Origin of the sequence: Micromonospora sp. GCM10011541, from assembly GCF_042650725.1 — a bacterium.
In the GTDB taxonomy this organism is placed as follows: domain Bacteria; phylum Actinomycetota; class Actinomycetes; order Mycobacteriales; family Micromonosporaceae; genus Micromonospora; species Micromonospora sicca.
In genome coordinates this window covers 286,261-343,931 of record NZ_JBHSBP010000012.1, presented here as the reverse complement: position 1 = coordinate 343,931, position 57,671 = coordinate 286,261, and the positions used below count along the sequence as shown (strand labels likewise).

The 57,671-nt window shown below is 71.3% G+C and carries 35 protein-coding genes and 1 pseudogene (2 of these 36 only partly in view); 11 read left to right on the top strand and 25 right to left on the bottom strand.

The window, feature by feature from the left end; genetic code table 11:
- The 3 genes in view from ACFOYX_RS08300 to ACFOYX_RS08290 are tightly spaced (each overlapping or abutting the next) and all read right to left on the bottom strand, a layout consistent with a single transcriptional unit that may run on beyond the window.
- A protein-coding gene (locus ACFOYX_RS08300) for a carbohydrate ABC transporter permease (protein WP_322440176.1) crosses the window boundary here: on the bottom strand, positions 1–371 show its beginning. 475 nt of this gene lie to the left of the window's left edge; 371 of the gene's 846 nt are visible here — the first part of the coding sequence; the start codon lies at positions 369–371; its stop codon lies off the left edge, out of view.
- Positions 368–1,315 carry a sugar ABC transporter permease gene (locus ACFOYX_RS08295; protein WP_322440177.1) on the bottom strand — a complete coding sequence of 316 codons (948 nt, stop codon included), beginning with the start codon at positions 1,313–1,315 and terminating at the stop codon, positions 368–370. Before ACFOYX_RS08295 ends, ACFOYX_RS08300 begins: the two co-directional genes overlap by 4 nt.
- The gene (locus ACFOYX_RS08290; protein WP_322440178.1) at positions 1,312–2,118 is read right to left on the bottom strand and encodes an IclR family transcriptional regulator; all 807 of its coding nucleotides are present in this window, start codon (positions 2,116–2,118) and stop codon (positions 1,312–1,314) included. The genes ACFOYX_RS08295 and ACFOYX_RS08290 overlap by 4 nt, the downstream gene beginning before the upstream one ends.
- Positions 2,119–2,333: 215 nt before the next feature.
- Here ACFOYX_RS08290 and ACFOYX_RS08285 point away from each other — a divergent pair, with 215 nt between their 5' ends.
- The 5 genes from ACFOYX_RS08285 to ACFOYX_RS08265 are packed head-to-tail and all read left to right on the top strand — an operon-like array spanning position 2,334 to position 9,193.
- Positions 2,334–5,501, top strand: a complete 3,168-nt coding sequence (locus tag ACFOYX_RS08285) for a hypothetical protein (protein ID WP_322440179.1) — start codon at positions 2,334–2,336, stop codon at positions 5,499–5,501.
- Positions 5,498–6,661, top strand: coding sequence for a mandelate racemase/muconate lactonizing enzyme family protein (locus ACFOYX_RS08280; RefSeq protein ID WP_322440180.1), 1,164 nt, complete (start codon positions 5,498–5,500; stop codon positions 6,659–6,661). Before ACFOYX_RS08285 ends, ACFOYX_RS08280 begins: the two co-directional genes overlap by 4 nt.
- Positions 6,662–7,558, top strand: a complete 897-nt coding sequence (locus ACFOYX_RS08275; RefSeq protein ID WP_322440181.1) for a dihydrodipicolinate synthase family protein — start codon at positions 6,662–6,664, stop codon at positions 7,556–7,558. It abuts the gene before it with no gap.
- Positions 7,555–8,277, top strand: coding sequence for an SDR family oxidoreductase (locus ACFOYX_RS08270; protein WP_322440182.1), 723 nt, complete (start codon positions 7,555–7,557; stop codon positions 8,275–8,277). Before ACFOYX_RS08275 ends, ACFOYX_RS08270 begins: the two co-directional genes overlap by 4 nt.
- Before the next feature lie 43 nt (positions 8,278–8,320).
- Positions 8,321–9,193, top strand: coding sequence for an SMP-30/gluconolactonase/LRE family protein (locus ACFOYX_RS08265; protein WP_322440183.1), 873 nt, complete (start codon positions 8,321–8,323; stop codon positions 9,191–9,193).
- Between the two features lie 463 nt (positions 9,194–9,656).
- On the opposite strand, the gene ACFOYX_RS08260 is transcribed toward ACFOYX_RS08265, so the two are convergent.
- Positions 9,657–11,324, bottom strand: a complete 1,668-nt coding sequence (locus ACFOYX_RS08260) for an ADP-ribosylglycohydrolase family protein (protein ID WP_322440184.1) — start codon at positions 11,322–11,324, stop codon at positions 9,657–9,659.
- An 82-nt stretch (positions 11,325–11,406) separates the two neighbouring features.
- On the opposite strand from ACFOYX_RS08260, the gene ACFOYX_RS08255 reads away from it, so the two are divergent.
- Positions 11,407–12,690 (top strand): VWA domain-containing protein, encoded by a 1,284-nt coding sequence (locus ACFOYX_RS08255; RefSeq protein ID WP_322440186.1) that lies wholly within the window; start codon positions 11,407–11,409, stop codon positions 12,688–12,690.
- Positions 12,691–13,066: 376 nt separating this feature from the next.
- On the top strand, positions 13,067–13,768 hold the full coding sequence (locus ACFOYX_RS08250) for a hypothetical protein (protein WP_322440187.1): 702 nt from the start codon (positions 13,067–13,069) through the stop codon (positions 13,766–13,768).
- 138 nt (positions 13,769–13,906) lie between these two features.
- Here the strand turns inward: ACFOYX_RS08250 and ACFOYX_RS08245 are convergent, their stop codons facing one another.
- Positions 13,907–14,458 (bottom strand): YciI family protein, encoded by a 552-nt coding sequence (locus ACFOYX_RS08245; protein ID WP_322440188.1) that lies wholly within the window; start codon positions 14,456–14,458, stop codon positions 13,907–13,909.
- A gap of 274 nt (positions 14,459–14,732) precedes the next feature.
- Between ACFOYX_RS08245 and ACFOYX_RS08240 the strand changes: the two genes are divergently transcribed.
- Together ACFOYX_RS08240 and ACFOYX_RS08235 are read left to right on the top strand one after the other, a co-directional pair.
- On the top strand, positions 14,733–15,884 hold the full coding sequence (locus tag ACFOYX_RS08240; protein WP_322440189.1) for an epoxide hydrolase: 1,152 nt from the start codon (positions 14,733–14,735) through the stop codon (positions 15,882–15,884).
- A gap of 173 nt (positions 15,885–16,057) precedes the next feature.
- Positions 16,058–16,757, top strand: a pseudogene (locus tag ACFOYX_RS08235) (integrase core domain-containing protein); the annotation flags it as partial.
- A 37-nt stretch (positions 16,758–16,794) separates the two neighbouring features.
- Here ACFOYX_RS08235 and ACFOYX_RS08230 read toward each other — a convergent pair.
- The 4 genes from ACFOYX_RS08230 to ACFOYX_RS08215 form a co-directional block, all read right to left on the bottom strand.
- Positions 16,795–18,228: an epoxide hydrolase gene (locus ACFOYX_RS08230; RefSeq protein WP_322440190.1), complete on the bottom strand. Its 1,434-nt coding sequence runs from the start codon at positions 18,226–18,228 to the stop codon at positions 16,795–16,797.
- Between the two features lie 43 nt (positions 18,229–18,271).
- The gene (locus ACFOYX_RS08225; RefSeq protein WP_109803380.1) at positions 18,272–19,285 is read right to left on the bottom strand and encodes a DUF5937 family protein; all 1,014 of its coding nucleotides are present in this window, start codon (positions 19,283–19,285) and stop codon (positions 18,272–18,274) included.
- A 304-nt stretch (positions 19,286–19,589) separates the two neighbouring features.
- Positions 19,590–20,579, bottom strand: coding sequence for a family 16 glycoside hydrolase (locus ACFOYX_RS08220; protein WP_322440191.1), 990 nt, complete (start codon positions 20,577–20,579; stop codon positions 19,590–19,592).
- Between the two features lie 554 nt (positions 20,580–21,133).
- The gene (locus ACFOYX_RS08215; protein ID WP_322440192.1) at positions 21,134–23,560 is read right to left on the bottom strand and encodes a M14 family metallopeptidase; all 2,427 of its coding nucleotides are present in this window, start codon (positions 23,558–23,560) and stop codon (positions 21,134–21,136) included.
- Between the two features lie 471 nt (positions 23,561–24,031).
- Here ACFOYX_RS08215 and ACFOYX_RS08210 point away from each other — a divergent pair, with 471 nt between their 5' ends.
- A complete protein-coding gene (locus ACFOYX_RS08210) occupies positions 24,032–25,966 on the top strand; it encodes a Na+/H+ antiporter NhaA (RefSeq protein ID WP_322440193.1) in 1,935 nt (644 codons plus the stop codon).
- A gap of 137 nt (positions 25,967–26,103) precedes the next feature.
- Here the strand turns inward: ACFOYX_RS08210 and ACFOYX_RS08205 are convergent, their stop codons facing one another.
- The 5 genes from ACFOYX_RS08205 to ACFOYX_RS08185 all read right to left on the bottom strand — a co-directional run bounded on the left by ACFOYX_RS08205 (position 26,104) and on the right by ACFOYX_RS08185 (position 30,494).
- Positions 26,104–26,559, bottom strand: coding sequence for an aminotransferase class III-fold pyridoxal phosphate-dependent enzyme (locus ACFOYX_RS08205; RefSeq protein WP_322440194.1), 456 nt, complete (start codon positions 26,557–26,559; stop codon positions 26,104–26,106).
- A 31-nt stretch (positions 26,560–26,590) separates the two neighbouring features.
- Positions 26,591–27,034: an SRPBCC domain-containing protein gene (locus ACFOYX_RS08200; protein ID WP_322440195.1), complete on the bottom strand. Its 444-nt coding sequence runs from the start codon at positions 27,032–27,034 to the stop codon at positions 26,591–26,593.
- 14 nt (positions 27,035–27,048) lie between these two features.
- A complete protein-coding gene (locus ACFOYX_RS08195; protein WP_322440196.1) occupies positions 27,049–27,411 on the bottom strand; it encodes a winged helix-turn-helix domain-containing protein in 363 nt (120 codons plus the stop codon).
- On the bottom strand, positions 27,408–27,869 hold the full coding sequence (locus tag ACFOYX_RS08190; RefSeq protein WP_322440197.1) for an SRPBCC domain-containing protein: 462 nt from the start codon (positions 27,867–27,869) through the stop codon (positions 27,408–27,410). The genes ACFOYX_RS08195 and ACFOYX_RS08190 overlap by 4 nt, the downstream gene beginning before the upstream one ends.
- A 648-nt stretch (positions 27,870–28,517) precedes the next feature.
- Entirely contained in the window at positions 28,518–30,494 is a 1,977-nt protein-coding gene (locus ACFOYX_RS08185) for a heavy metal translocating P-type ATPase (protein ID WP_377533860.1), read from the bottom strand.
- A 109-nt stretch (positions 30,495–30,603) separates the two neighbouring features.
- Between ACFOYX_RS08185 and ACFOYX_RS08180 the strand changes: the two genes are divergently transcribed.
- Positions 30,604–30,963 (top strand): metalloregulator ArsR/SmtB family transcription factor, encoded by a 360-nt coding sequence (locus tag ACFOYX_RS08180; RefSeq protein ID WP_255543239.1) that lies wholly within the window; start codon positions 30,604–30,606, stop codon positions 30,961–30,963.
- Positions 30,964–31,462: 499 nt separating this feature from the next.
- Here ACFOYX_RS08180 and ACFOYX_RS08175 read toward each other — a convergent pair whose 3' ends face one another.
- The 11 genes from ACFOYX_RS08175 to ACFOYX_RS08125 form a co-directional block, all read right to left on the bottom strand.
- Positions 31,463–32,632: a hypothetical protein gene (locus ACFOYX_RS08175; protein WP_322440198.1), complete on the bottom strand. Its 1,170-nt coding sequence runs from the start codon at positions 32,630–32,632 to the stop codon at positions 31,463–31,465.
- 638 nt (positions 32,633–33,270) lie between these two features.
- Positions 33,271–33,894 carry an LUD domain-containing protein gene (locus ACFOYX_RS08170; RefSeq protein ID WP_322440199.1) on the bottom strand — a complete coding sequence of 208 codons (624 nt, stop codon included), beginning with the start codon at positions 33,892–33,894 and terminating at the stop codon, positions 33,271–33,273.
- On the bottom strand, positions 33,891–35,333 hold the full coding sequence (locus ACFOYX_RS08165) for a LutB/LldF family L-lactate oxidation iron-sulfur protein (RefSeq protein ID WP_322440200.1): 1,443 nt from the start codon (positions 35,331–35,333) through the stop codon (positions 33,891–33,893). Before ACFOYX_RS08165 ends, ACFOYX_RS08170 begins: the two co-directional genes overlap by 4 nt.
- Positions 35,330–36,064: a (Fe-S)-binding protein gene (locus ACFOYX_RS08160; RefSeq protein ID WP_322440201.1), complete on the bottom strand. Its 735-nt coding sequence runs from the start codon at positions 36,062–36,064 to the stop codon at positions 35,330–35,332. Before ACFOYX_RS08160 ends, ACFOYX_RS08165 begins: the two co-directional genes overlap by 4 nt.
- Before the next feature lie 2 nt (positions 36,065–36,066).
- Positions 36,067–37,545, bottom strand: a complete 1,479-nt coding sequence (locus ACFOYX_RS08155) for a rhamnulokinase family protein (protein WP_322440202.1) — start codon at positions 37,543–37,545, stop codon at positions 36,067–36,069.
- 94 nt (positions 37,546–37,639) lie between these two features.
- Positions 37,640–41,770 (bottom strand): glycosylhydrolase-like jelly roll fold domain-containing protein, encoded by a 4,131-nt coding sequence (locus ACFOYX_RS08150; RefSeq protein WP_322440203.1) that lies wholly within the window; start codon positions 41,768–41,770, stop codon positions 37,640–37,642.
- A 4-nt stretch (positions 41,771–41,774) separates the two neighbouring features.
- Entirely contained in the window at positions 41,775–44,312 is a 2,538-nt protein-coding gene (locus ACFOYX_RS08145; protein ID WP_322440204.1) for an alpha-L-rhamnosidase C-terminal domain-containing protein, read from the bottom strand.
- A 44-nt stretch (positions 44,313–44,356) separates the two neighbouring features.
- Positions 44,357–47,545, bottom strand: a complete 3,189-nt coding sequence (locus tag ACFOYX_RS08140; protein ID WP_322440205.1) for a family 78 glycoside hydrolase catalytic domain — start codon at positions 47,543–47,545, stop codon at positions 44,357–44,359.
- The gene (locus ACFOYX_RS08135) at positions 47,542–51,864 is read right to left on the bottom strand and encodes a glycosyl hydrolase (RefSeq protein WP_322440206.1); all 4,323 of its coding nucleotides are present in this window, start codon (positions 51,862–51,864) and stop codon (positions 47,542–47,544) included. The genes ACFOYX_RS08140 and ACFOYX_RS08135 overlap by 4 nt, the downstream gene beginning before the upstream one ends.
- Before the next feature lie 101 nt (positions 51,865–51,965).
- A complete protein-coding gene (locus ACFOYX_RS08130; RefSeq protein WP_322440207.1) occupies positions 51,966–56,696 on the bottom strand; it encodes a family 78 glycoside hydrolase catalytic domain in 4,731 nt (1,576 codons plus the stop codon).
- A 75-nt stretch (positions 56,697–56,771) separates the two neighbouring features.
- Positions 56,772–57,671: the 3' end of a family 78 glycoside hydrolase catalytic domain gene (locus ACFOYX_RS08125; protein WP_322440208.1), read on the bottom strand. It continues 3,075 nt past the right edge of the window; 900 of the gene's 3,975 nt are visible here — the last part of the coding sequence; its start codon lies beyond the right edge, outside the window; the stop codon is at positions 56,772–56,774.

The following is a 57,671-nucleotide window of genomic DNA, read 5'->3' as shown; positions in this document are numbered from 1 at the left end:
GCTTGGGGGAACATCTGCGAGGAGAGCACGAAGTACATCAGGCTGCGCCGGCCACGGAAGCGGAACTTGGAGAAGGCGTAGCCCATGTATGCGGACACGGTGACGCTCAGCACGGCGGTGATGACCGAGACCACCAGGCTGTTGAGCAGGTACCGGGCCAGCGCGGGCTCGTCGGCGAGCCGGGCGAAGTTGTCCAGGGTCAGCTCGGTGGGGAAGAACGACGGCGGGTAGCGGAACGTCTGCTGCGCGGGGGTGAACGCGGTGGCGAGCATCCAGTAGACGGGCAGCAACCCGAACCCGCCGAGGACGACGACGGCGATCCAGGCCGCGGCGCGGGAGCCGCGGGTGTCCCGTGCGGAGCGCTTGCTCACAGCTGTCCCTCCCGCTCGGATCGGCGGACGTAGATCGCGACCATGCCGAGCAGCAGCACCATCCAGAGCAGGCCGAGCGCGCCGGCGCGGCCGAGGTCGAAGCCCTGGAAGGCGGTCTCGTAGACGGCGGTGGCGAAGGTTTCGGTGGCGCCGGCGGGGCCGCCGCCGGTCATCACGTAGATCAGGTCGAAGTGCTGGAAGTTCCAGATCAGTTCCAGCAGCAGGACGATGCCGATGATGCCGCGCAGGTGCGGCAGGGTGACGGCGAAGAACCGCTGCACCGCGCCGGCGCCGTCGGTCTCGGCCGCCTCGTGCAGCTCGAGCGGTACGGTCTGCAGTCCGGCGAGGAGCATCACCATGATCCACGGGAAGCTGGCCCAGGTCTTGGCGACGATGACGGCGGTCATCGCGGTGCCCGGCCGGGCGAGCCAGGCCTGCGGGGCGTCGATCAACCCGAGGACCTCCAGCGCGCCGTTGGCGAGGCCGTAGTTGGCGTTGAAGATCCACATCCAGAGGAACGACACGACGACACTGGGCACCAGCCAGGGGATGAGCAGCAGCCCGCGCAGGGTGGCTCGGCCCCGGATGCGGGTGTTCAGTGCCAGCGCCAGCGCGAGCCCGACGAGGAACGGGGCGATCGTGGCGCCGACGGTGAAGACCAGAGTCTGGCGCAGCAGCCGCCAGAAGTCGCCGCCGAGCAGGCAGGTGATGTTCTGCAGCCCGACGAAGGTGCGGCCGGGTTCGACGAGGCTCTGCTCGAAGAACGCGGTGACCAGGGAGGCGAGCAGTGGGTAGACGACGATCGCGGCGAGCATCGCCAGGGCGGGCAGCATGAGCAGCGCGGCGAAGGCGCCGTCGCCGAGCGACCGGGGCGGGCGGTTGCCGGCCGGCGGGGACGCCGGCGTGCGGCCGGTGGTGTCCGGGTGGGCGGTGTCGGTGCTCATCGGACGGCCTGCATCCGGCTGGGGATGCGGTCGGCCGGGCCGAGGTAGCCCAGCCCGGTGCTGATCGCGTCGGCGGCTTCGATGACCATGCGGGACAACTCGGCCTCCCTTGTGTCCAGGTCGATCGCGGAAAGCGGTCCGGAGACCGACAGCGCGGCGCAGACCGTGCCGGTGTGGTCGAGGATCGGGGAGGCGATGCAGGCCCGCCCGAGGGCGAGTTCCTCGACCTCGGTGGCGTAACGCCGCTGCGCGGCCCGCTCGACGGCCGCGTCGAGGGCAGTGTGGTCGGTGATGGTGGACGTGGTGTAGGGCGGCAGGTCGGGCAGGAGCGCGCGGCGCTGCTGGGCGTCGGTGCCGATCAGCAAGCACTTGCCCAGCCCGGTGGCGTGCAGCGGGTTGTGCTGGCCGATCAGCACGAACGACCGCGGGGCGAGGGTGCCCTCGAAGTTGCACAGGTAGAACAGCGTGGCACCGCTGCGGATCGCGACGTTGGCGCCGAGGCCGAGTTCCGCGGCAAGGTTCTGCGCGCGTTGGCGGGCCTCGCGGTGCACGGGGTGACTGTTGAGGGCGACGCCGGCCATCGTGATCAGTGCCGGGCCGAGCTGGTAGAGGCCGCTGAGCTGGTCGCGTTGCACGAGGTCGCAGGATTCGAGGGTGGCCAGCAGGCGGGACGCGGTCGACTGGCCGAGTCCGGCGTGACGGGCGACGTCGGACACCCGCAGCGCGGGCTGGCCGGCGAGGAAGGCGTTCAGCACGGCGGCCGCCTTCTCCACGCTCTGGTTGGTGCCCTGGTCACTCGCCACCGGCTCTCCCTCTGGACGTGCCATCCATCGTCGTGTCAGAGTGGCGCTCATGTTGCATCGTGTCAATCGCGGATTGCATACGAGTTGCAGAATCGCGACGTCGGAGCGCCTCCGTGACATCTGACCGTGCGTTTTCGTCTTTCAATCGCCCCACAGAGGTCGACGGCCACGGTCACCGCGACGGGCGGCACCTGCTCGGCGCGGCGCTGCCAGCGATGACGGGCAACTTCGCGATCCGCACCGCCGTGCGGGTGCCCGAGCCGCGGCACGGCGCCGACGTCAGCAGCGCCGAACTACGGGTCAACGCCGACGCCGAACGCTGGTACGCGATCCGGCTGCGGGTCCGCACCGGCGTGCGGTACCTGTCGGTGCTCCGGCACGCCGACGGGCACGCCGAACTGCTCGCCGACAGCATCCTCGCCTTCGACTTCGGCCGGTGGCTGCCCGTCGAGGTGACCGTCGCCGACGGCCGGATCACGGTCGCGGTCGACGGGCGCACGGCGGCCACCGTCACCGACCGCGACCCACTCGACGGCGGTGGGGTCGGCGTCGGTGCCACCGCCATGGCCGCCGCCTTCGCCCCGGTGGAGGTCGTCCACCTCGGCCCGCGCACGGTGCGCGCGGCCGGCCGCGCCGATGCCGCCGGCCCGGACTTGACCACCGCCGCCGCCGTAGCCGTCGAGCCGTACGCCGCGGTCGAGGGGGCCGCGCACCGCCTGGAGGTCGCCGCCCTGCGGTGGGACGGCGGAGCGGGCTACGCCACTGACCTGCTCGTACGGGGCGACGGCGGCTGGGAACTGGTCGGCGACGACCGGTTCGGCGAGCGGTGGCTGGTACTGCACGGAGACGGCGGCAGCCGCCGGAACCCGCAGGGGACCCTCGACCGGCACCCGGTGACGTTCGACCAGGTCGAACGGCTCGGCCCGAACGCGGTGCGGCTGCGTGGCGGCGACCCGCAACTGTTCTCCCTCGCCGTCACGTGGCGGCTGGACGGCCGTCACCCCATGGTGGACGTCAAGCTGACCCCGCGGGTCGACGGCCGGTTCGTGGTCGCCTACCGGGCGTTCGCGGCGTCACCGGTCGACGAGGTCGACGAGGTGCTGTGCGGGCCACTGCGGCACGCCCGGATGGTCGGCGGGCCGGCGTCCGTCGGGCGCGACGAGCTGTTCGCGCCGCTGTGCCTGGTGCGGCGCGGCCCGATCACCACCGGCCTCTTCGCGCCGGCCGCCGAGCTGCCGTTCGAGTACGAGTCGGCTCGCGGCGACGACGACCAGCCGTTCGGCATGAGCCTCGGCACCCCTGAGGGCACGGTGCAGCCCACCCTATACGCCCCACAGTACGGCCGGCGGGCCGACCTGCGCGCCGGCGAGCCGTACCGGTTCACCGTCGGGGTGTACGCCGGCCGCACCGAGCTGTACGACGCCTACCGCGACCTGCTGCGCGGCGAGTACGGCTACACCGCGTACCGGCGCAACGTATTCGGCTGCTCGCTGACCGACACCGTGCACAACCTGATCGACCTGATGAAGGCCGGCCCGACCGCCGACGACCGGGTCGACTACCAGGGCTCGCCGAGCGGCTGGTGGAGCCGGGCCAAGGGCTACATCGACATCGAGAACGACCAGGCGGTCCGCGCGACCACCACCTCGGTGCTGCTCGGGGCCTACCAGCTGACCGGCGACGACGAGCTGTACGAGACCCGGGCGCTGCCGACGGTCGAGTTCCACCTGTCCCGCAACGCCTACGGCTGGACGCCGCGCGAGGACGCCACCGTCTACGGCGACCCGACGAAGAACCGGCTCTGCGGCACGCCGTTCGGCGCCCCCGCGCTCGCGCCGCTGTACGCGCTGTCCCGGGGCGGGCTCACCGCCGCCCGGGAGCTGGCGCTCTCCTCCCTCGACGCGCAGGACTACTGGCTGAAGCGCACGCCGATGAGCGCGCCACTGGCCGCGTACCGGATGACCCGAGAGGAGAAGCTGCGGCAACAGGCCGAGGAGGCCGCCGACCGTTACATCGCCGAGGAAATCGACCAGCCGTACGGCGGCGAGGCCGACCCGCACGACTTCGCCGTCTACTACTGCCGCGCCTGGGTCGAGCTGCTCGAGATGTACGAGGAGACCGGCCGGCGCCGCTACCTCGACGCCGCGCACCGGGAGGCGAAAAGGTTCACCACCATGGTGTTCGCCCGCCCGGTGCCCGACGGCACGGTCACCGTCCCGCAGCGGCCGCTCTTCGTCGACAGGCAGATCGAGCTAACCGGCTGGTGGGACCCCGCCGACCTGTACGACTACCCGGGTACCGACGTGCCCGACGAGCAGGTGCCGGCCTGGCAGGTGTCCCCGACGGGGCTGAGCATCGAGGCGGTGAACACCTACCGGTTCAACGGGTTCACCCTCAACCCGGCGTGGGCGCCATTCCTGCTGCGGCTCGCCGCGCACACCGGCGACGACCTGCTGCGCGACGTAGCGCACAACGCGCTGGTCGGCCGGTTCACCAGCTACCCCGGCTACTACTACCGGCAGCTGACGGTCCACCACATGCGCCCGGACTTCCCCTGGACCGGGCCCTTCGGCAACACCACCATCTACTACCACCACGCGCCCGCCCAGCTCGGCATGGCCATCGACTACCTGATCGCCGAGCACGAGACCCGCTCCGGCGGCGCGATCGCCTTCCCGGCCGAATTCGAGCAGAACTACGTCTGGTTCGCCTACCGCGTCTACGGCCACCGGCCGGGTCGCTTCCACGGCGAGGACGGGGTCTGGCTGTGGCTGCCGAAGGGCCTGGTGCGGCTGGACACCGACCAGGTCAACTGGATCGCCGCCGAGGGTGGGGACCGGCTCTGCGTCAGCCTCACCAACGCCGCCGCGACCCCGGGCACGGTGACGGTGACGCTGGACCCGGCGCGGGTGCCGATGACCCCTGGCACTCCGTACCGGGCGACGGTGATCCGCGACCGCGGCGTACCGGAGCAGGCCACCGTCGTCGACCATCGGCTCACCGTCGAGGTCTCCGGGCACGGCATCACCGCGATCGTGGTGCACGGCGTCGGCCCGCTGGACGTACCGCTGCACCGCGCCCAGGCCGCGCCGGTCGGCGCGCACCGCTTCGACGACGGCCCGGTGGGCCCGGTGCGCGGCATCCTGATCCCCAAGCCGGACGGCAGCCGCTATCACGCCTACGTGCAGGCCGCCACCCGCGAACCGGCGACCCTGCACTGGTCGCTCGACGACGGCGCCACCTGGCACCAGCTCGACCGCACCGTCTACCCGAACGAATGGACCGTGTCGGTGGACGACCTGTCCGCCGCGTTCATCTACGCCGTGCAGGTCGGCGACCAGCGGTCCCGGCCGGTACGGCTGGCCTGCGGAGCGGAGGCATGATGCGGGTCCGCGAGGTCCACACCCACGTGCTGAAGCTGCGCACCGACCAGGCCTACCTGGGACCGAAACGCGACGGCGGCACCATCGGCGACGGCTACGAGGTCCGCGAGCCGTGGCGCAGCCTCTACTCGTCCCGCTACGAGACGCTGCTGGTCGAGGTGATCGCCGACGACGGCACCACCGGATGGGGCGAGGCCCTGGCGCCGGTGGCGCCCGAGGTACCGGCCGCCATCGTCAACCTGCTCCTCGCGCCGGTGCTCGTCGGCATGGACGCCACCGCCCCCCGTCCTGCCTGGCACCGGCTGCGCGACCTGATGCGCGAACGCGGGCACCTGGTCGGCCACCAGGCCGACGCGCTCGCCGCCGTCGACATCGCGCTTTGGGACCTCGTCGGCCGGCTGACCGGGCTCAGAGTCGCGCAGCTGCTCGGCGGTGCGTTCCGCACCCGCCTGCCCACGTACGTCTCCGGGCTGCCCCGGTCCACCGACGCGGAACGGGCGGCGCTGGCCCGCGACTGGGTCGACCAGGGCGCGACCGCGGTCAAGCTGCACCTCGGGCACGGCGTCGCCGCCGACCTCGCCACCGTCGACGCGGTGGCGCACGCCGCGCCCGGACTGCGGATCGCGGTGGACGGGCACTGGGCATACGGGGTCGACGAGGCGGTCGCGCTGGCCTGCGGGCTCGCCGAACGGGGCGCCTGGTTCCTGGAGGCGCCCCTCGCGCCGGAGGACGTCGCCGGGCACGCCGAACTCGCCGCCCGCTCCACCGTGCCGATCGCGGTCGGAGAGGCGCTGCGCAACCGCTACGAGTTCGCGCAGTGGCTCGACGCCCGGGCGCTGCGGATCGCCCAGCCCGACGTGGCGCGCACCGGCATCACCGAGGCGATGGCGATCGCCGAGCTGTGCGCCGCGCGGCACGTACCCGTCGCGCCGCACCACTCCGTCGGCATGGGGGTCTCCCTGGCCGCCGGTCTGCACGTCGCCGCAGCGGTCGCCGACCTCACCGCGTTCGAATACCAGCCGACCTCCACCGAGGTGGGCGCCCGCATCCTCACCGAGCCGGTGCCCATGCACCCGGCCGCGTTCGACCTGCCCGCGGGACCCGGACTCGGCGTCAACGTCGACGCTGAGACCGTTCGCGCCCTGGCCAAGGAGTCCTGAGTGCCCCACACCGTCCACGGCCTCGTGCCGATCCTCGCCACCCCGTTCGGGCCCGACGGCGTTCTGGACCTGCCCAGCCTGCGCCGGCTCACCGAGTTCCAACTCTCCAGCGGCGTGACCGGCGTCGCGGTCTTCGGCATGGCCAGCGAGGGCTTCGCGCTCACCACCGACGAGCGGACCCGGATCCTCGCCACGGTCACCGACGTGGTCGCCGGGACCGTCCCGGTCGTCGCCGGGGTGAACGGCACCTCGACGGTGACCGCGATCGAACAGGCCGACGCCGCGGTGGCCGGCGGCGCGACCGCGCTGATGGTGCTGCCCCCGTTCATGGTCAAGCCCACCCCTGACCAGCTGCTCGCCTTCTACGGCGAGGTGTCCGCGGCCGCCGGCGTCGACGTCATGGTCCAGGACGCGCCCGGCGCCACCGGCGTCGCCATGCCACCCGCGCTCATCGCGGAACTCGGCAAACTCGACGGCGTCACCTCGGTGAAGGTGGAGTCGCCGCCCACCGCGCCAAAGGTCGCGGCGGTGGTCGCCGCCCGCGCCGACGACGCCTTCGCCGTCCTCGGCGGCCAGAACGCCCAGTTCTGCCTGGAGGAGTACGCCCGCGGCGCGATCGGCACCATGCCGGCCTGCGAGTTCCCCGACCTGCTCGCACCCGTCCTCGCCGACTGGGAAGCCGGCCGGCACGCCGAGGCGCGCGCCGCGTTCACCCGGCTGCTGCCGCTGATCCTGTTCGGACTCCAGCAGGGCATCGCCTGGGCGGTGCACAAGGAGGTGCTGGTGCGCCGCGGCCTCATCGCCGACGCCACCGTACGCTCGCCGGCCCGCCCGCTCGACACCGCCGGCCGGGAGTCGCTCAACACCATCCTCACCGACCTCGGGCTGGCCGGATGAGCGGCCGCGGCGTCCTCGTCATCGGCGCGTCCTCGCCGATCGGCACCGCGATCGGCCGGGCGTTCGCCGACGCCGGTGACCGGGTCGTCGGCGTCTCCCTCGACGAGCACACCGACCCCGCGTTCACCGCCGAGCTGGTGGCCGACTGCGCCGACCCGGACGCTGCGGCCGCCGCCGTCGCCGAGGCGCACCGCATCCTCGGCCGGCTGGACGTGGTGGTGCCCGCCGCCGCGGTGATGCCGGTCGCCCCGGCGACGCAGACCACCGACGCGCAGTGGCGGATCGCCCTCGACGCCACCCTCGGTTCGATGTTCTACGTCGTCCGGGCGGCGCTGCCGCTGCTGCCCCGCGGCGGGGCGATCGTCGCGGTCAGCTCGGTCAACGCCACCCTCGCCGCGCCCGGCCTGCCTGGCTACGCGGCGGCGAAGGCCGGCGTGGAGGGGCTGGTCCGCCAGCTCGCCCTGGAGTACGGGCCTGCCGGCATCCGGGTCAACGCGGTCGCACCAGGCATGATCGGCCAGGCGGACGTGCCCCGAGTCACCGAGGGCTACCCGCTGCGGCGGGTCGGCCGCCCCGAGGACGTCGCCACCGCAGTGGCGTTCCTCGCCTCCCCGATCGCGGACTTCATCACCGGCACGGTGCTGCCGGTGGACGGCGGCCTTTCCATCGCCTCGCCCGCCGCATGGCTGCGGCCCGACCTGCGCGCCCGATGGCTGTGACCGGACCCGAACGCTCCCCCGCGGCGACCCGGGCCGCGGGCCGATGACCGTGACCCAGCAGGACGTCGACTGGGCGCTCCTGGGTGAGCTGCGCTGCGCGCTGGGCGAGAGCCCGATCTGGGACGACACCACCGGACGCCTGCACCTGGTCGACGTCGCCGGCCGCACCCTCTGGGTCGTCGACCCGACCACCGGCGCCGCCCACGGCGCCACCTGCGGTCGGCCGGTCACCGCCCTGGTGCCGCGCGCCGGGAGCGGCTGGCTCGGCGTCGCCGGCCGCGACCTCGGTGCCCTCGACCCGCAGGACGGGACGTTCCGTCCCCTCGTCACCGTGCCCGGGCCGGCCGACCTGTCGCTGAACGACGCGGTGTGCGGACGCGATGGACAGCTCTACGTCGGGTCGGTCGACCGTACCCGCGCCAACCGCGGTGCCCTCTACTCAATCGGGGCGCACCTGCGTCACCGCATCCTCGCCGATCGGATCGGCGCGTCGAACGGCGTCGACACCAGCCCGGACGGGCGGACCCTCTACCACGCCGACACCTTCGCCGACACCGTCACCGCGTATGAGTCGGACGGCCGTGCGGTGGCGTCGGTACGGGTCGACCACCCCGACGGGATCACGGTCGACGCCGACGGCGGCGTGTGGGTGGCACTCTGGGGATCCGGCCTCGTGGTCCGGCACACCGCCGGACTCGTGCCCGATCGTGCGCTGCGCGTACCGGCGCCGCTGGTCACGAACCTGGCGTTCGGGGGCCCTGACCTGCGACGCCTGTTCGTCACCACCGGCCGGTCCGACGGCGCCGAGTTCTCGGGGGCCGTGTTCACGGCGGAGATCGGAGTGTGCGGTCTGCCGCCAGCCCGGTTCGCCGCCGGACCATCGAAGAAAGGGGACTCCCCCGGTTCCTCTCGTTAGTTCTGCTGCCGAGTCCCTGGTGCCCACCGGCTGTGGTTGAGTAGCTTCTACTGTTGGTCTGGCGGGTAGGCCGCGTAGACCCTCTCGCGCTCCCGGCGAGCAGCCCTTTTCGGGTCGGATTGATCGTCTTCGGGCCGGTAGGTCGTCAATGACTCGTAAAAGCCGGAGCTGGGGAGCCCATTGCTACCCGCCTTTACGGCCAGTACCGGCAGGAGCACATGCTTGCCGTTGACTGCTGTTCGGTGCCGTTGGGCGCAGTTGACTGCCGTTGAGTGCACCCGTCTGCTCCCATCCCGCTCCCCCGATCCTGGTCCCATGGGCAGGCGGCCCGGTCATCCACCAGGGTTCTTCCGGCAGGTTGTGCGGGCCGCTCCGATCATGGGCGGGGCCACAGTTCCGGCCTCGCCTGCAGCCGAGTCCTCGATTGGTCCTGTGCGGCCTACAGCAGCCCCGGCGTGACCCGTCACAGCTGTTCGACGACCTGCCGCAGTTCCGGATTGAGTGTCCAGCCGTGCGCGCCGAGCAGGCCGCGCAGCTCGGCCAGCGCGGAGCGCGCCGGTATGCCGGTGGTCAAGGTCGTGTAGCGGGCGGCGACCGCCGGTGTGCGACTCTGACCGGCGGCGCAGTGCAGCAGCACGACATGGCCCTCCTTGCGCAACTCGAGGACCATCCGGGCGGCCTGATCGACCACGAAGTGCGGCTGCGCATTGGCGTCGGGCTGGTCGACCAGCCACGCCGACACCCGGTTGACGACGGCCACGTCGTCGAAGTCGTCGCAGCCAACCCGGCACAGGGAGACCACCGCGCCGGCGCCCGCTGGGGCCGCGTCGGTGTAGAGGTTGCCGAGGATCACCCCCGGGTCGTGCGGATGCGCCACCATCAACGGTGCAACGGCAGGTCGTGGCGCGCGGGCGCAGCCCGGCCAACCGCCCTGGCCGGCCTGGCCGCCTTGGGCCGTCAACATGGCCAGGCGGATCAGGTCCGCCGCGCGCCGGTTCGGCCAGCCGTGAACGATGCGCGGCCAGGCCAGGGGCACCGCGGAGGAGCCCCACCGGGCGCCGAGCAGGGCCCCGGCGATCGCCGCGACAGTGTCGGTGTCGTCGCCGACGCGCACCGCCACGGTCAGAGCGCGTTCGAGATGCTGGCAGGGGAAACTGCCGCGACCCGGGTCGTGCTCCGGAACGTCGGTGTGTTTGATCGCCGACCAGGCGGCCTGCAACGCGGCGACCACGAACCCGTTGGGACGGAACTGCTCCGGCGGCTTGGACTCCGCCTCGGCCAACCAGCTCGACCACCGGTCGCGCCGCCCCGCGGGCAGCAGGTCCAAACCCTCGCGTACCCCGTCGAACGTGCCGTCGAGAACCGCCCGGCGGATCCCCGCGCACCACAGCACACACGCGTCCGCGGCCAGGGGGTCGTGATGGGTCAGCTCACTGACTACGCGGGCGGCCTCCGCGAGCGGCTCCGGATCGCCGAGATAGGCCAGCGCCACCGGCGCAGTGCGCATCAGCGACCCGTTACCCGCACTGCGGCCGGTTCTGCGGTGCAGGTCCGCGGCTGCGTCTCTCATCGCCGCGCCGACGCCCGCTCCCCTCACCTGTGAGACCGCGTCGAGGACCTGCCGGGTCTGCGCCCCGATATCGCTGGCGCCCTCCCGTTTCCATCGGAGGAAGTTGCCGGCGATGCGGTCGAGGGAGTCGCTGCTGCGCAGATCCGCCCCGGTGGCGGACACCTCCGCGATGCACATCGCCATCTGGGTGTCGTCGCTGTACTCACCGGGCGCGTACGGGCCGAGCCCACCGCCGCGCATCTCGGGCTGTTCGCCGGCCGCAAGCTGCGGTTGAAACTCGTACGGCACGCCCAACGCGTCACCGCACGCCGCAGCGAGGAGCACACCGGCAACCCGGTCGCTCGGGATCGCCTTCAGCGGCACAGTCGCTGTCGTCAACTCCCCCACCGTCGCAACTCCCCCGTCTTCATCGGCCTGCGCCAGCCCGACGACCCTACTGCGACGGCGCGACTGCGGCGTCCTTACCCGGCCGGGTTGCCGCCCGCCGGATCGGCACTGCGCGGCCGTCACGCTCATGCCGCCGCTCGTTCGCGCGAAGCGCCGAGGCCCGGCAACGACCATCGGAGTGTCACAGCGCGGTGATTCACTACCGTCCGCCAGGCAAGCCCTGCTTGCGTACCTGCCGTGCCGCTGAAGGAGACAAATGCACATCTCCGCACATCTGGATGTCGACGTGCTGGCACTCGAGACCGACGACCAACTATCCGTGCTCGTCGAACTGACGGCACCCGCGGCGTCGACCCGCGACGTCGACCGCCCGGCATCCACACTGCAGGTGGTGCTCGATCGCAGCGGCTCGATGGCCGGTGGCCGCCTCGACGGCGCGAAGACCGCACTCATCGGCCTGATCGACAGACTCGATCCCGGCGACAACTTCGGGCTCGTCGCATTCGACGACCGAGTCGAGGTAGCGGTCGCAGCCGGGCCGCTCGCCGACAAACAGGCGGTCAAACGCGCAATCTCCAAGCTCGACGCGCGTGGCAGCACCGACTTGTCCGCCGGTTACCTGCGCGGGCTGCAGGAAGCCAGCCGCATTGCCGGGCCGGCCGGAGCCAACGTGCTGCTCATCTCCGATGGGCACGCCAACGCCGGCGTCACCGACCCCGACACGTTGGGCGCCATCGCCGCCAAGGCCAACGCCGACAACATCACCACCTCAACGCTGGGCTACGGACTCGGCTACGACGAACGGCTCATGTCGGCGATCGCCCGCGGTGGGGCCGGCAACGAACACTTCGCCGAAGAAGCCGACACCGCGGGCGCGCTCATCGCCGGCGAGGTCGACGGCCTGCTGTCCCAGACCGTCCAAGCAGCGTCGCTGCTGATCCAGCCCTCACCGCACGTACGCGCGGTCCAGATCGTCAACGACATGCCCGCGACCACCACCGGTGACGGGCTACTCGCCGAGCTCGGCAACTTCTACGCCGACGAAACCCGCAAACTGCTGCTGACCTTCGACATCCCCGCTATCGCCACCCTCGGACTGGCCCAGGTCGCCACGTGCCAGTTCACCTGGGTCGAGCTGCCTACGCTGGCCCAGCACACGCTCACCCTGCCGCTGCACGTCAACGTCGTCCCCGGTGACCAGGCCGCAGGACGGGTACCTGACCCGACCGTACGCACCGAGCTGGTCTACCTGCGGGTACAGAACGCCAAGCGTCGCGCCTCCGGCCACCTCAGCGCCAGTGCCCCCGACGCAGCGCTCGCCGAGATCCGTCACGCGCAGGACGCCCTCTCCGACGCCCTACCAGTAGCGCCGGCCCACCTGCACGACGACCTGACCGAAGAGGCCACCGCCCTGGCCTACCTCGCCGACCAGACCGAGCACGGAATGATCGCCCGAGCGGCGAAATACTCGTCCATGGATGCCGCGTACAAGTCAAGCAAGCGCGGCAGGACCCGCCCACCATCCACCGAGCCGAACTGACCGCGTCACGGGCAAGGGCCTGAGGGGACCGCCACAGCAATGCGGCGGTCCTACCCGACCGGGTGCAGAGGAGCACCTGGCCAAGCGGGGGCATCAAAGTAACAATCCCGATCAAGGTCGACCGGGCACCGCAACTGACGAAAGAAGGGATCCAAGGGCGGCCGGCCACCGATCTTCGACGCACCATCTACCAGCAGCGCCACGTCGTGGGGAGCGGCAGGGGCGACGGCACGACCGCGCGGACAGCGGCAGTTGCGGACGTGGTCCAGCTGTGGAGCCGCCCCAGACGTATCTGCGATGGGTCAGAGGCATCGGTGGTCCATTATCCGGAAGATGTCGCTTGCCCCGAGGAATCGGAACTCGGCAGGATGCCGGGATGGGCTCTGACTGGACGTGGGAGCTGCGGGTGCCCGTGCTGCGTCCGGTCAACAAGGTCATCTACGAGGTACTCGCGCTGGCGGCCGGCTTCGGTCTGAAGTTTCGACGCCCGGACGGATGCATAAACCTCTTCGACAACGACGGCGAACTGCGGATCGTTGAGGACCAGGACGAGGCGGTCGCCGCGATGGCGGCTGGGAAGGCCTCCAGCCAACTCTGGACACCCGACGGGGTCGATCTCCATCTCAGCTGTCGGCCCGATCAATCCAGTACGGCGATCAACCTGAGCTGGTCCCTTGACGCGGCGTGGACCTTTCGTCGCCCAAACTCCGACGCGGATGGCTACCGTCAGCTGCACGCGCGCTTGACCGCCTTGTGGCTACAAGCCGCCGATGCATTAGCTGCCGGCATCGGTCGGGTCATGGACGAGTGGTCGCTGGATCAGATCTGGCATCTGACGCGAATTCACGAAGAAGATCATCCGGTCGACGGGTGGCCCGCGCTGCTGGGATGGTGGACCTACCTGGGGGCTGAGGTGAGCAGGATGCTGCCAGCTCCGCCGCTGCCGGAGATCTCCGCTCACAGCAGGCTACTGCCGAGTGGAGCCCGTGTCGTCGCGCTGCTGGACGACCCGGCCGCCGTTGACGCGGCGCGCTATGAGGCCCTACACACGCGATGGCTGAAGCATCTACCGAGCTGAGTGCGGCAGATCCGGACGTTCGATCTTGGCCCCGGGGAAGCTGACAGGCGTCGACGAAGCCAGACAACTCCGAGCAGGCTCCCCCTGCCGCATCCACGCCTGTCGACACGCTGCACCAAGTCCACAGCCAGCCTCGGGTCATGACGGCCGACCGCCAAACTGCCAGTTGTGCACCTCGATGTCGGCGTACCGGTCCGGGGTCAGCACGGCGCGTGCCTTGTCCGGATCCGGCGCCCGCACAAGCACCGCCGTACCCAGCCAGGTGGCGCCGTCGTCGGACAGCAGCGGCCCGTACGCGATCAGCTCGTCCCGGTCGGGCGGCACCGCGAGGTCAGCGGCCTGCCCCGCGCCGAGGCCGAGCACCAGGTACCGGTTACCACCGGTCCGGCCTCCGGGGAAGTCCCACATGGTGCGCCCCAGCGCGTTGCGCCACCGGCGCAGCAGCACGTCCCGGTACACGCCGGCCTGATAGTTGGGCTCGTCGAGAGCGAACACGCGCGCGGCGGCGGGGTCGGGCAGGTCGACGATGTGCACGCTGCCGGTGGGCGTGTCGCCGTCGCCGGCAAGGGTCGGTCCGCGAGCGATCATTTCTCTCGCGTACCGGTCCATGTAGGACCAATGCTCTTCCAGCAGCTCGTCGCGCAGCGCCACCGAGCTGGGCCGGTCGCGGTGGTAGCAGAAGAACTCCATGCCCCAAAGTGTGACCTCAATGCCACACACCGACGCGGACGGGTACCACCCGGCCGTGTCACGGTCGCGGCAAGGTCACAATATGCCCGATTAATCCAGAAATGGGGCGGTCGACGCTCGCGATGGGCGGCAGAAGGGGACGTGTAAGGTGACCCGTGTCAGTGATGAGGGGAGGTGAGCCCGGTGAACACCCAATGTCACGTCTGGGCGCTCCACCCGGCCATCCCTGTCCGCTGACTTTCGCGTCGGGGAGCGCCTCCTAGCCGGAGGAACAATGACCTTCTCCCCGTTCCGTATCGATGTATCCGACGAGGTACTCGACGACCTGCGGGCCCGACTGGCCCGTACGCGCTTCACCAATCGCAGCGGCGATCAGCCATGGCAGGCCGGTGCCGATCCCGACTACCTGCGGCACCTGGTGTCCTACTGGGCCGACGGGTTCGACTGGCGCGCTCGGGAAGCCGAACTCAACGCGCTGCCGCATTACCAGGCCCAGATCGGCGGCAGGCGCATCCACTTCCTTCACGTACCCGGGACGCGTCCGGCCGGTGCGCCCGCGCCGCTGCCGCTGATCCTGAGCCACGGTTGGCCCAGCAGCTTCGTGGAGATGCTGCCGCTGGCCGATCGCCTGACCAACCCCGCACAGTACGGGGGCGACCCCGCCGACGCGTTCGACGTGGTGGTTCCCTCGCTGCCAGGGTTTCTGTACTCGGAGCTGCCGAAAGGGCCGCTCACCCGCGCTGCGATGGCGCAGACCCTGCACCTGTTGATGACCGACGTCCTTGGCTACCAACGCTACGGGGCCTTCGGCGGCGACGTCGGCGGCGTGGTCACCGGTTGGCTGGGCGCCCTGTATCCCGAGCAGGTGGCCGGCATTCATATGATCCACCCACCGTTCCCGGCGAGCTTCGACTCCCAGCCGCTGTCGCCCGCCGAGCAGGCGTATCTCGATGCCGAGGCGGCGTACGACCAGACCGATGGCGGCTACAGCGCCATCATGGGCACCCGGCCGGACACCATCGCCGCGGCACTGAGTGATTCTCCAGCCGGACTGGCCGCCTGGCTCGTCGACAAGTACCGAGACTGGAGTGACAACCACGGGGACCTGGAGAGCCGGTTCGACCGGGATACCCTGCTGACGATCATCACCCTGTATTGGGCGAGCGGCACGATCGGCTCCTCGTTCCGGCAGTACTTCGACTTCGACCACAACAGCCCACGACCCCACATCACGGTGCCCGCCGCGTTCGCGTTGAGCACCGAACCGTCGCAGGCCAACTTCCCCCGCGAGATCGCCGAACGTGCCTGCACCAACATCCGGCATTGGAGCGAACCAGGTAGGGGCGGACACTTCATGCCGCTGGAGGAACCGGATTTGCTCGCCAGCGAACTGAGGCAATTCTTCACGTCGCTTCGCCCGTACTGATCAGCAAGGGAGCCGGGCCACATCGGCCCGGCTCCGCTGTCGCGTTCCGCATACATCAGTCGAGAAGCTAGCCGCAAATGCCGTACCGTTCAACGCGCCTGTCAAACGCCCTCAAAGCGGAAGATCCGGACGGTCTGGAGATTTCAGGAACGCGAGCGAGCCGAACGACCTTGGCCGGTCTACGCGACCGGCCCAGCGTCGCCCGCCGGCTGCCCGGCAAGACCCCGGCAACGATTGAAGCGGCGATCTGCCAGCTACGCCAGGACCGCAAGCTCGCCCCCGCGCCGCCTCGCCCCGCTGTTGGGCGTTCCCGCTCCGACCGTGCACGCCGTGCTCACCCGGCACGGCCAGCACCGCCTGGCCTCGGCCGGCCCACCGGCCAGCCAGTTCGCCGCTACGAACGAGATCGACCCGGCGAACTCGTGTCCACGTCGACGTCAAGAAACCGGGCCGCCTGCGTGACGGCGGTGGCTGGCGCGTGCACGGCCGCGACAGCCTGGAACACCCCCGCGCCCGCTACGGCACCCGCGTCGGCTTCGACTACGTCCACCGCGCCATCCACGACCACACCCGCCTCGCCGACGCCGAAATCCACCCCGACGAGAAAGCCGACACCTGTGCCGGCTTCCTGCGCCGCGCCGCCGATCACGTCGCCGCCCACGGCATCAGCCCCATCGAACAGGTCATCACCGACAACGCCTGGCCTACCGCCGCGCAGGCGCCTGACGCGACGCCCTGGCCGCCCTCGGCACCCACGCCCGCTTCACCCGCCGCTACCGGCCCCAGACCAACGGCAAAGCCGAACGCTTCAACCGGACCCTGTGCGACGAATGGGCCTACGCCCAGCCGTTCACCACCAACCAGCACCGCAGTTCACAACCCGTGCGACCAGTTATGGCACGGCACAGGGTCAACGGACCAAGCGAGCGAACCTCCGCAGCTCCTCGGCAAGAATTTCTGGTTGTTCAAACGCGGCGAAATGGCCACCACGGGGGACCGTGTTGAAGTAGATGAGCTTGGACTTGTAGACGCGTTCGGCCCAGATTCTCGGAGTTGGGATGATCTCGCGGGGAAAGACCGTGAATCCGACCGGGACCTTGAAGTCGTCGGCTGTGCCAGTGGCCCGCGCGTCCTCCCAATAGATTCGCGCCGAGGAGGCCGCGGTGCCAGGCAGCCAGTACAGCATGATGTCGTCGAGCATCCGGTCGACGCCGAGGACCCGTTCGGGATTGCCGTCGCTGTCGGTCCACTCCATGAACTTCTCGTAGATCCACGCCGCCTGCCCCACCGGGGAGTCGGTCAACGCATACCCCACCGTCTGGGGGCGCGTGGACTGCTCGTAGATGAAGCCGACGCCGTCGTTGAAGAACCGCTGCAGCTTGTCCAGCGCCTCCTGCTCCTCCGGCGTGGGCGGGTCGCTGATCGGGGGCTGGAATACGGGGAAGAAGTTGAGGTGGATCCCGGCGAGTCCGGCGGGCCCGAGCTTGGCGAGTTCGTGCGTCACGGAGCCGCCCAGGTCGCCGCCCTGAGCGAGCCAGCGACGGTAGCCGAGACGGGACATGAGTTCCGCCCAGGCTCCCGCGATGCGCTGGATGTTCCACCCGGCCGTGGCCGGCTTGTCGGAGAATCCGAAGCCCGGTAGGGACGGCACCACGACATGGAACGCGTCCACAGCGCTCCCGCCGAAGGCCGTGGGATCCGTCAACGGCCCGATCACGTCGAGGAACTCCACCACCGAACCCGGCCAGCCATGGGTCAACACCACCGGTACGGCGTTGGCGTGCCGGGAACGTACGTGCAGAAAATGGATTCCCATCCCGTCGATCTGGGTGCGGAACTGGCCGAACCCGTTCAGCCGCGCCTCGACCTGACGCCAGTCATACCGCGTCCGCCAGTGCTCGACCAGGCCGCGTAGCCGCTCCAGCGGCACGCCCTGGGACCCGTCGGGAACGGGTTCCCGCTCCGGCAGCCGGGCCGCCGCCAACCGCCGCTGCAGATCGCGCAGCGTGGTGTCCGACACCGACAGCCGGAACGGTGTCACGTCCGTTGTGGCCGCCGGCAACGTCACCCCGGGCTCGGCAAACGCCGGCGAGGTCGTTGTTCCCGCCAACCCGAAGGGGCCTGCGACGGCGCCGACCGTGACGGCCGCCCGCAGGGCCCCGCGACGAGTCAGGCCACGAGTGTCTTCGTTCCGCACGATTCCTGCCTTCCCTGTCCGAATGATCGACAACATTCGACGCTTGCGGCGGTGGTCGTGATGAACGCCAGGTTGCGAATCAACCAGGCACCGTAGCGCGTCGAATGCGTGCGTCCGCTCACGGTCGCAGGCCTCCTGGAAGGTCACCAACGATTCGATGGCGCTGGAATCCAGCGTCGCCGTCGGAACCTCACGCGGGATCCGGACAGTCCCGCTCGAACCCCGAACCACTAGCCCCGAGCAGTCCGCTGGCCAGCGGCGTGTGCCGGTACAACACCCGGCGCCCGGAACGCCACGACGTCACCAAGCCATTGCGGCGCAGCACCGACAGGTGGAAGCTGACCGACGGCGCGCTTTGACCGAGCTCACGGGCGAGGTCGGTGGTCGACTTCGGCAGCGCCAGACAGCTGAGGATCGCCGCGCGGCTGTGACCCAGCAGCGCACCCAGCGCGTCGTCGGCGTAGTCGGCGTCTCGGGAGTCGCCTCCCCACATCGTGCCGACTCCTCGGCAGGCATAGATGAGGCTCGCGGGTCGATCGGGGCCCTTGTCCACCACCAGGTTCGGCCACGCGAACACCGACGGCACCAGCACGAGTCCGTCACCGGCCAGGTCATGGTCCACCGAGTGCCGGGGCATGTCGATCCGCAGGATCTCACCCCGCACGCTGACCTCCGGGTGCAAGCTCGACAACAGCGCATCGACACCACCGCCGGTCAGCCGGCCAGCCCGATACGCGACGTCATCCTCCAGCACCGCGCGTAGCTCCCGCCAGTGCGGCTCGATCGCCACCGACCAGTACCGCCACAGCGCGTCGGCCAACCGCCGAGCACCAGCCGCCCCTTCGGAAGCCAACGCCCGTGCCGGCGCCGGCATCGGCTCCCGACCCCACACCGCCGCCAGGTCGGCACGGATTCCCGCCACGGGCGACTCGGCAACCAACCGCAGCTGGTCGTCGATGGTGCCGGCGTCGGTGGCCGCCACGAACAGGAAATCCGCCACGTACGCGCTCGCAGGCACCACCGCGCCCAGCAGCGCCATGTCCACACCACGCAGGCCGTCCCGCGTCGCCTCCAACCAGCCCTGGTGCAGCGGCGACACCCGCCCTGACGACAACTGGTACAGGCTCTCAATCACCTCGGCGAGAGGCGATAACGCAAACCGCATCCTCGCCACATCAGCCAGACCCATCCGGAGCCGGATCACCCCGCCATCCTACGCAGTCGCGGACGCTGAACCTTCGCCCTTGACCACCTCACAGGCCGGGGCGAACGCGGGCGTCATCGGCGCCGCGGCGATGGTCGTCCAGCATGTCCTCTCCCCCACCGCACTGGACCGCGAGCTGGCCTGAACCATTCGTGGTGAGCGCTCACCCGACACTCACCTCGCTGACGAGGACGGCGCTCCAGTCGGCACCTGCGTGCCCTGCTCAGTGGGGCCGAGGCTCTGCTGCAGACGGCCGGGCTGACGAACCGGTACCCGGCCGTCCACGTTCTGACCGCTGGCGAAGCTACCGGGCCAGTGGCTCGATCCAGATGTTGCGGTACTGGACCGGATTGCCGTGGTCCTGAAGTCGGATGGCACCCGTCGCCGGGCCCTCGGGCCGGCTGTCGCCAGTCGGCCCGAGGATCTCGACGTCGTCGTGCACCCTGACGCCGTTCCACACTACGGTGACGCGGGGGTTGTCGACCTTGTTCCCGGATGCGTCGAAGCGGGCCTGCCGGTAGACGATGTCGTACGTCTGCCAGGTCTGCGGCGGCAGCGCCGCGTTCACGTCGGGGGCCTTCTGGGTGTAGATGGCCGCGGCGTCGTTGGTCTGCGGCGGGTCGACGCCGAAGGAGTCCAGCACCTGGATCTCGTAGCGGTCCTGCAGGTACACCCCACTGTTGGCGCGCGCCTGGCCGGTCACGTCCGGCGGGTACAGCGGCAGGTTGAACTCCACGTGCAGCCGGAAGTCGCCGAAGGCCTGCACCGTGCGCAGGTCCCCGTTGCGCACCGTCATGGCGCCGTCGGCGATCGCCCACTCCGGTTCGCGCCCGTCGCTGTGCTGCCACTCGGTGAGCTCGCCACCGTTGAACAGCGTGATGCGTTTGCCGTGCGGCCGGACGGCGAGCACGTCCAGGTTCACGTGCCCGGAGTCCGCAGCCTCCTTGCGGTACTCGACCACGTTGCGACCCTTGTTCAAGTGTACGGTGGTGGTGACGGTGCCCCACTCTTCCCAGGTCACGGTGGAGGGAAAGACCGTCTGCTCGACCCGTTCACCGTTGACGTACAGGCTCAGCTGCTTCTCGCCGGAGTAGGGATTCGGGCCGTTGCTGTAGCGCATCGCCAGGTTGTACGTCCCGGCCTCGCGGACATCGACGGAGATTCTGGTCGACGAGCCCTCCTGGGCGAACCCGGCGGCGAAGCCGGCGCCGGAGTAGGCGGCGTGGTCGGTCGCCATGCCGACGGCGGCCGTACGGCCCTCCTCGGCCTCGAAGAAGGTTTGCGGCTGCACCACCCGGCCCGGGATCTCATTGAGCGTGTACCAGGCCTCAGTGTTCCACAGCTCTCACCGCCGGCGGACGAGAACGGACGCGGGGAGCGGGCAAACCGTGTACTACGCGCCCTCATCGGAGCCACGGGTGCGATTGGTGCTCGTTCGAATCTCCTGGCGCCCGCCGCCCGAACCGTTCAACGGCTCGCTCATGGTCGTCCTTATCGACAAGCGCTCGAACCGCCTGGCCGGAAACCTTGAGGTACGACAAAACCGCACCAGGGCGCGATGGTGGCGCTGCGTCTCGGCACCGACCACGCGCCCCGGGTCGGCCGGCTCGTGCCGGCGTCGGTGAGCTTCGATCAGGGGCGTGTACCCGGGGCTGCTCGACGGCATCCAGGATCTGCAGCCCGAACACCTGCACGGGTCCGAGTTCCACGAGGAGTACCTGCGCACCGCGCCCGACCCCGGGCGGCTGGCCCAACCTGGTCCGGGCCCAGCTCCATCGTCGAGCCGCTGCCCAGCCGGCGGCCGCGACGCCGGACAGCGCCGCGGCCGTCGACCGTACCCGTCGCTGATCAGCCCGTCGGGAGGACGGCCTGACCCTTGCGGTAGTTCCTGGCGCCGCCGTCGGCGGTGTAGTTGTTCTCGACGTTGCCCGCCGAGTCCACCGAGAACCAGTGGATCTCCGTGCCCACCGGCAGGGTCAGCGTCTCCCCGCCCTCGCGGATGCCCGCCGAGCCGTAGAGCATCGACGAGTACGTGGGTGCGCTGCCGTCGACCGTGTAGAAGACCGCCGCCGGCTCGGTGACGCCGAAGCTCACGTTCACCATCCCCGGCGTCGAGCTCGGGGTGACCGACAGGCTGCTCTCCGGCCGGGTGTGGTCCCGGTCGAAGTCCCGCGCCACCCGCATGAGCTCCACCAGGCCGTTGGCAAACTCCATCGTCTCGGCGTGCGCCTCGTCCCACTCCGGCTGGAACTCGGTGCCGACCTCGAAGTTCCAGGCGTAGATGCCGTACTTGTACCAGAGCATGTCGCCGGAGTTGCCCGCCGCCGAGTAGAGCACGTCGGAAATCGGGCCGGTCCGCGCCGGGGTGACCGCCATGTTCCGGTGTCGCTTGATCGCGGTCAGGATCCGCGACGAGGCGCCCCAGAACGCCGACTCCTGGGCGAGCGTCGGGCGCGGCGCCGAGATCCGGTCGGGCAGGGCGTACGCGCCGGGTGACCACATGAAGTAGTTGCCCGACGAGTGCAGGTTCATGGAGAACGCGATGTTCGGTCGGGCAGCCAGCCAGTCGAGGTTCCTGTTCTCCGGTTCGGACAGTTCGCTCGGCCCGGCGTACGTGCCGCTGGTGCAGCTCGCGGACGCACCGGAGTAGCCGTCGAAGAGGCTGTACTCGGTGTAGTTGCGGTTGTTGTCCACGCCCCACGAATTGCGGCCGAGGTAGTCGGCGGCTCCGGTGAGCGGGCAATGGTTGGTCATGTTCTTGCGCTGGGAGTTGAAGTCGTAGAAGGAGTAGTGGCCACCGTCGGGGTTGACCGACGGCGCGATCCAGATGTCGAGGTTGTTCAGCAGCTGCTTGGTCTGCCCGTCGTGCGCGTAGTTGCGCAGCAGCCGCTCGGCGGTCTCGATGGCGACCAGCGGCGGCACCCATTCCCGGGCGTGTTCCTGCGCGTAGGCGAGCACGCCCGGCTTCGACCCGTCGCGCTGCTTGCCGATTCGGATGGCGTACACCGGCTGCGGATCGCGGGAGACGCTGGCCGGCGCGCTGAGGCCGTCGCTGAGCGACGTCCGCGGTGCCGGCGCGACCACGCCGGTGCCCGCGCTCCCCCGATAGGTGTACGCCCGGACCAGCGACCCGGCGCCGGCGTTGAGGGCCGCGACGACCTGGGCTGCCGTGCTGGTCACCGCGCCGGCGGCGTCGGTGGCCAGGTTCACCCGGATGACCTTGCCGGCCACGGTCACCGACAACGCGGCGTTGGCGGCGCCGGGGTTGACCAGCTCGACGGAGATGTCGTTGCCGCCCTGGTGCCCCCACGCCAGGGAGTCGACCGCGACGCGGCTGGCGTTGGCGGTGCCGAACACCGCCTGCGCGTGGCGCCGGTAGCCGTTGGTCCGGTACGGCAGTTCGACGATCTCGGCCAGGTCCGGGAACGCGGCGGCGAGCTGATGGATCCGCCCGTACAGCTCGGTGGGCGTCAGGTAGCTGGTGACGAAGTCCTTCTGGTACCCCGGGCCCTCCGGGTTGGTGTCCGGAATGGGCAGCCACTCCTGCACCTTGGCCACGGCGACGTCGCCAGTGGGGCTGGTGATCCGGACGTAGTCGGGGCGGCTCGTCACCAGCGAGGCGCCGCGGTGGTAGAGGTAGACGCCGGCGTCGACGAAGCGGGAGATGGCCTGCGTCCCGCCGGAGCCGATCTCGGTGCCCGGGCCGCTGTCCCGCTCGACGACGAGGGTGTTGCTGGCCGTCTGGCCCTGCGCCCACTTCGCCTCCACGGACAGGACCTGGCTGGTCCCCGAGGTGTAGTAGTCGGCGCGGATGATCTTGATGTCGGAGACGTCCGCCGCCGTTGCCGCCGTGGAGAACTCCCGGTTCTCCGCGACGTGCTCCGCGATGGTCGCCTCCCGTTCGGCGACGCGGGCCCGCGCGTCGCCGGGGCGATGCACGACCCCGCCCAGGGTGAACCCGGCGGCGGCCAGTGCCGCGGCCTCGTTGGGTGTGATCACAGCGTGCGCCACCACGCCGTTCTCCGTCCGTGCGACGTCGTGGTCGAGGTCGACGCCGGTGGCGACGAGTGCGTCGAGCTGCGCGGTGTCGGCGAGCAGCACCTCGACGACGCTTGCCTCCTCGTCGGCGACACGGCCGAGGTCGGCAGCGGGTGGAGCCGCCTGTGGCACGATCGCCGCGGCCGGGCTGACCAGCAGCACGACGGCCGCGGCGGCGGCCAGCGCGGCCGGGACGGGAAGGCGGCGTCGGCACCGTGGACCTAGGGGATCATGCATGTCATGTCCGCCCTTCTCGGTTTTCTCGGCATGGATGGCCGGTTGACGTGCCGAGGGTCCCGCCCTGGGTACGCGGTTCCGCTCTGGTTGGTCGCGCGTGGTCGCTGCGGGGTCGGCAGCGCCCACGACACGGGGAGAGGGAAGGTGGTGGTGTCCGGCTGCGGCGGACCGAGCTGCCCGCATCGCCGACCTGCGGACAGCGGGTGCCGATCTGGTGAACGAGAGGCTGTTCCGGTGACGGTCAGTGGACTGACCCAATCCTCAGCGTGCCGAAAGTGATCTGTCAATCCCCTGGTGGGCCGCCGTTGGTGCAGTAGCAGTCCACGGGATGCGCCGGGTCCCGCGTTCCAGTGGCGGTGCAGGCGACCCGGGGAGCGAGCGCTGCGGATCACTCACCCGGTCCCGTCTCAGCCGGTTACCGTGTGCCGGAATCCGAACCAGGTGGCGAGCAGGTCGAGGAGGATCGTCCACGTGACGAGTCACAACCCCCACCGGGGATGGTCCGGCCGGACCGCCTGGGTCGGCCGGTTCAACGCCCCGCTGCGCTCGTTCCTGCGCACCGAGACCGGCAGCGCACGGGTGGTGCTGGTCGCCGCGGTGGTCGCGCTCGTCTGGGCCAACCTCCACCTGAGATCGTACGAGTCGCTCTGGAGCACCTCCTTCTCCGTCCAGCTCGGCGACTGGCGCGTGTCACACGACCTGCGTACCTGGGTCAACAGCGGCCTCATGACGTTCTTCTTCCTGGTCGCCGGGCTGGAGCTGCGCCGCGACTTCGACATCGGAGAGCTGCGGGAGCGGCGTCGGCTGACGTTGCCGATGCTGGCCGGGCTCGGCGGCGTACTCCTGCCGATCGCGATCTACCTCGCGTTCAACGCCGGGCGCACCACGGCCGCGGGCTGGGGCGCGGTGATGGCCACGGACACCGCGCTCGCGCTCGGCGCACTGGCCGTCTTCGGGCCGCGCTTCTCGGATCGGTTGCGGGGTTTCCTGCTGACGGTCTCCGTCGTCGACGACGTGGTCGCGATCGCGGTGCTGGCGATCGCCTACCCGGAACATCCCTCGGCGACGACGCTGCTTGCCGCGGCTGGAATCTTCGGCGTCGTCCTGCTCATCCGGGCGTACGGCGTGCGGTACGGGCCGGTCTACGCGCTGTTGGGGTTGGCGGCCTGGCTCGCGGTCTCGGAGTCCGGTGTCGACCCGGTCGCGGTGGGCCTGGTGATGGGTCTGCTCACCTACGCCTATGCCCCCGGCCGCACCGAACTGCAGCGGGCGAGCGACCTTTTCCGCCTCTTCCGGGAACAGCCCACCCCGCAGCTCGCCCGTTCGGCCCGGGCCGGGCTCGCCTCAGCGCTGTCGCCGAACGAGCGGTTGCAGCTCCTCTACCACCCGTGGGCCAGCTACGTGGTCGTGCCGCTCTTCGCGCTGGCGAACGTCGGGATCGTGATCGACGGCGAGCTCCTGGCCAGGGCCGTCACCTCCCCGGTCACGCTTGGCATCGTGGTGGGGTACGTGGTCGGCAAGCCGGCCGGGATCGTGGCCACCTCGTGGCTGGTAACCCGGCTCAGCCGCAACCGGTTCCGGCCGCCGGTCGGCTGGGTCGCCGTCGCCGGGGTGGGCACGGTCTCCGGCATCGGGTTCACCGTCGCCCTCCTGATCGCCACCCACGCGGTGAGCGGCCCGACCCTGGAGGAGGCGAAGCTCGGCATCCTCGTCGCGACGGTTGGTTCGTCCGTCGTCACCTGGCTGGTGTTCCGTTCCGCCGCCCGGCTCTCACCGGCGCGGCGGGCCCGCGCGCTGCTGGGTGCCGCCGAGGGGATCGTCGACCTGATGGTTCCGGTCGATCCGGAGCGCGACCACGTGCGCGGGCCGCGCGAAGCGCCGGTGACGGTCGTGGAGTACGGCGACTTCGAATGCCCCTACTGCGGGCAGGCCGAGCCGGTGGTCCGGGAACTGCTGACCGACTTCGCGAACATCCGGTACGTCTGGCGGCACCTGCCGCTCACCGACGTCCACCCGCATGCCCAACTCGCCGCCGAGGCCGCCGAGGCGGCGGGCGAGCAGAGCGCGTTCTGGGAGATGCACGACCTGCTTCTCGCGCACCAGGACGCACTCAAGCCCACCGATGTGCTCAGCTACGCCGAACGGCTCGGCCTGGACCTCGACCGATTCCGGGAGCACCTCGCCGAGCTCAAGGGCGCCGACCGGATCGCCGAGGACATCGACTCCGCCGACCTCAGCGGCGTCACCGGAACCCCGACCTTCTTCATCAACGGCCGGCGCCACCACGGCGCGTACGACATCGCCGCGCTCTCGGCCGCGGTGAAGGCGGCGTTCGCCAGCGCGAAGCTTCGCCCCGCGTACCGTCGGGATCCCGGGCACCGCCGCGAGGGCGGACCGGAGAGTTGAACGCCGAGCAGCGGGCCCTTACCGTGCGGCAGCTGCTTGGCTCACCGCTCACCGGGTTCACGCCAGCAGCTCGGCGACCGCCGCCGCGAACACCTCGGAGTGACGGTCGACGTCCGCGGCACTCGTCGCGGGCGACATCAGCGCCATGTTGTGGAAACGGAGTGAGCAGCACGCCGCGGTTTGCGAGGTACAGGTGCAGGGTAGTCCTCCAGCTCGGCGTCGGCCGCTCGGGCCGAGGAGGTCCCGTCGCGGGGGGCCGGGCGCACGAACCGGTACTCCGCCCGCGCGCCGAGCTGGCTGATCGACCACGGCAGGTCATGGGGCTCGATGACCTTGGTGACCGCGTCGGTGAACCGGGTCGCGAGCGCCGTCATCTGCGTGAACGCGGAGTCAGTGAGCACGTGCTCCAGCGTGGCTCGCGCGGCGGCGACCGACAGCGCGTTCCCCGCGAGAGTCCCACCCACTCCGCCCAGGTCGACCAGGTCCAGGTCATCGCGGTCGAGAATCGCGGCGGCCAACTCGGCGGACAGGCCGTACGCCCCGACGGGCACGCCTCCGCCGATGGCCTTGCCGATGGTGACGACGTCCGGCACCGGGCCGTGGCCGTGCTTGGGCGTCGCCGGGTCAGTGCCAGTCGCTGATCTTCACGTCGCGCGGCTCGGGGGCACCTTCCCCGGTCTCGAGGAACTGCTTGAGGCTCATCAGGAAGGTGCCCCACGTGGTGCTGCAGTGGTGCATGAACTCGACCGGCTCACGCCAGCCCTCGTGCTTGAACAGCACGATCGTGTAGTCGCCGTCCTGACGGAGGTCCCACTGCACGCTGGTGCCGATCCACTCCTGCGGTCCGTCCACGACGTCCCAGCGGACGAGCCGGCCCGGATCCAGCTCGGCGACCTTCATGTCGAACCCGCCCGGCCCGAACCGGAACTCGATCACGCCGCCGAGGTCGGTCTCCCCCGACGTCTTCTCGGTCCACCAGCCGGACAAGCCGTCCAGGGTGGTGAGCGCGTCGTACACCTGCTCCGGCGAGGACTGCTCGACGCCGATGCGGTGAAGGATGTCTGCCATGTCCGTGTTCCTCTCTACTGCTTCTTCTCGGTCTCGTTGTTGGTGTCTTTGCCGCGCTGGATCGTCTCGGCGATGCGCTTGATGCTTTGGAGACGGGAGTCCCAAGCAGCGCCGACGTCGGCGAGCTGGGCGACCGCGCGGGCGAGCTGGGCCTGATCGACGCGGAACTGCTTCTCGCGGCCGGCGGTGGTGGCGTACACCAGGCCGACCCGGTCGAGGACGACGAGGTGCTTCGTCACCGCCTGACGGGTCACCGGCAGGTGCTCGCTCAGGCTGGTCGCCGTCCCGCTGCCTTCGCTCAGCAGCAGGTCGAGCATCCGGCGCCGGGTCGGGTCGCCGACCGCCGACCAGAGGTCGTCGTCCACCATCACGCTCATGCGCCCGCTCCGACCTTCGTGGCGTACGCCGGCAGCCGCGGCAGGTAGAAGTCCCAGCCGGTGACGTGCGCGGCGTACTCGGCGGCGACCTTCGCCTCGTCCCAGCCGCGCTCACGGAAGCCGCTCTCGGTCATCCGCAGGAGCGTCCCGCTCCCGTCGGGCTCGAGCTCGAAGACGACCAGGAGCGAGTTGCCCGGGGCGGCGGACTCCTCCTCCGCGTGGGTCCACCGGAAGGAGAAGAGCCGCGGCGGCACGGCGTCGACGACCGCGAACTGCACCCAGGTGCCGCCCTGCGAGCAGTCCCCGAAGCCGATCCGCCCCGCTCCCCCGGGCACGGCCGGGAACTCCGCCTCGTCCGGCCACCACTCGCGCAGGTGCTCGGGGCTGCTCACCACGTCGAAGACGACCTCGGGTGAGGCGTCGATGTGGATCTCCCGCTCGATCGTTCCGAATTCCATGCTCGCCACCTTCTGCAACGTTTGGTTGCGCATCACGCTAGCCGACCTGCCGGACATGCGCAACCTTTAGTTGCATGACGACGTGACCCGGCTCGGCGAGATCGTTGGCACAGAGAGGCGCGGGTCACCGGAGGTGTCCATGGCCCGTCGTCCCGCCGCAGTGCTGGCTGCCGATCGCCGGCGTCGCCGCGGTTCTCCGCTCCGCGCCGCCGGCTTTCGCAGCCCCGGACCAGAGCCTCGTCCCGTACTACGCTCCCCCTGTCGCCGACCGGTGCATGGTGCACTCCTTCGGTGACGGCGAGGCGCCGGAACTGACCGCCTACCCGGCCGACTCCAGGCCTCCGGGGTGCCGCGGTGTTCGGAGCCGTTGGGTGCAGTTGGCTGCCGTTCGGTGCACGCGGCTGCTCCCACCCCGCTCCCCCGATACCGGCCCCGCCATCAGTAGATCCGGAGCAGTCCCGTCAGTCCGGTTCCCGCAGGCAAGGCCTGCGTGGATCACGCGTTCGTTGCCCCCACCGGCTTCGCCGCGGCCGGCCCTTCGCCCATGCAATGTGGCCCAGTGCGCCCGAACCGCTCCCGGGTGCCCGAATCAGCGCACGGCCAACGTGCAGGGCGTGGCCGCCGGTCTCGCCTGTCCGGCGCGGCGGCTCATCTACCGTCCCGTGCCCTACGCCAGGCGCGGGAGTGCAGCAGCCGCAGACCGTTGAGGCCGACGATGACGGTGGAACCCTCGTGTCCGGCGACGCCGAGCGGCAGTGGGAGGTGGCCGAACAGGTCCCAGGCGACGAGCACGGTGATGAACGTGCCGGCGATGACAAGGTTGGTGGTGACCAGGCGGCGGGCGCGGCGGGACAGGGTGATGACGGCGGGCAGTGTGGTCAGGTCGTCGCGGACCAGCACCGCGTCGGCGGTCTGCAGGGCGAGGTCGGAGCCGTGCCGGCCCATCGCCACGCCGGTGTCGGCGGCGGCGAGGGCGGGGGCGTCGTTGACGCCGTCGCCGACCAGCAGAACTCGCTGGCCGTCGCGCTGCAGGGCGCGTACCCGATCGACCTTGCCGGCGGGTAGCAGACCGGCGCGCACCTCGGTGATACCGGTTTCGGCGGCGAGCCGGCCGGCCGCTCCTGGATTGTCGCCGGTGAGCAGTACCGGCGTCGCGCCGGTCAACGTGGTCAGTGCGGTGACGGTGGCTGCGGCGTGCGGGCGGACCCGGTCGGCGAGGGCAAGGACCCCGGAGGGCACGTCGTCGACGATCACCACCACTGCGGTACGCCCGGCGGCCTGCGTGGTGCTGACGACCGTGTGCACAGGCGGATCGACGTGCGGGAGGTCGTTCAGAAGGGCGGGGCTGCCGACGCGTAGGCGGCGCCCGTCGACGGTGGCGGTGACGCCTCGGCCGGGCGTGGAGGTGAAGTCGTGGACCGCGGGTACGGTCAGCGCCCGTTCGCGGGCGGCGGCAAGCACGGCGGCAGCCAGGGGATGTTCGCTGGGGTGTTCGGCGGCGGCGGCCAGCCGCAGCAGGGTGTCCTGGGTGTAACCGCCGCCGGGGACGAGGTGGATTTCCGCGATTCGGGGGGTGCCCTCGGTGAGGGTGCCGGTCTTGTCGAACGTGACCACGTCGGTGTCGGCGAGCTGTTCCATGACCACGGCGGACTTGACCAGGACGCCGTGCCTGCCGGCGAGGGCGATGGCCGACAGCAGCGGTGGCATGGTGGCCAGTACCACCGCGCACGGCGAGGCGACGATCATGAAGGTCATCGCTCGCAGCAGGGTCGGCTGCAGGGCCGCGCCGAGCGCCAAGGGGACGGTGAACAGGGCGAGGGTCGCCAGGACCACGCCGACGGAGTAGCGCTGCTCGACTTTCTCGATGAACAGCTGGGTGCGGGCCTTGGTGGCCGAGGCCTCCTCGACCAGGGCGACGATGCGGGCGATCACCGATTCGGCGGCCGGGCGGTGCACCCGGGCCAGCAGTGCTCCGGCACCGTTGACGGTGCCCGCATACACCTCGTCCCCGGGGTGTTTGGCTACCGGCAGCGATTCGCCGGTGATGCTGGCCTGGTCGACGTCGCTAGCCCCGTCGATGACCAGGGCGTCGGCGCCGATCCGCTCGCCTGGCCGTACCCAGATGACGTCGCCGATGGTGATGTCCGTGGTGTCGACGGTTTCCTCGTTGCCGTCGTTGCGGACCCGGGTGGCCCGCTCGGGGGCGAGGTTGAGCAGCGCGCGGACCGAGTCAGCGGTCCGGGCTGTCGCGAACGCCTCCAGCGCGCCGGAGGTGGCGAAGATGACGATCAGCAGCGCGCCGTCGAAGACCTGCCCGATGCCGGCCGCGCCGAGCGCGGCCACGATCATCAGCAGATCCACGTCCAGGGTCTTCTCGCGCAGCGCCCGCAGCCCAGCCAGCGCCGGCTCCCACCCGCCGACTGCATAGCAGGTCAGGTACAGGGTCCACCACAGCGGTGCCGGGGCGTGCGCGAGCTGCGCGATGCCGCCGAGGGCGAACAGTACGGTGGCCGCCATCGCCCAGCGGACCTCGGCGAGGACCCACAGTCGGGTGCCCCATCGTCTGGGGGCGGGGATCGCTCTGGTCGCTGGCGGCGCGGAAGTGGTGTCGGCCGTGAGGGTCACGACGAACAACCTTACCTGCGTCACTTCGAAGGTACGAAGGCAGCTAGGCAGGCAGTCAGCGAAGGAACGCTAGGCTGGATGGGTGCACACCTCGTTGCCGGACTTCCAGATGCCCAACGACGAGCAGGTCCACCTGGCCGCCGAGGGATTCCGGCTGCTCGCCGACCCGACCCGGATCAAGATCCTCTGGGCGTTGCTGCAGGGCGAGTCGTCGGTCGCCTGCCTCGCCGACCTGGTGGGCGCCGCGCCCACCGCCGTCAGCCAGCACCTGGCCAAGCTGCGCCTGGCCGGGCTGGTGCGCGGGCGCCGGGAGGGCACCTTCGTCTACTACTCCGCCGCCGACGTGCACGTCCAGGCGCTGCTCGCCGAGGCGCTGTTTCACGCCGACCACACCGACCGCGACCTGCCCGACCACCCGCGCGGCGACCTGCTCCCCCATACCCGGCCCACCGCGCATCCAGCAAGCTGAGCCGTAGCGCGGGAAGGGCGGGGACCCGGCAGCCCTCCGGCCCGTGGGGCACGAGCTCCTCGAGACCCGATGACCCCGCGGGTGTTCGGGCGGCGGGTTGGTCCGGCTGGCGTGGCGTCAACCGCCTGCCGTCCGCGTGACCTCCTGCCCTCGTCAGCACCCTGAGGTTCACCCTGGTCCCGAGGCACTGCTGGTCGGGAAGGTCCGGCAACTCACTCATCAGCCGGGTTTGCTCTACGCCCACGTCATCACGATCCACCGCCACCCGGTCCCCCGTTTCGCCGGGCGTTTCCGCCGCAGCAGGAGGAGGACGAGGGCGCCGAGGACGGAGACTTCCGTCGCGGTGAGGGTGTCGCGCGGGTCGGGGGACAGGTAGGGCCGCGACGTGCCGCGCTCCTCCGAGCGGCTCGCTGCCGCAGAAGTGCCTGTTGCTCTGCACGTGAACCAGGCGACGCCGGGCGGGCGGGAGCGACGCTCCCGCCCGCCCCTCAGAGCGCGGTCAGTTGAGCAGGAACGTCTGCGTCTGCGGGTTGAGCATCGGCAGTTGCTGTGCGCTGGCGGTCTCGCGCGTGCTCAAGCGCAGCACGTCGACCCCTCGGGAGATGTCGTTGGCGATGATCAGGCCGTTGTACCAGTAGGTGGACCACTGGTTGGACTGCATGTCGTAATAGCCGATCTCCTTCGGGCTGGTGGGGTCGGTCAGGTCGACCACCGATGTGCCCGAGCCGTACGCGGAGGAGACCAGGATGTTGCGTCCGGCCACCGGCACGTAGTTGAAGTTGTGGTAGGTGCTGGGTTGATCGCGCGGGATCCGCAGGTGGCTCAGCGGCGTGGCGGGGTTGTCCACGGCGTACGTCCAGATCGCCCCGAAGGGTTCCTGCGCGGGCCCGAAGTACTCGTCGCCGAACGTCACGTACTTCCCGTCGTGGGTGAACGCGGCGCTGTGCCAGATGTCCACGTCGGGCGTGTCGATGTTGGCGGTGACCTGGGGTGCCAGCGGGTTGCTGATGTCCCACAGCTGCCCCTGGGACAGGCAGGCGGCGGCGGCGAGTTTGCGGGGGGTCAGCACTTGGATGTCGTGGCAGGCAAAGAAGTCGCCGGACGACCCGCTGAAGGGGTCGACCCCCTTGACGGTGGGCTCCGCGGCCACCCGCGCGGCGAGGCCGGCCGCGCGGTCCTTGCCCGGCACGTCGATGACCGAGATCCGCTCGAACGGGGCCCGGCAGTCGGGGCCGATGTTGCTGGCGCTCAGCGGGTACGACGCGACGTAGATGTAGGTGCCGCCGTCCTCCCTGGGCACCAGCGTGTGGGTGTGCGAGCCGCAGTCGGTGCGGATCGCCTGCAGGAACTGCGGCGCGCTGGGGTCGCTGACATCGAAGACGCGCACCCCTTCCCAGGCGCCCGGGGTCGACGCGGTGACGTTGTGGGACCCCGCGCAGCCCGGCGTGCTCTGCGGGGTGTCCACCGACAGGAACAGCAGGTCCCCCCACACGGAGACGTCGCCCTGCGGTCCGTTGCAGTGCACATCGGCCAACTCGACCGGCTCGCCGGGCTCGGAGATGTCGATGATCCGGAAGCCCCCGTAGTGACCTGCGTAGACAAGGTTGCCGGAGAAGGCCAGGTCGGAGTTGACACCGCCGGTGTGGGCCGCTGTGGAAAGCAGGTGCATGTTGCGGCTGTAGCCGTCAGCCGGGCTGCTCGGCGGCGGCGGCGGAACGGAACCGTCGTCCCAGGGCTCATGGGCCAGCACAGGGGAAGGCGCAGCGGCAAGCAGGGCTGCCACCCCCGCGACGACAAGCGATCGGACTTTGGTTGATCTCCGCATCGGACGCCCCCTCAAAGCAAAATGTGTCCCTGATGTGTCATGGGACACCGTTCGGCGTCACATTGCCAGACATTTGCACAGGTCGCTACCCCGCGAGGGCGGCGCCATGTCGCAGCACCTGAGCGCAGGTACGGCAACGGGCTGTCAGGACCGGCTCCTGCCTACCGGGCTGCACGCCGCCGGTCCTGAGCAAGCCCTCAGCCTGCGCCTGCGGCCTCTACCTCGACGACACGGCTTGGGGATACGAGCCCCGACGAATCAACGGCGAGCGGCGCTTAGCCCGGCCCGGGTGACGGTGACGAGGCGGTGGACGGCGTCCTGGCTGGGGATGGCGCCGGCCGCCGTAGCAGCGCCGACGTGGTGGTGGGATAGCCATTCAGCACACCCCGTTGCTCCCAGCCCGCTCCACCGCCCTTCATCGGTAGGCCGTGGACTCATGCGCCTACTTCCGCGGCCGCATCGCGCTGCCTACTCGTGACTCATCAAGCGCCGGGCGGGAGGTCGCCGCGAGGAACGATAACGACATGCAGGTTCCGGGGCCCGTGGACGCCCTCGACCCGGTTGAGTTCGATGTCGCTGGTGGCGGAGGGTCCGCTGATCCAGGTCTGCGGCCGGCACGGGTCGAGCTGGTCGAGGGCGTCCGGCACGCCTGCCACGACCTGGTCGGTCCGCAGCACGCAGACATGCACGTCGGGCAGGAGCGTGATGACCCGGCGGCCCTGGTCCGGGGCTGCGTCAAGGACGACGGTACCGGTTTCGGCGATGGCCACGGCGACCGCGGTCACGACCCCGTCGCAGGCGGCGATTTGCTCCGCGGTGAGGTTCTCGTCGGTCACCGCGGCGACGGTGGCGGGCAGCCAATGCCGTGGCAGTCCGGGCGGGACCACGACGCGCCGGCCACCGAGGATCGCTTCGACTACCTGTGCGACCTGGCCGTCGGTGCATCGGTGCACGGTGGCCCGGTAGTCGGTGAGCCGGTGCACCAGCAGGTCGAGTTCCACGGCGGCACCGGCGGGCCGGTAGTCCCGTGGCACCTCGGCCGGTGCGGCCGCCCGGTCGCCGAGGGCGGCGCGGATTCGGCCGAGGACTCGGTGGCGTGAGTTCACCGCTCGGCCCACCACTCGCGGAAGGTCTGCGGTGGCGGCTGCGGCAGGTCGCGGCTGACGGTCCAGCCGGACAACGGTGGTGGTAGGCCGCGACCGCGCCTGCCAACGACCTTGCCGAGCCGCGCAGCGCGCTGCGCCGCCGCATACAGCGCCGGGTGGTCCATGGTGTACGCGGCGGCGGCCATCGCGATGGACTCGGCGGTGGGTCGCCGTCGGTCGGTGACGTGTTCGGCGCGTAGGTGGACCAGCAGCTCGGGAATGTTGATCATCACGGGGCAGGCGTCGAAGCACGCGCCGCAGAGCGACGACGCGTACGGCAGGGAGGGATTGTCGGCGACCCCGGTCAGCTGCGGGGAGAGCACCGCCCCGATCGGCCCCGGATAGACCGACCCGTACGCGTGCCCGCCGGTGCGCTCGTACACCGGGCAGACGTTGAGGCACGCCGAGCAGCGGATGCAGTGCAACACCTGCCGGCCCACCTCGTCGGCGAGCACCGCGCTGCGGCCGTTGTCCAGCAGCACCAGGTGCACCTGTTGCGGCCCGTCGCCCGGGGTGACCCCGGTCCACATCGAGGTGTACGGGTTCATCCGCTCCCCGGTCGACGCCCGGGGCAGCAGTTGCAGGAAGACCCCGAGGTCGTCCCAGGTGGGAATGACCTTCTCGATGCCCATCACGGTGATCAGGGTCTCCGGCAGGGTGAGGCACATCCGCCCGTTGCCCTCGGACTCGACCACCGCGAGGGTGCCGGTCTCGGCGACCGCGAAGTTCGCCCCCGAGATGGCCACCGGGGTGTGCAGGAACGTCTGCCGCAGGTAGCGGCGCGCGGCGGCGGCCAGGGCCGCCGGGTCGTCGGTGAGCGCCGGGTCCACCCCCGGCATCGCGCGCAGGAAGATCTCCCGGATCTCGGCGCGGTTGCGGTGAATGGCGGGCACCAGGATGTGGCTGGGCCGGTCGTCGCCGAGCTGGACGATCAGCTCCGCGAGGTCGGTCTCCACCGGGGTGATCCCGGCGGCTTCGAGGGCCTCGTTGAGGCCGATCTCCTGGGTGGCCATCGACTTGACCTTGATGACCCGGTCGCTGCCGGTCCCGGCGACCAGCTCGGTCACGATCCTGTTGGCCTCCACCGCGTCGGCCGCCCAGTGCACGGTCCCGCCGGCCCGGGTGACAGCGGCCTCGAGCTGTTCGAGCAGCTCGGGTAGCCGGCTCATGACGTCGGCTTTGATGGCCGCTCCGGCGTCGCGCAGCTGTTGCCAGTCCGGGGCTTCGGCGATGACCGCGGCGGACTTGGCCCGGATCGTGGTTGTGGCGTGCCGCAGGTTTCGGCGTAGCTGCGGGTCGGCGAGGCCGCGCCGGGCGGCCGCGGGGAAGGGCTGGTCGCCGCGCAGGTGCCCGACGCCACGGGGGGCCGTGGCCGGCATTCCGAGGAAGGTGCTGGTCATGACGCCTCCGTACTGGCCAGGATCTCGGCGAGGTGCACGGTGCTTACTCCTGCACGCAGCCGGGACAGGCCCCCACCGATGTGCATAAGGCAGGAGACGTCCCCAGCGGTGCAGACGTCCGCGCCGGTGGCGAGGACGTGGCGCATCTTGTCCGCCATCATCGCCGTGGAGGTGTCGGCGTTCTTCACGGCGAAGGTGCCACCGAAGCCGCAGCATTGCTCCGCCGCGGGCAGCTCCACCAGCGTCAAGCCGCGGACCCGCCGCAGCAACCGCAGCGGGCGGTCCCCCACCCGCAACATGCGCAGGGAATGGCAGGTCGGGTGGTAGGTGACCCGGTGCGGGTAGTAGGCGCCCACGTCCTCGATCCCGAGCACGTCGGTGAGCAGCTCCGACAGTTCGTAGGTGCGTGCCGACACGGCCTCGGCCTGGCTGGCGAGCCGCTCGTCGCCGGCCCGCCGGGCGACCATGGTGTGCTGGTGGCGCACCGACCCGACGCACGAGCCGGACGGGGCGACCACCACGTCGTACGGATCGAAGGTGCGTACGTGCCGGCGCACCAGCGGCAGCGCTTCGTCCAGGTAGCCGGTGTTGACGTGCATCTGCCCGCAGCAGGTCTGGCCTTCGGGGAAAACGACCTCGTGGCCGAGGCGTTCGAGCAGCCGTACGGTGGCCTTTGCCGCCTCGGGGAACATGGTGTCCGCCAGGCAGGTGACGAACAGGGCGATGCGCATCCTTACCTCCCGATCCGTGCGGCGGCGGCCCGCCACGGCTCGTCGTTGCCCTGCGGCTCGTACACGGTCAGCTGTTGCGTGCTGCGCAGCAGCTGACGCAGCGCGCGCAGGTCCCCGTGCACCACGCCGGCGGCCCGGGCCTGCACAAGCAGGTTGCCGAGGGCCGCGGCCTCGACCGGCCCGGCCACGACGGGCCGGCGGCAGGCGTCCGCGGTGAGCTGGCACAGCAGCCCGTTACGGGCGCCGCCGCCGACGATGTGCACGGCGTCGACGTCGCGTCCCGACAGCCGTACCGCGTCGTGGACGGCGGTCCGGTAGGCGAGGGCGAGGCTGTCCAGGATGCAGCGGACCGTCTCGGCCTGGCTCTGCGGTGGTGTCTGGCCGGTGCGCCGGCACGCGGCGGCGATACGCGCCGGCATGTCGCCCGGGGGAAGGAACGCCGGATCGTCGGCGTCCACGACCGCCGAGAAGGCCGGTACGCGGGCGGCGTCGTGCAGCAGCGACGCCAGGTCGGCGGGGAGCCCGGCCGCGTTCCACGTGCGGATTGATTCCTGCAGCAGCCACAGGCCCATGACGTTGCGCAGGTAGCGGGTGGTGCCGTCGACGCCGCCTTCGTTGCTGAAGTTGGCGCGCCGGCTGTCCTCGGTCAGCACCGGCGTATCGAGCTCGACCCCGACGAGTGACCAGGTGCCGCACGACACGTACGCGAACTGCTCACCGGCCGCCGGCACGCCGACCACCGCGGAGGCCGTGTCGTGCGACCCGACGGCGATGACCGGCACCGGACCGGTCAGACCGGTTTCGTCGAGGACGTCGGGCAGTAGTTCTCCCGCCCCGTCGCCGGGCTGGCGCAGCGGCGGGAAGAGGCCGGCCGACACGCCGGCCGCGGCGAGAAGCCGGTCGGACCAGGTGCGGGTCCGGACGTCGAGAAGCTGGGTGGTGGAGGCGTTCGTGACCTCGGTACCGGCGATGCCGGTGAGCCAGTAGCTCAGCAGGTCGGGGACGAGGAGCAGGTTCCGCGCCGCGGCGAGCTGCGGTGACTCCGCGCACGCCGCGAGCTGGTAGAGCGTGTTGAACGGCAGGAACTGCAGCCCGGTGATCCGGTAGATCTCCTCTGCCGGCACGGCGGCGAGCACCTTGTCCATGGCGCCGTCGGTGCGCCCGTCGCGGTAGTGCACCGGGTTGCCGAGCAGGGAGCCCCCCGCGTCGAGCAGACCGTAGTCGACCGCCCACGAGTCGATCCCGATGGAGGTGATCCGGCCGGCGTCCCGTCCCGCCGCCCGCAGCCCCTCCAGGACGCCCCGGTACAGCGCGAGGACGTCCCAGTGCAGGGTCCCCGCGACCCGTACCGGCACGTTGGGAAACCGGTTGACCTCGACGAGGTCCAGCCGATCTGGCGCCACCCGGCCAAGCATCACCCGCCCGCTGGACGCGCCGAGATCAACCGCGGCGATCGTCGCCGTGCCATCCACAACTGTCACGCCGTCACCTCGGTCCCGAGCCGGTCCGGTACCGCCGGACAGGGAGCGACCATGCCGACCACGCCGAGCGGGAACGTCGATGCTGGATGCGGGCTCACTGCGGGTAACCCTCCAGCTCGACAATGCGGGAGTAGGCGTTGTCGTTGGCGGACCGGACGATAACGCGCAGCGCGGTCGCGGTGACCGGGTCGAAGGTTCGGCGTACCAGCCCGTCGGTGTTGCCGCGGATCTGCGCGACGGTACGCCACTGGCCACCGACCAGCGCCTGCACGTCGGCGTCGCGTACCCCCCATCCGCTTGCGGGGAACTGCGAGGAATCGATCGTGTACAGGTCGACCCGACCGACCGGCGCCCCCATGGTGAAGTCGACGGTCAGTGTGTCGGGGAAAGCGCCCTGCGTCGCGTCGTTCCAGCCGTTCCCCTGGCCCCACCGCTGCGAGCTGCGGTCCCCGTCGATCGCCCCCTCAGGGCGGAAGGAGGGGTGGGTGGATGAGGCGCTGGCCTGGCCGAGCCGCGTCGCAAGGTCGACGGTCACCGGCACGTCCCGTCGCTCACCGCCGACCGTCACGGTGAGAGCACCGGTGCCGGGCACCGTCGCGTCCACCGGAGCGGTCAGCGTGACCTGGAGGGTCGCCTCGCCGGCGCGGTCGAACTTCACGTCGGTTCGGGCCGGCGTGACGGTCAGCCCACCGCTGGCGGCGAGCTCGACCGTTGCGGTGTCTTGGGAACCGCCGAAGCGGCGTACCCGAACCTGCAGCTCACGGGATTGGCCCGGCGACACGCTCGGCGCCGCTGGCAGGCCGACGTCGTACACCGGCTCGTCCCCGACCGGTGCGAGCTCGGCGGAGACGGGCCGCTGCGGGCGCAGCGCCACCGGGCCGAGCAGGCCTGCCGGGCGGTGGTCGCCGTGCCGGTTGGCGAGGGTGTTCGTGACCCTCACCTGGACCTCGTTGCGTCCCGCGCGCAGCGCCGCAGTGATGTCCTGGCGGTACGGCTTCCACAGCAGCGGGCCGAACGCCTGCCCGTTGACCGTGACCTCCGCGACATCTCGCACATCGCCCAGGTCAAGGACGAACCGGCGCCCGTCGAGGGTGGCCGCGTCCAGGTCGACCGCTCGGGAGTACGTGGCCGATCCGGAGTACGCCGGGTCGATCGCGGTCCACGACCCGAGCGGCCGGTCCAGCGGCTGCGCGCCGGGCTTGTTCAGCCGCACCGTCCAGTCGCCGTTCAGCAGTACCGGGGTGAGCGGGTCGTCGGTGGCGAGCGTGCCGCCGAACAGCTGGCCGTCCCAGGCGCCGACCACCCGGTGGCTGCCCGGTGCGTCGAGCAGGGCGTCGACCCGCAGGGTGCCGGACGTGCCTGGGCTCACGGCCGTGGCGGTGATGTCGCCGGAGATCAGGTGCGGCACCGCGGCCGGCGGCCGCGCCGCGGACCGGAAGGCGACCACCACGGTCTGGTAGGGCTGCAGTTCCAGCGGTACGGCGGTGCCCAGGCGGCCGGGCGCGTTCCGGAAGGTCGTGGCGGTCGCCGTCCGTCCGGTTTCCGGTTGCCACAGCTCCGGAGTGCCCTTCGCGGGGAACGTCGCGGTGGAGCGGACGACCGCCCCGCTCTCGTTGGTGACCAGGAACGCCTGATCCTTGCCGGTCTCGAGCCGGAGCACCCGCACCGCACGCTGAGCCGGTTCGAGCACGGCCGCGGCGACCCCCGCCGAGCGGGCCGCCTCCCCGAGCCCGCCCGGGGCGGCCAGGCGCACGATGCGGCCGGCGCCGTATGCGCGCTCGCCCGGCGCGGTGCCGTCTCCGAACAGGGCCGTGAGTGCGTCGCGGAGTTCACCATCGCGGCCGGCGGCTTCCTCCCCTGGGAGGTCGCCGACCGCGACGAGCGTGCCGCCGGTGCGGACGAACTCGGTCAGCGTCCGGACGGTTGCCACATCCAGGGTCGGGGCCTGCGGGAGCACTGCGAGGCGATAGGACTGCTCCCCCACATGCAGCCGCCCGCCGCGCGCCTGCGCGCGGGCGCGGATCGCCGGGTCGCCGGCGAGCGCGCCCTCGTCGAGCAGGTCGAAGTCGACCTGCGCGTCCTCCAGCGCGTAGGCGGCGGCGGTGAAGTCGCGGTCGATCGCATCCTGGGTGGGTGTGCCCTGCCAGGCCTCAGCGGCGCGCTGCGGCTGGATGAGCACGGTCTGGGCGGCGGCCCGGCCGCGGGCGACCTCCATCACCCGGCCGATCCAGTCCGTGAGTGGTTTGGCGGTGCGCCACCACGGGTTGCCTGAGCCGAACGGCGGTGGGTAGACGATGTTGTTCTCGTCGGTCCACATCGCGTGCATCACGGTCAGGTTGATTCCCCGGGCGGCGAACGCGCCGAGCAGCGCGTGCGAGAACTCGGGCGACACCTGCCAGCCCATCGCGCCGAACGCCTCCAGCAGGACGCGTTCCTGGCCGTTCTGGTGGGCGTCGCTCGCCGCGTACCGGGGCAGCATCGTGCGCCCGCCGGCCGCGTAGTGGTCGAACACGACGTCGGTGCCGGGCACCTGCGCCCACTGGTTCTCCTTGTGCAGGTCGCCGGTGCTCGCGATCTGCTCGGCGGGGCCGTACTCGTCCCAGAGCGGGTTGGAGATGTAGCCGACGCCATGGTCGGACATCCAGCGTGCCTGCTGGGCGTAGTACGCCTCGCCGAAGCGGTCGGCGACGGCGCGCCAGTACCGTCCGCGCTCGGTCCGCCCGTCGCGGCCGAGGTCGTCGAAGAGGGCCGCGTACGCCACACCGGGCGTGGTGCCGACGTCTTTCAGCGCGGCGTGCAGGCTCGGCGACCACGGTTTCTGTTGGAAGTGGGCGTCGGCGGAGGCGATGAACGGTTCGTCGTCCCAGAAGCCGCGCAGCACGGTGCCGAACGCCCAGGGGAACCGCCGGTAGTACTCGCCGGGCACGGCGTCCAGCATGCGGGCCACGGCATCGTCGTCCAGCAGGTCGAGGTAGTTCCGGCGGAACGACCACGAGTTGTCGTCGGCCAGCGGCGTCGCGGTGAAGGTGTCCACCCGCCACTGCCCGGCGGGCGCCGGCCAGGCCCGCCCGGCCGTCACGTAGTCGGTCAGGTCGACGAAGTCGCCGACGTCGTTCGAGCCGGCCGGTCGGGCGACCGCGGAGACCACCTTCGCCGCGGACTGCCGGGGTCGGAAGTCGGTGAGGGCGGCCGTTCCGTCGAACGTCTGCCGGTACAGCGGCTGCCCACCGGGTCCGGTCACGGAGAACTCGTCGTACGTCGAACGCTGGTCGGCGACCGCGCGGACCCCGACAGTGCCGCGCGGGAAGGCGCCGTCGGTGGCCGATGGCTGGGCCTTGCCGTCCACGTACGGGGTGATCGTGTTCCCGGCGACCACCACCTTGATCTCGTGCTCGGCGGCTGGGTCCCAGCCGGGCACCCCGCCGGGGTGGCTGAGCAGGGTGAACGAGCCGTTCTGCTGGCGCCAGATGTCGACGCCGCCGTCGTCGCGGCGGGTGTCGACGAGGTATCCGTTGCGCTCGCCGGTGGCGCGGACGACGATGCCGGCGGTGCCGCGGTCCAGGCGGGCCTGGGCGGTGAGCGTGTAGTCGCTCCACTCCGCTCCGGTCTTCAGCACCGCGACGCCGTTCAACGTGGTTGCGTCGACGACGAGGCGGCCGCCCACGACGTCCAGCCCGGTTGTGTCGCCGCCGAGGTCGACCTGTGCGGGGCCGGTCACGGTCCTGCTGGTACGTCCGAGCCCCGTCGGGCGCAGCTCGGGGTGCGGCTCGTAGGTCCGGTCGCCGACCTTGCCCCCGTTGATGACGAGGCCGCCGCCGCGGCCGCTGGGAAAGAAGTCGTCGTTGAACAGCCACAGGTGCATGCCGGTGCGCTGCGCCTCGCGCAGCGTGTGCTCGATGATGGCGAACCATTCCTCGCTGAAGAACGCCGGCTTCAGCGCGGTGGTGTCGAACGGGAACACGATCGCCTCGTACACGCCCTGCGCCCGCAGCTCGCCGAGCTGCCGGTCGACCAGCGCCGACGTCACGGTGCCGTTCCAGAACCAGAGCACGCTCGGCCGGCTGTCCGGGCGCGGCTCGGCGAACCGCGCCGCGTCCAGGCCGCTCAGCGGCTGAGCGATCCCGGCCGGCTGGGCGACCGCGGCTGACTGGGGAACGGTGACGGTGGCGACCGAACACAGCACGGCGAGCGCGGCCGCGGCGACTCGTCCGGCGAACGGCTGCATGGCGTTACTCCTCATCGGCGGGGTGAGCGCTGATCGTGTGGGCGCCGGCGGGCAGGCCGCTGAGGTAGACGTACCGGCCGTCGGTGTGGGCGCCGTACGCCTTGGCCTTGTCGCCGTTCCAGGCGAGCCGCCCGTCGACGATGACCGTCGTCGGGCCGTCGGCCGGGACGGCGATCGTGCCGGTGGTGCCCTGCGGGGTGGTCAGGTCCATGACGAAGCGGTCGCGTCCGCGGTCCTGGCGCCAGGACACCCAGATCGCGCCGTGCGGGGTCGGCACCCGGCCCTGCGCCCACTCCAGGTCTCCCGGATGCGGCTTCACCGTGTACGTGGCGAACCCGGGGCCGGCCGGCCGGACGCCGAGGACCTCGTTGGTGAGCAGTGCGGTGCCGCCGGCGGACCACGGGTGGGACATGCTGCCGTCGCCGTGCCGGTAGGGGCTGCCGTCGAGGTTGATGTGTTCCCAGGCGCCGGTCGCCGGCGGTTCCTCGACCCCGTTGATCGGCTTGCGCTGGGCGAACTGGTAGCCCCAGACGGTGCGCAGCAGGTGCCAGGCCTCGGCGTCGCGTCCTTCGTCGAACCGGGCGACCGCCTCCCAGTAGTTCATGAACGGACCGACCAGTTGCGGCATCGACCCGGTTCCGGACTTCGAGCCGTACGCGGTCCAGAGCTGGTCCTTGAGGGTGTCCAGGGCCCGGGCGGCACGGTCGGCGGGAGCGACCCCGGAGAGGACCGCGAACACGTTGCCGTCCTGGGCGATGTTGCCGGGCTGGCCGGTGGACTGCCGGTAAGCCCCTGCGGTCTCGTTCCACAGCTGGTCGTTGACCCCGCGCACCACCTCGGGGATCAGCTCCCGCCAGTGGGTGGCCTTAGGGTTGTCGTTCTGCAGCTCGGCGAACGCCGCGGCGTCGCGCAGCACCTCGACGTACAGGGCGTTGACCTCGGTCTCCTTGCCGGAGTCGCCGTAGATCCAGTGCCCGCCCTGGTCGTAGAGGTCGAGCAGCCGGGTCCGGTCGTCGCTGACCGTCGCGATCCGCAGGGTGCGGTCGCCGGCGATCGGCTTCCCGTCGGTCATTGCGGTGCCCTGCGGGTACGCGTCGGTGGAGTTGGTCCACCAGGCGACGGTGCCCGAGGGGTCGGACTGCTCGAGGTAGTAGGCGCCGGGGGCGGCCGCCTCCGGCAGGTCGATCATGAGCCACGCGTTGTCCACCACGTCCTCGAACCGCTTGCTCGCGACGAGTTGACCCGCGCCGGGTTGCCCGCGGTAGAGCGACAGCGTCATGTCCGCACCCGTGGTGTTGTACGTCGGGAACCTGCCACCGGCGGCGGTGAACGGCGACGTGGCGGTGAACGTCTGGCCCTGGGTGTGGCCGGGCAGCAGCTTCGGCGCCGAATCCTGCGCCTCGGTGCCCTCGAAACCCTCGGCGGTCAGCCGGGTCTCCAGGAACGCCATGGCGCTGGTGAACGTCGGCCACATCTCGGCGACGAATGCTGTGTCACCGGTGTAGAGGTAGTACTCCTGAAGCCCGCGCAGCCACCACAGGTGGTATTCGAGGAAGCCCTGGCAGACCGGGGCGCCCAGCCCGTTGGGTGAGCAGGCCGAGAGGTAGCCGTCGCCGCGCTGGGTGCGGGCGATGCTGCGCAACGAGTCACGCATGGCCTGCCGGTCGTCCGTGGAGACGTACGCGATGCGCCCCGTGATCGCGAGGTCACCGTTCCACGCCAGCCGGTCGCGCTTGGCGCCGTCGACGATAACCCGCTCGCCCACACCGATCGTCTCGGTGCCGTTCTCGATGCCCTGGGTCGGGTCGATCGTGCCGTTGACGATCGTGTGCGCGCCCCCGTACCAGATCTTGTTCAACGCGTCGTCGGAGGAGAGGAACCAGCCGGGCAGCAGCGCGTCGCGGTCGGCCAGGTTGATGCCGGGCGCGGCCGTGTACCGGACACGGACGGCGTCGACGCTCACGCTGGACCCGGCGGTCGCTTCGGGCGCGAGCCGGATCATCAGGTAGCGGAACCCGCCGCGCAGCTCCGGATCTTGCCAGGTGCCGGCACCGGCCGGTGCCTGCTCGTGCGGGCTTTCGAACCGGCGCTCGCGCTGTGGCTTGGACGCGTCGCCGTTGGCGATCCAGCTCGTCGTGCCGAAGGTGTCGCCCCAGTCGCCCAGGTAGCCGAGCGTCTCGCTGAATGCGAAGAGGGTTGTCGGTGCGGCGCCGGCGAAGTCGACGCTGAGGTAGCCGGAGACTTCGCGTCCGAAGTCGACGATCAACCGGGGGTCGGCGCCGGCACCGGTCTTGGTGATCTTAACCGGTTGTCCGTCGGCGGCCAGCACCCCGGCCGGGTTGGTGATCTCCCCGCCGCGGCTGTCCGCCGAGACCACCCGGAGCGGCGCGACGTCGCGGGTCTGCGGGGTGAGCACGTATCGCTGCCAGTCCCCGGGCGCCGGGGCGGCGAGACCACCAGATTCGGCGCTGGCCACACCCGTGCTGGCAACGAGTACGGCCGCGGTGGTCAGCGAGATGGCGGCGAAGCGGGTACGTCTCATGGTGGTCACCTCGTCGATCGCTTGCGGGAAGATGCGGTGGTCTGTCATCCGTTAGCGGCGGACTCGCGGCGCTGGTCGAGGAACACGGTCGTGCGTCCCGGTGCCACGCCGCTCAGTACGACGTGACCGTCGACGACGGTGCGGTCCGGGTGCGGGCCCGCGCCGATGACGCGGAAGGCCTGCGGCGGCGAGCCGTCGAGCGGCACCAGGATGCGGCCACGGACGTTCGGCGGCAGATCGACGTCGAGCCGGTAGCCGTCGCGGCGGTCGATGCGCACCCCGACCGGTCCCCGGATCGTCGGCACCCGGCCCTGCGCCCACTCCAGCGGACCGGGCTGTGGTCGTACCTCCACCTGTGCCGCCCCCGGCGCCGTGACGGTGACCCCGAGGAGGCGACGCATCACCACGTTGGCGGGCGCCGAACCCCAGGCGTGCGAGAACGTCATGTTCGGCTTGAGCGCCGGGTCCCATGCCTCCCCGACGATCGTCGCGCCGAGATCGTCCATCAGGTGCAGCCAGCTCTCCCGGGCGCGGCTGGTCATGAGCGCGTACCCGGCATCGCCCCGCCCACCGAGGTAGAGCGCGTCGAGGAGGAACTGGGCGCCGTACACGCTCATCCGCATCCCGCCGGCGGCCAGCGCGGCGGCCAGCGCGGACACCTCGGCCTCGTCGGCCACACCCAGCGCGATCGGGAACGCGGTGGCGTGCTGGGCCCGGTGCGCGGTGCTGAGCCCGTCCCGGTAGGCCGCGGCCGGCCGATCGAGCAGCTGCTCGTTGACCGCCTGCCGGAGCCGTCCCGCCAGGTCGGCGAACCGGCGTTCCTCCTCGGCCTTGCCCAGGACCCGCGCCACCTCGGCGCACGTCGCGAACGCGGCGCACTGGAAGGCGTTGACCACCGTGTTGACGGTGGTGAGCACGTATCCGTCGCGGTTGCTGACCGGCCAGTCGACGAGGTCGGAGACACCGCCGATGGACGTCGGCTTGTCCAGCAGGCCGTCCGCGGCAAGGAACTCGTCGAAGTTCTTCGCGACGTACAGCGGCCAGTCGCGGGCCAGCTGATCCGCGTCGCCGGTGTGCAGGTAGTCCTGCCACGCCGACAGCACCGACATCAGCCGGTACTCGGACGGCCACGTCGGGCGCCGCGCGAGGTAGGAGTTCGACCAGCGGGCGAGCGCGTACGAGCGCTGTGTCGCGTACTCGGAGAGTTGGTTGACGTACGCGTCGCCCTCGTACGGCCCGCGCTCCCGGGTGGGGGTGTCCTGGTAGAGGTCCAGCCGGGTCGCCTCGATGGAGTAGCGACACATCTCCCAGACCCGGTTGAGGTCGTCGTCGGAGCAGCGGAAGACGGCGTCGTCCGCCCGCCACGGCAGCCGGATCGCGACTCCCCGTACCGCGCCGGTGAGATCCAGCGTCGGGTCCGTGATCAGCTCGGCGTAGCGGAAGCCCCGGTAGCCCCAGTGCTCCAGGTGTTGGGCGCCGTCGCGCAGGGTCCACACCTCGCGGTAGACGTTGCCGCCGCGCAACTGGTAGCGGACCGTGTCCGGCCCGGACAGCTCCTCCCCCAGCCGCACCTCCACGGTCTGGCCGGCGCGCGCCTCGGTGAGGTCGAGCGCGAGACCGCCGACGATCTCCCGTCCGAGGTCGACGATCCATCGGCCGTCGCCGACCGGTCGTACCGCGGCCGGGGCGACCGTCTCGCGCAGCAGGTTCGGCGTCTGGGCCGGCAGTAGCCCCTCGATCGGCGCCCGCTCGGCTGCCGGCGTCCAGGACGAGTCGTCGAAGCCGGGGGACAGCCAGCCGACCGGCTCCTCCCGGGCGTCGATGAACTCCTGCGGGGCGGTGTAGTAGCCGCCGCGCAGGTCACCGGCGGGTGGGAGCCAGCGATCGCCGGTCCGGGCCCGCCAGCCCGCGCCGGTGCCCAAGGTGAGGCGGGAGCCGTCGGCGTATCGGATCTCCAGTTGGGCGAGGAAGCGCTTGTCGGTCGGTGTGTAGCAGAGGGCTGCGAGCGCGTTGGTCTCGCCGCGGCGCAGCAACGCGGTCACCTCGTAGGTGTGGTACCGGGGTTCGCTGGCCGGCGCACGCGTCGGGCCCGAACCGACGAACGCGCCGTTGACCCAGGCGGAGTAGACGTACTGCCGGATGGGATCCGGGGACTGTCCGGTCACGTAGAGGACCGCCGACTCGATCGGCTTGTCGGCCAGCCGCACCTCGGTGCGCAGCGCGGCCCAGTGCTCCGGTGCCGGGCCGGCCAGGAGTTGCTGGCTGCGGCCGACGGCCAGCGCGCCGTTCTGCACGGTCCCGCCGGGGAAAGCGCCAGGTCCGCGGGAGAAGTCCTCGGCGAGCAGCACCGTGCCGGACGGGTCGGTGAATGTGATGTCGTCGTACGTCTGTGACTCCGAGCCGCCGTTGCGGAAGCCGACGGTGCCGCTCGCGTACGTCGCGTCGTCGATCGTGTCGACCAGGTCGCCGTCGACGTAGGTGCGGATGCGCGTGCCTGCGAGCTCGATGTCGACCCGCACCGGTGTGCCGACTGGGACGGCGCGGCCGATCGGGCGCTCGGCCAGCACCCGGTAGGCCCCGTTGACCTGCACGTGGGTCTTCAGCACACCGGCCGGTCCGGCGAGGAGCTGCCACAGGTAGTTGTTGCGGTTGTCGGCCGCCCGGAACACCAGGCCCGCCGACTTCTCCTTGATCACTGTCCTGACCGCGAACCGCCCGTCGCGCAGGACCGGCGGGGGCGGCGGCGCGGGGGCCCACACCGGGGTGGCCGCCCAGTCGGGGCCGATTCCGGTGGCGACGCGCTGCGGCTGCGACCACCCCGACGGCTTGTCGCCGGTGGTCCAGGTGCGCACCCGCCACCAGTACACGCCGCGTGGCTCCAGCGGCGGGCCCCCGAGCGACACGGCTGTCGACTCGGCCGAGGCGACCCGGTCACTGTCCCAGAGCAGGTCTTCGTCGAGCAGGCGGCCACGAGTGTGGGCGACCTGGACCTGGTAGGCGCTCTGCAACGCCTGCGGCCCGTTGGCGGGAACAACCCAGGACAGCCGCGGGTGGGGTTCGCCCACGCCCAGTGGGTCGTCGAGGAGCGCGGTGAGCAGCCCGCTGGGGACATCCGCGGGCGCCTGCGCCACGGCCGCCAGTGACATCAGCGGGTTGAGCCCGCCGAGCGCTGCGGCGGCGCCGCCGGCAACCCCGGTCTGCATGAACCGGCGGCGACTCATCGACGGGCTCATGCGCCACCTCCCGGGAGGATCCTGATCGCGTCGATGCGGATGTCGCCCTGGGTCGTCGTGGGATCGAGCCGCAGGCCGGTGAGCCGGGTGCCCTGGGCGGGAATCGTGATGGTGTAGGTGCGGGTGGGCCCGCCGGTCACGGCGAACCTGGCGCTCTTGTCCTCGGAGAACCCGCCCTGCGCGGCGGTCGTCCAGAAGACCTGCCCCTGGCTGCTCACGGACGTTGACATGGTCACCTCGACGGTGAGGCCTTGTGCCAGGTCCGGCGAGAGCGGTTGGCTCTGGACCAGGAACGGATCACCGCCGGTGGTGGAGGTGGCGAGCACGCCGCCGGAGACGGTGAACGGCGTCAGCTGGCTGGCTGCCGTCCAGCCCTCGGCGTCCCCGTCCCTGGCGAACTCCCACGCCACCAGAGAATGCGTCACCACCACCTGCACCGTCGCGGTCGCCGTGCGCCCGTCGTCGCCGGTCGCGGTCAGCTTCACCTCGTAGGTGCCGTCCGCGGTTGACTTCCCGGCGGTGACTGTCGCGGTGGGCCGCAGCGTCACCGGCGTTCCTGACGAGGCGACGTCGTAGCGTTGCGATGCCGGTTGGACCGTCCAGCCGTCGGGCGCGGAGACGGCGAGCGCGCCGGAGAGCCGGTCCGGGGCTATCCCGTCGATCACCGCGGTGACCTGCACGCTGCCGCCCGGGAGCACTCGCGCCGACGCGGGCGCCGCCGCCAGGGCGAGCGACCGGACCTGCTCCCCCGCGCCGAGCGTGACGTCGAGGACGCGCTGCGGACGCAGGACCACCGGCCCGAGCAGGCCGGACGGATTGGCCCGGCCCTCGAACGCATTGGTCTGGGTGTTGGTCACCCGCACCTCGACCGTGTTCGTGCCCTCCCTGAGCAGGTCGGTCACGTCCAGCGTGTACGGCTGCCAGTCGACGTGCCGCGGCGGCGATCCGTTAACCGAGACCGCGGCCAGGTCCCGCACCGAGCCCAGGTCGAGGAGCACGCGCAGCCCGTCGGTGCGGAAACCGTCGGGGATGTCGACGTCGCGGCGGTATACGCCGGTGCCGGAGAACGCCGGGTCGAGCGCGGTCCACGACCCGAGCGGCCGGGCCACGGTCTGCGCGCCCTCCCGGTCGAACCGGAACTGCCACGGACCGTCGAGCGCGATCGGGGTGAGCGGGTCGTCGACCGTCACGGTCCCCCCGTACGTCTCCCCGCGGTACCGTCCGGTCACGTAGACGTCGCCGGGCTGGTCCACGGCGACCCGCGCCCGCAACGCCTCGCCGTCGACGGCGATCCCGGAAACGGGGGCGTTGCTGGCCGTGGCGTGCGGCGTCTGGCCGATCGGATGCGCGCCAGGCCGCAAGACCAGCCAGGTGGCCTGGTACGGCCGCAACTGCATCGGCACCGTCACCCGGTCGTCGGCGAGCCGGAACACGGGCGCGACGTCCGTGCGGCCCGTCTCCGGGTCCCAGATCTCGGGCACCTGCGGCACGCTGACCGTCACGTCGGTGCGTACGGTCGCGGCCGAGAGGTTGGTGACGAGCACCGCGTCGTCCGCCGCCCGCTTCACATGCCGTACCCGGATGTCGGGGCTGGCCGGCGAGAGGGTGACGCCGGGGTCGATCCGCTCCTTCAGCGTCGCGGCGAGGTCGGCGCGGGACGGCAGGTAGACGGCGAGGCCGCCGGCGCCGCTGGTCCTACGGGCGGCCGAGGGCGCGGCGGGGTCGGTGCCGAACAGGGCCGTCAGCCGCTGGCGCAACTCGACGTCCCGGCCCTCCGCCTCCCGCGTCGGCAGGCCGTCGACGGCCACGAGCGTGCCGCCCTGGGCGACCAGCCGCTCCGCGGCGGCGAGCGCCTCCAGCGACAGCACGGTCGTCTTCGGCATGACCAGGGCCTGGAAGGTCTGGTCGTGCAGCCGCAACCGGCCCTCGTCGACGGTGAGCCCGACGTTGAGGTCCGGGTCCCCGGCCAGCGCGAGTTCGTCGAGATAGTCGAAGTCCAGCTGCGCGGCGAGCAGTGCGTTGGACGTGCCCTTCCACGAGCCGTCGACCTCGCTCAGGCCGGGACCGTTGCCGGCGAAGCCGCGGACCGTCCACGGCGTTCCTTCGGCCATCACCGATGAGCTGGGATAGAGCAGGCCGACCGGGTTGACCGGTGTGGCTCCCCGGGCCGGCTCGACGAGCCGGCCGGTGAACGATGCGTACGCGCCGAAGCGCGGCCAGAACGTGTTCTGGAAGAACTCGCTCGGCTGCGACTCGTAGCGCCGCTGCCCGTCGATCGAGTAGTAGAAGGCGTGGTTGTCGATGAGGTCGACACCGCCGGCCACCTCCCAGGCGACCGCACGCTTCATCTCCTCCATCGACAGGTCCCACCCGAACGCGCCGAAGGTCTCCGCGAGGTTGCGCTTGCGGTCGAACAGGTGCGCCACCGACGAGTTCAGCTTCGGCGTGATGACGTTGGTGTCCAGTCCGCTGATCAGGTCCATGCCGGGTAGCTGGTAGTGCTTGCTCATCTCGAACCAGCTGCCGCCCTCGATCAGCCGGTGGCTGCCGAGGTCCTCCTCGACGAGCGGGTTGGAGATCAGCGCGATGTGGTGCCCCGCCGCCCAGTCGGCCAGCGGCTTGGTGTGCGCCTCGTTGTAGCGGTCGGACAGCGCGTCGTAATAGTCGATCCTGGTCTTCGTGGTCGCCGCGCCGGTGTCGTACCAGAGCGCGGCAAGCCGCCCGGTGAGGTCGTAACCCGCGTTGCCGGTCAGGTATTCGCGGAACCCGGGCGTCCACGGGATGGAGCCGAGCGAGTCGACTCCTCCCCGGTTGTCCGGGAAGTTGTTGTAGAAGCCCGGCTCGTCGTTGAAGATGCCCTGGATCGTCGAGCCGAAGTCGTCGCCGAACCGGCGCGCGTACGTCTCGTGGGTGATGTCGATGAACTTCTGGGTCGCCTGGGGGTTGAGCATGTCGACGTACGGCTGGTCGGGCTCGAGGTCCGGGTGGTAGTTGACCAGCGGCCGCTGCACGAGGTGCAGCAGGCACCAGTGGCCTTCCGGCACGTCCCAGCGCAGCCGGCCGTCGGCGCCCACCTTGCCGGTCAGCTCGACGGCCGAGTCGCCGTCAAGGGCGCTGCCGCGGGCCTGCCCGCTGGTCACGCAGCTGCCGTCGCCGCGCTTGCGCAGGGCGACGGCGGCGACGAGCGAGGACGCCGGCGACTGGGTGACGTCCCAGCGGGCGAGGCCGGCGGAGAAGTCGTCCGCCAGCAGGGTGGCTCCGCCGTCGAGCGCGGTGACCTTCAGGTTGTCGAAGCGGGCCCGTTCGTCCTGGCCGGAGCGCAGGCCGACGCGACCCTTGGCGAGCGCGCCGATGCGGGGGTCGCTGCGGCTGCCGACCTCGCGGCCGTCGAGGAAGAGCGTCACCGTGTCGCCGCGGATGTCGGTCGCGACGTGGTGCCGCTCGCCGTCGCGCATCGTCGTTCCGGCCGGGATGCGGGCGCCGACGAGCTGGTACGCCCCGTTCACCCGGACATGCACGCCGAACGTCGAGGCGGCCTCCGGGTTGTACGGGGAGGTCGTGGTCAGGTTGACCATGACGAGGTTGGCGGCGTCGCGGCTGTGCATGGTCCACCCGCCAGAAAGCGCGTCAACGGTCAGGTCGAACTCCATCCGGTAGCCCGACCAGTCGGCCCCGTCCTTGGCCAGGCCGACCTCTCCGCCGTTGACGGTGAGGACCCCTTCGCTGACTGACCAGCCGCTCGGCACCGACACCGGTACCGGCTGGTCGTAGTCGACCGGGCCGGTGACGTCCTTGGCGACCGGGGTGAGATACCACGGCAGGTAGTCGGGATCGGCGGGCACGGTCCTTCCGTCGACGTCGCCGCCGGAGACCGTGCGGCCGCCGGCGAAGCCGCTCGGCCAGTTGAGGTCGTCGTAGAGCCAGGCCTTCATGCCGCGGCGCTTGGCCTCCGCGAGGGCGAAACCTACCTTGTCGAAGTAGTCCTTCGAGAGGTAGTAGCCGTTCTCGGTGACGCCGAAATCCCCGCCCAGCCCCTGCCGCGGATGGATGAAGAACTCCTCGATGCCCTTGGCCTTCATCTCGTCGAGCTGCCGGGACAACTCGTCCTCGGTGAGCTTGCCGTTCCAGAACCAGAAGGCATGCGGCCGATCCGTCGCCGGCGGGTCGGTGAACGTGCCCGGATCCAGCCGCCCGGTCCTCGCGTCCCACCCGGCCTGCCCGGTGCCGCTCGGGCTGGCCGCCGCGACCAACGGAACGGCAGCCGCGAGCAGCAGCGCGGCCACGCCACCCGCCGTCCAGGTGATGAACCGTCGCGCCATGACATCCCCTCTGGTCACTTCGAAACTGTCGCCTGACCGGGTTCGTCGCCACCCGCTCAACCGGTGCGGCACCGACAAGGTCCACGGCTGAATTCGGGCGCTCATGGTTTGACCTGCGCCCCGTACGCCTCGAGCTCGGCGAGTTGGAGCCGGTACAGGCCCCGCTGGGCGTCGTCGCCCGCCGGCTCGCCGAGCACCGTCACGTACACGCGGACGTAGCGTGCGGTCACGGCGCCGTCGAACGTGTACGCCTGCGGTGTCGTGCCCTGCTGCACGTGATCCGTTACGGTCCGGACGGTTTTCCACGTCGACCCGTCGTCGGAGGTCTGGATCTGGAACGTGCGCGGGAAGGCGGCCCCGTCCGCCGGCACACCGTTGTCGTTCGGTGTCTGCGTGCGCGGATGGAGCACAACCCGGTCCAGGGAGGTCGGCGCACCGAGGTCGACCGAGAGCCACTCGACGGTGTCGCGGCTGGTCGCGGGCGGGTCGCTGGTGTAGCCCTTCGCCGAGTCCTCGCTGCGGCGTTTACCGTCCACGAGCAGGCTCTTGGACCAGTTGGCGACCTCCAGGCTGTGCGCGGCGGCGACCGGCCGGCCACGGGCCAGGTTTCCCAGCCTTACCGTGGCCGGCAGGCGCAGCTCATCCGTACGCCCCTCGGGCTGCAACGTCAGGGACAGGGCGACGTCCGCGCTCGCCGGTACGGCGGCCCCGGTTGGCGTCAGCCGGAGCTGCACGTCTGCTGCGCCGCCGGCCGGGACGCGCAGCTGCGCTGTCGCCGGTGACACCGTCCAGCCTTGGGGGGCGCTCGCCTCCGCCGTGCCCGCCAGTGCCACGTCGGCCGCGTTGGCCACCGGCACGTCGACGGTCACCGGCGTGCCGGGTTGATCGGGCCAGGCGCCGGCGCGGGGAGTCCCGACCGTGACGGCGGGCCGCACGGCGAGGAACTCGTCGTATGCGGTGTCCGCGGTGCCGCCGCCGGCGGTCCAGCCCAGCGTGAGATGCAGCGGGACGCTGTCGGCGGACGCGGACAGCGGCGCGGTCACGTCCAGCGGCACGGAGAAGGTGTCCCCGGGGCGGATGGCACCGGTGCCGGTGTCACCGCCGGCCCGGACCGTCCAGCCGTCCGGTGCGCCCGCCGCCACGCCCACGTCGCGCACCGACGCCGCGCCGCTGTTGCGTACGACCGCGGTGAGCCGCGTCGTGCTGCCCGCGACGAGCGGCTCGTCGACCCCGGTCAGCTCGACGGTGATGCCGAGCAGCACCGCGGACGCCTCCGACAGCGCCTTGTGCAGCGCGGTGAGCGTCTGGCCCAGGCGCTGCCGATCCGCGTCGGGCAGCCCGTCCTGGCGGTCGAGCCACCGGGACATGTGCGCCTCGGCGGCCAGAGTCTGCTGCACGAGCTGGCCGGCCACGTCGATGTCGCCCCGCGCGGTCTTCTCCAGCGACTGGCGCAGCGCGTCGGCAATGCTGCGCGTGCGCGCGTCGGCGTAGCCGCGCTGACCCGGGTTGAGCTGCGCGTCGGTGACGGCGTCGCCCAGCGCCGAGGCGGCATCGGTCGCCGCGCCGATCCGGGCAGCCTGGGGGCCGGTTCGGAAGGCGTACGTGCCGGAGCCGACGGAGAACACCGCTCGCCCGCCTGCGAACTTGACGAACGTGACGCCGGGCGAGTCCGCCGCGGGCCGTCCGCTCTCGATCACGGCCCAGCGGTTGGCGGCGGGGACGGAGACCGTCGCGGTGACCCCCACCGGCACGGTCACGTCCAGGTCGAGAGCGCCACCATCGCGCTTGCGCCAGCCGCTCGCCACCACGCCGCGTACCGTGTTGAGACGCGCCGACGCGGAGGTGAGGTCGCCGACCAGCTGGGGCGCCACGTCGAAGCGCTCGTAGCCGGGCGCGGTCGGCCGGATGCCCGCCAGGTCTTCGTAGAACCACTCGCCGATGGCGCCGCCGAGGAAGGCGTGGTCACGAGAGCGCGCACCGAGGTCCCACCGTTCCCACAGCGACGTCGCGCCGTTGTCGATCCAGTAGCCCCAGGAGGGGTAGGTGCGCTGCGTGGCGATCCGGTAGGCCAGGTCGCCGTAGCCGCGGCGGGTCAGCTCGGTGAGCAGGAACTTCGTTCCCAACGCGCCGGTGTCGAGATGGTCGCCCTTGACGCCGATCTCACGCACGAGACGGGCCACGACGGCGTCCACCTCGTCCGCCGGCACCATGTCGAAGGCGAGCGGCAGGAGGTTGTTCGTCTGCCGGTAGCCCGGGTCGGAGGACGTCACGTACGCGTCTCCGCGCAGGAACGCCACGTTGAAAGCGTCCCGGATCTTCGCCGCCGCTGCCCGGTAGCGCCCGGCATCGGCGTCCTTGCCGAGGGCGTCCGCGATCTGAGCCATCGCCGAGACGTTCGCGTAGGCGTACGCGGTGCCGGCCAGGGTCGGGGCCTCGGGGCTGTTCCCGCCGTAGCCGGGAGCGAGGTAGTCGTTGAGCGAGCTCGAGTGCAGACCAGCCGGCGCGCGCCCGATCTCGTACTCGATGTACTCGCGAATGTCGGGGTAGTGCGCCGCGAGGATGTCCCGGTCGCCGTAGCGCTCGTACATCGCCCACGGGATCAGCACGTACGCCGCATCCCAGGGCGGCGCCTGGCCGGGCCACCCCAGCCCCCAACCATTGTCCGGCGCGATGCCCGGCACCAGGCCGTTCGCGCCCTGACTGTCCCGGATGTCGCCCAGCCACTTCTCGTAGAGCCGCCGCATGTCGAACTCGAACATGTCGGTCTCGGCCATGAGCTGCGCGTCGCCGGCCCAGCCGTTCTTCTCGTACATCGGGGTGTCGGTGGGGATGCCGTGGGTGTTGTTGAGCACCGTGTGCCGGGTCAGCTCACGCACCGTCTCGAACAGCGGCTGGGAGCTCGACCAGTCTCCGACCGAGGCGAGGTCGCTGTGCACGACCCGGGCGTCGAGGTCTTCGATGGTCGGGGTGCCGGGCCAGCCGGTCACCTCGACGTACTGGAAGCCCTTGTAGGTGTAACGGGACTCCCATTGCTCCGGCTCGGCGCGCCCGGCGAGCACGTACTCGTCGGTCTGGAAGCGGCCGGTGACGAGACCGTTGGCGGACACGAGGTTGCCGCCGGCGTCGAGCATTTCGCCGTAGCGCAAGGTGACCTTGGTGCCGCCCGCGCCTTGCACGTGGACGCGCGCCCAGCCCGCGACGTTGCGCGGCAGGTGGAACACGTACACACCGGAGCGCGGTGAGGTGACCTTGGTCGGGCGCAGCGTCTCGGTGACCCGGATCGGCTCCTGGCTCTCGGCGACGAGTCGCCCGGCCGGGGCGGTGACCACCACGACCGGCCGCCAGGCGCCGGCGTCGAAGCCCGGCGCGTCCCAGCCCGGCTGCTCGGTGCGGGCGTCGTAGGTCTCGCCACCGTAGAGCGAGTCGTACCGCACCGGCCCCTCGGCCGTGCGCCAGGACCCGTCGGTGGCGATCACCTGCCGCGTGCCGTCGGTGTACTCGATCTCCAGTTGGCCGAGCACCCGCGGTTCGCCCGTCCACTGCGTGGTGTGCCAGTTCCAGACGTTGGCCTGGGTCATGCCGTAGAAGCCGCGGCCGAGCCGTACGCCCAGCGCGTTCGTCCCCGGCCGCAGGTTCCCGGTGACGTCCCGGGTGACGTACTGGACGGTGCGGTCGTAGCGGGTGAAACCCGGTTCGAGCACGGTGTCGGTGGTCGGCCGGCCGTTGAGCGTGGCCTCGGCGTACGCGACGCCGCTGAGGTACAGGCGCGCCCGACGTACGGGCGTGTCACGGACGGCGAACTCCTTGCGCAGCAACGGCTCCGGAGCCGTCGGGGCCGTCGGCGAAACCTGGCCCCACGGGCTACCGCCCCAGGCGGTGATCACCTTCGCGGCCGGCCACGCCGTGTCGTCGAATCCCACCTGCTGCCAGCCGTCGGCTGGCCCGGTGGCCGACCGCCACGCCCCGTCCGTGTCCACCCGGGTCGTCGTCCCGTCGGCGTAGCGCAGCTCCAGCCGGCCGAGCAGCCCGGCGGGGCTGACCCGGCCGTTGGTCGCGGCCACCGCGAGCACGTTCGCACCGTCGCGGACCGCGGAGGTGACGTCGGTGACGACGGGGCTACGCCAGCTCTCCAACTCCGGGCGCGGGTCGGCGCTGGCCACCTGGGTGCCGTCGATCCAGGCGGTGAAGCCGTCGTCGCCGGTCATGACCAGCCGGGCCGAGGTCAGCTCCGCGACCGAGGGCACCGAGAAGCCGCGCCGGAACACGCGGGTGGCCGCGGGCGCGGAGTTGCCCGGATCGCCCTCCGGATACCAGATCCAGGACGCGCCCTGCAGGCTCGGCTTGTCGGCGGTGGCCACCGGCGCGCCGATCCAGGAGCCGGTCCACTGGTCCGCGTCGAGGAAGGCCGTCTCGAACCAGGCCGGGGCGCTGAAGCCCGAGGCGCGGCCCTGTGCGTCCCAGGAGCGGACCCGCCACCAGTAGCGGGTCCGCGACGCGAGGCCCGGCCCGGCGTAGCGCACGTCGAACGTGGCACTTGAGCTGACGCGACCGCTGTCCCAGACGTCCGCCTCGCCCGGCTCGAGCTCGCTCGGCGAGGTGGCGACGAGGATCTCGTACGCGGACTGGCGCTGGTCGCGCTCGGACGATGACAGGGCCCAACCGAGCCGTGGGCGGGCTGCGTCGATTCCGAGCGGGTTGTGGGCGTGTTCGGTCTCCAGTGACGTCACGCTCAGCGCGGAAGCGCTCGCGGCGATCGCTTGAGGCGGCGCCAGGGAGACGACCAGGGCGACGAGCGACAAGGCGAGGAAGGCGTGCCGGGTGCGTGAGCTCATGTGGGATGTGCCTCCGGATCCTCGTGAACGTTGGACCGTTTCAACCACTCGCGGGTGTTTGCCTGTCTACAGTGCTCAGGTGGTCGGCGGGGAGGTGCCTGGGGAGTACGCCTCGAGTTCGATCACCCGGCTGAACTGGCCGTCGTTGCTGGCCAGCGCGACCAGCCGCAGCGCGGTCGTGCTCGTGGCGGCGAACGTCGTGTCCACCCGGCCCGCGGTGTTGCCGCGCGCCGACGCCACCGTTCGCCACTGGCCGTCGACGAACGCCTGGACGTCGAAGTCCTGCAGGGCGTAGCGGGCGTCGGGGTGGGTGTAGAGCCGGGCCTGGTCGAGGGTGACCGGACGACTCCACGTCGCGGTCAGGGTGTCCGGGAAGGTCTGGAAGGTGCCGTCGTTCCAGCCGGCGCCGCCGTCCCAGCGCGCCGCGGAGGTGTCGCCGTCGTTCGCCTTGGCGGCCGAGAAGCCGGGCCAGGTGCTGGAGGCCGTCACTGTCGCGACGCGGGTGAGGTTGCCGGTCGCCACGAGGGGCACGCTCGCTGTGCTCGTGCCCACGGCGAGACTCACCGTGCCGCTCGTCGTGCCCTGGTCGGTCAGCTCGATCGCGACCGGAACCTCCATGCCCTGCCCGGCGGGCACGGTGACCGAGTCGGCGTCCATGGTCGCGGTGAAGCCGACGGACGCCGTAACCTGCGGCCGCGCCGTAACCTCGGTGTCGCCGAGGTTGACCAACCGGAAGGTCGCGTTCGAGTTCCAGCCCGGCACGACCGCGGCCTGGCCGGTGGACGCCTCGACGACCACCGGGCTCGTCTGCGGCGGCGTGTCCGGGGTGCGGGTGATGAACGACCATCGACCCGAGCCGACCCGGTAGACCGCGCGGTCACCCTGGATGCCGACGAACGTGGCGCCAGCGGTCGCCGAGGCACGCCAGCGACCGGAGCCCTCGCCGAACAGCGGCACCGAGACGGTCGCGCTGCT

Coding starts and splice junctions, on each gene's coding strand:
- ACFOYX_RS08295 (WP_322440177.1), bottom strand. CDS start 1,315: ATGAGCACCGACACCGCCCACCCGGACACCACCGGCCGCACGCCGGCG.
- ACFOYX_RS08285 (WP_322440179.1), top strand. CDS start 2,334: ATGACGGGCAACTTCGCGATCCGCACCGCCGTGCGGGTGCCCGAGCCG.
- ACFOYX_RS08280 (WP_322440180.1), top strand. CDS start 5,498: ATGATGCGGGTCCGCGAGGTCCACACCCACGTGCTGAAGCTGCGCACC.
- ACFOYX_RS08270 (WP_322440182.1), top strand. CDS start 7,555: ATGAGCGGCCGCGGCGTCCTCGTCATCGGCGCGTCCTCGCCGATCGGC.
- ACFOYX_RS08265 (WP_322440183.1), top strand. CDS start 8,321: ATGACCGTGACCCAGCAGGACGTCGACTGGGCGCTCCTGGGTGAGCTG.
- ACFOYX_RS08260 (WP_322440184.1), bottom strand. CDS start 11,324: ATGGTCGTTGCCGGGCCTCGGCGCTTCGCGCGAACGAGCGGCGGCATG.
- ACFOYX_RS08255 (WP_322440186.1), top strand. CDS start 11,407: ATGCACATCTCCGCACATCTGGATGTCGACGTGCTGGCACTCGAGACC.
- ACFOYX_RS08250 (WP_322440187.1), top strand. CDS start 13,067: ATGGGCTCTGACTGGACGTGGGAGCTGCGGGTGCCCGTGCTGCGTCCG.
- ACFOYX_RS08245 (WP_322440188.1), bottom strand. CDS start 14,458: ATGGAGTTCTTCTGCTACCACCGCGACCGGCCCAGCTCGGTGGCGCTG.
- ACFOYX_RS08240 (WP_322440189.1), top strand. CDS start 14,733: ATGACCTTCTCCCCGTTCCGTATCGATGTATCCGACGAGGTACTCGAC.
- ACFOYX_RS08215 (WP_322440192.1), bottom strand. CDS start 23,560: ATGCATGATCCCCTAGGTCCACGGTGCCGACGCCGCCTTCCCGTCCCG.
- ACFOYX_RS08200 (WP_322440195.1), bottom strand. CDS start 27,034: ATGGCAGACATCCTTCACCGCATCGGCGTCGAGCAGTCCTCGCCGGAG.
- ACFOYX_RS08195 (WP_322440196.1), bottom strand. CDS start 27,411: ATGAGCGTGATGGTGGACGACGACCTCTGGTCGGCGGTCGGCGACCCG.
- ACFOYX_RS08190 (WP_322440197.1), bottom strand. CDS start 27,869: ATGGAATTCGGAACGATCGAGCGGGAGATCCACATCGACGCCTCACCC.
- ACFOYX_RS08180 (WP_255543239.1), top strand. CDS start 30,604: ATGCCCAACGACGAGCAGGTCCACCTGGCCGCCGAGGGATTCCGGCTG.
- ACFOYX_RS08175 (WP_322440198.1), bottom strand. CDS start 32,632: ATGCACCTGCTTTCCACAGCGGCCCACACCGGCGGTGTCAACTCCGAC.
- ACFOYX_RS08165 (WP_322440200.1), bottom strand. CDS start 35,333: ATGACCAGCACCTTCCTCGGAATGCCGGCCACGGCCCCCCGTGGCGTC.
- ACFOYX_RS08160 (WP_322440201.1), bottom strand. CDS start 36,064: ATGCGCATCGCCCTGTTCGTCACCTGCCTGGCGGACACCATGTTCCCC.
- ACFOYX_RS08150 (WP_322440203.1), bottom strand. CDS start 41,770: ATGCAGCCGTTCGCCGGACGAGTCGCCGCGGCCGCGCTCGCCGTGCTG.
- ACFOYX_RS08145 (WP_322440204.1), bottom strand. CDS start 44,312: ATGAGACGTACCCGCTTCGCCGCCATCTCGCTGACCACCGCGGCCGTA.
- ACFOYX_RS08140 (WP_322440205.1), bottom strand. CDS start 47,545: ATGAGCCCGTCGATGAGTCGCCGCCGGTTCATGCAGACCGGGGTTGCC.
- ACFOYX_RS08135 (WP_322440206.1), bottom strand. CDS start 51,864: ATGGCGCGACGGTTCATCACCTGGACGGCGGGTGGCGTGGCCGCGCTG.
- ACFOYX_RS08130 (WP_322440207.1), bottom strand. CDS start 56,696: ATGAGCTCACGCACCCGGCACGCCTTCCTCGCCTTGTCGCTCGTCGCC.